We start from the raw sequence: 57,671 nt of genomic DNA, 5'->3' as shown, positions 1-57,671 counted from the left end.
TATCCTTGTCCTCCTGCATCACCACTACTAGCCAAGAACGTTATACCCTCTGCAGAACCTAATGCATAATATTCGTCCGTAAGTACAACACATGAGTAAAATAAGGGGCCATTAAAAGTAGAGAAAGAGGACTCTGGTATACTAAAGCTCTGAGACACCGTGTTAACATTATCTAAACTATCTATACATGCAATAACTGCGGATAACGGAAGGTTAGGATTAGCTATGAACAGAGTAATGTTTGCCTTAGGTGCGATAGAATGAGAAGCTTCAACATCCAAGCTTATTTCTCCAGCCCAGCCTTTCTCTATTCCGAGACTAGGATTATAAGGACCTATCGGGTAAACGGTAAAATTAGTTGATGGTAGACCAGTAACTTTATCGAAGTAAGCCAACTGCTGGAATATATAAGGATCACCATAAAAGTCCAAAATGCCTATTGTCTTACCTTGCCCCATATCCCCTAGAGAGTATAAATAAGTTGCGTTGTAAACTTTTTGAAGCGCTGTAGGCCAATATGCCTCTATTGGCGCTGTTTGGTTAACTTCTTGTGATAACTTCTGAATGTCATGCTTAGTGATCAGAGTAGATGGATGAGAGAAGAAAATATCTGAAATGTTGCTTGAGTAAACGAACGCATTTACAGTTGGTTGTCCATACGTGACATAGTAAGAGGTTGTGCCATTAGAGTAAACGGCGAAACTTACTCCAAGATCCTTTTCTATTTGAGAAACTGTACCTTCTCCAACTATCACTGAGTCTGCTGCAGTATATATCACCTTAAACCCATCAGAATTTAACTGGGACATTATTTTATCAAATTGAGTCTTTGGGTAGAATTGCTGTACCTGAGACTTTGTGAGAAATTTATGATATAATGGATTACCAAGTTGAGATACTGCCAAAGCGTAGGAGTAAAGTTCATCAAAGTTCTTTAATGGGATGTAAATTGCAAACATTACTTTATTATCAGGATTAAGTGAACCCTTATATGCAAAGCCTTGAGGAGCTTTAGGTAAGCTAAATGAAGGTGTCTGTGAATGTCCAGCTAATACGGTAAACCCAACAGTTAAAAAAGAGAGTAACAAAAGAATAGATAGCATCTGACCTAATATATTTTTTCCATGCATTATCAATAATGAAGGGAATCGAATTAAAAACCTTTTCATATGTAGATTAATAAATTGCTAAAAACTTAGTCTACTTAACTCTTCATTTCTTCATTGGCTTGGTTACTTCCTCCAAAAATCTGTCCGCGTCTCTTAAGATTTTACTTAAAGTCTCGTCTTTTTTGATGAAATACTTAAAGGAAGGCCTACCTTTGCTGCCAGTCAGTATTTTTTCCCTTTTTGCTAGACCTATATAATGAAGCTTATTAAGGGACTTCATTGCTATTAGCTTATGAAGATTTAACTTTTCTGCTATCTCTTTTGGAGTAAATTCCTTTTCAGATCGTATAAGAAAATCAAATATTCTATAGTCTACTTCGTTTAGTTGGTATGTGAGTGACATATACCTAAATGTTAAATCCTGATTCATTGTAGTATTGATAATTTTGATTCCAGCTTAAAAATCTTTTGTTTTAATTAAAAATTATCATTATCAAAAATGTTTAAGTCATTTATACATTCTTTATTTTATCATTATTTTTAAAAAGGAAAAGAAGAAGAAGTATAACGTTTTTTTTTAAGATTGTGCTCTTAAATCAGATCTTCCGGCCTTACAGGTGTCTTATTTATTGGCTTATTAACAGCGTTTTCGATTGCTCTTACTATAGCCGCAGGGCCCACAATTAGAGCAGCCTCTCCAACTCCCTTAGAACCAACTGGATAAGCTGACACATGCGGTTTTTCGGCAAAGAACGAGGTTATCTGAGGAACCTCAACAGGGGTAGGGATAAAGTAGTCAGCATAAGTTACAGCAAGCCCTCCATCGTCATTTATTATAGCTTCCTCATATATTGCTTGACCAACAGCTTGTACTGTTCCCCCCATAATTTGTCCCTCCGCTAGGGCAGGATTAATTACATTTCCTATATCATCATATGCTTTATACTCTTTCACTCTGACTATCCCATAATCGTCAACCTCAACTAGGGCTACGTGAACTCCATAGGGAAAAGTAACGTCTCCTTGTAAAGTAACCTGGGCATATATTCCTGGATCTGTTCCAGTATATCCTGCCTTAGCTACATCGTCCCAACTAACCTTGACTCTTTCGTCTTTCTTATTAATGAACTCTCCTTCCCTGTATTCTACCTCTTCAACATCTACTTTCATGATTCTAGCTGCAACTTTCTTCATTTTCTCTAAAACTTGGGAAGCCGCAACTTGGGCAGCGCTTCCAGCTGCAGATATTGTCCTTGAACCATATGTCCCCATGCTCGACGCAACTATCTCAGTATCACCCCAAACGATCCTTATCCTGCTTATGTCTACTTGAAGAGCATCGGAAACCAATTGAGCAATTGCTGTTTCAGTACCTTGACCATGAGGAGTCCCACCTGTAATAACTATTACATCTCCGTTTTCATCTACTCTTACTTCACCGTATTCCCATGGTCCAAAACCGCTAATCTCTAAGTAAAATGCCATTCCAACCCCAACTTTTCTCCCTTTTTTCCTTTCTTCTTCAGCATATTTTCTCATATCATAATATCCTAGTTTATTTACCCCGCTCCTTAGAAGAGAAATGTAATCTCCAGAGTCATATTTTAAACCAAAGACATTAGTGTAAGGTACTTCATCCGGTTTAACTAGATTTTTCTCCCTAACTTCAACATCATCAAGTTTTAGTTCATCTGCGACAGTGCTCATTATCCTCTCTATTATGAATGTTGCCTCTGGTCTACTAGCCCCTCTATACATTGTTATTGGTGGAGTATTTGTGTAAATTGCCCTACTTCTTATACTTGCAGATCTTATCCTATAAGCGCTCGGAATCATTAGCGGGATTATAGCCGGTTGAAGTGGTGCGGTATAGGTCAAATAGGAACCTAGATCAACTAAAAGATCTCCTTTTATTCCTAGAACAGTCCCATCGCTTTTTACGGCAACTTCTCCTTTGAACGTATTATGCCTAGCTTCAGATGCTAACATTTCCTCGCTTCTCGTAGCAACCCACTTTACTGGCCTTCCCAGCTTTATTGATGATAAAACTACGCTTAGATCCTCAGGCATTATATTAACTTTGCTCCCGAAGGCTCCCCCAACATCTGGCATTATAACCCTAATCTTACTAGAAGGAATTCCAAGGACCTTAGAGAACTCCGATCTAGCTGCGTGAGGAACCTGCGTTGAATACCAAACGTTTAATGTTCCAGACTCATAGCTAGCGATTATTCCTCTTGGTTCCATGGGAGAAGGAATAAGCCTGTTATTTGTAATCTCTACAGAAATAATCTTATCTGCTTGCTTGAAAGATCCTTCCACATCTCCTCCAGAAAAAGTTGAGTCGAAACCCACGTTAGTCCCTAACTCCTCGTGAATGATCACTTTGTCCTTTAGAGCATCCTCCATAGATACTGCGGAGGGAAGTCTCTCATAATCCACATTAACCTTATCAACTGCGTCTCTAACAGAATACTTGTCACTTCCTATTACTATTGCAACTGGTTCTCCAACGAAACGAACCTTGTTGTCAGCCAAGGCCTTCCTTGCTACAAACTTCCATTGTTTTGGATCTTCATATGTTTCCCATATTCCTATTCCTCTTTTCAGTAAGGGAGAGAAGTCCTTATAAGTAAATACCGCAACAATCCCTGGACTTTTTAACGCTTCGCTTGTATCTATTGATTTTATCTTAGCATGGGCATATGGACTTCTCACAAAACCGGCATGCATAGCTGAGACCTGAAGATCGTCAACGTAACTGCTCCTACCAGTGACAAATTTATCATCATACAATCTCTTTATTGATCTTCCTGAGTATTTCATTATCTCATCCTCCCAGCAGCATCCTTAACAGCCTTTATTATATTCTGATAACCAGTACATCTGCATATATTTCCATGTAAACCGTCCTTTATTTCTTCTTCAGTAGGATTTGGATTAGTTTTGAGAAGGAAGTAAGTTTGCATTATCATACCCGGAGTACAATATCCACATTGAAGGGCAAAATTGTCCTTAAAAGCCTCTTGTATAGGGTGAAGTTTAGAATCGCCAATACCCTCAATAGTTGTTATTTCTGCACCATTAGCTTGAAACGCAAATAACGTGCACGATTTTACAGACTTACCGTTCATTATAATAGTACAAGCTCCACAGGTACTAGTATCGCAACCAATCTTAGTTCCTGTTAGACCTATATCTTCCCTAATAAAGTGAACAAGAAGCTTTCGTGGTTCTACTTCCTTTTCATACCATATACCGTTTACCTTGACTTTAACCTTTACTTTCTCTCCTGGTCTAACTAACAACTCCTAACACCTCACTAAGGGTTTTTATTGTAGCTATCTTTGCCACCTTTTTCCTGTAAGACGAACTTCCCCTAGAATCTGAAGGTGGAGTTAAAGTTGCTGAAACTTTTTCGGCAAACTTCTCTAAGTCGTCACGGGTAACCTTTTTCCCGACTAGTTCCTTCTCTAATTCGTATGGCCTATATGCCTTTTCTCCTACGCCAGTGTATGCGATCCTTAAATCCTCAACCTTGTCTGAAACTTTAGCTAGAACTGCAATACCTACCATTGCAAAATCTCCTGCCCTTCTTACTATTTTTTCATACTTGTAAGCGTAACCTTCAAGAACTGGAAATTCCACCTCTCTTAAGATTTCGTTATCCTTTAGTTCTGTTGAGAACGGCCCCTTAAAGAACTCTGATGCCTTAACTTTCCTTTCTCCTCCTGATGAGATTAAGGTTAAAGTGGCATCATACGCTAAAAGGACAGCTGGATAGTCTGCAGAGGGATCTGCGTTACTTACGCTTCCGCCTAATGTTCCTAAATTTCTAACCTGCATGTCGCCTACTTTAGATGCAGTAACGGATAGTAAAGGTATCTTAGATTTTACTATCTGATCTGTTGAAATCTTGGCGTGAGTCGCTAAAGATCCGAGACCTATGCTTTTTCCTCTATCCTCAATGTAATCTAAATCCCCTCTTAATTTATTAAGATCCACAAGGAATTTTGGCTGTATAACCCTTAACTTAAGCATTGGAATAAGACTTTGCCCACCAGCAATTATCTTAGCGTTACCGTTATCGAGAAAATCTAAGGTATCATAGATAGAACTGGGCTCATAAAGACCAAAAATAGTTGGGTACATATTACATCTCATGAAAAACACGATATTAAATTTTCTTGATAATTAATATAAATATTTTCATCTATACATATTTCAGTCTTAACATAATTAAAATCCTAAAATGGTATGTGATCAACTCATCCCATATATCATAATAGGTTAAGAAAGTAGGAGACATTAATATTCAACTATCCGACCTTTTGGGGTTTGAGTTTTACGGACATTTTTGTTATGTCCATAAAACCCTTGGGCTTCACCACGTTCTGAGCCGAAGCTCATCATCACGATCCGCCCCATTAGCGGGATAACCCCACCCACACCACCGAAGACCGGGGTGTGGGAAAACCCGCACATGCTTAGTTCATCCTTCTCCCTTTTTTTGTCCCTTCTTCGGGTCTACACACCCACATTTGGGACGATATAAGATTGATTTTAGAATATATATTAAGTATTTTGGTTTGAAGTGAAAATCATGAAATGTATATAAATGTCACGATCTAAGCTAAACTGCTGACAACGGCTCAAATAATTCCTGGATCTTGGTCACTTTCCTCCTAGAGATAATATAAATCAATACAGTAATAGCTACGTATATTGCTAGATCAATAAAAATATTGAACGGTAGGAGAAGGAGAAATAACAGAAGTACTGGATATATGAGAAGTAGTTGTCTTCTGTAGGCAGATCTTCCCCTATTCGGTTTTCTATATGGAGAAACTCCAATAGAGGTCATAATTAGCATTACAGCAAGCGTAGGAATAAGAGAATCCGCATATGAAACTTGTGCTACTAGACTTCCATCTTCCTGGCTTTTAATCGTAGAAACCTCGCTTCCATTCTCATAAAGTTTTACCTCATTGGAATATCCTCTATGGTAGGCTATTAGTTGGGGCTTGCCTACAAAATACCTCCTTCCATATACTTCTATGTATTCATTAGAGTCTATCTCTCCTATTACGTTATCATCTTGAAGTATTCTATTTCGATTTAGAACTAAGTTTAGGTTTCCAGCTATCTCTAACCTTTTACCTTTTACTGTCAATGTTGCAACTTGAACGTTATCCTCATATAATTCGTTACCTTGAAGTTTGATTTCCATAGCGAAGTATTGCATAGATATTATAAAAATTCCATTTCCATGTTGTCATCAAGCGTTTTAAAGCCTTAGTAAACGACGTTAATTGTACTCTCTAATGATTTATCATAACGTGATGACACTAAATCCAGTTACATCAAATTATTACTATTCATCCATCTAATTTCTATAAAACTTATATAGAGATCTTGGAAGTTAAATATGGAAAAATTAAAATATAGAAATGAACTTATTCATGTAATGAAAGTCTACGAGATCCCTCTTAGATTCGTAAAGTCCTTCCTTATAGAGGATGATATATCGATCCTAATTGACTCAGGAACTCCAGGAAGTGGTAAAAAGATAATGGAGTGGTTAAAGGAAAGTGGAAAAGATCCTCTCAAAATAAAGTACGTTATATTTACTCATACACATATCGACCATATAGGCGGTGCATCAGAGATAAGTATCCCTAACGTCACCTTTTTAGTTCATCCCAATGGTTTAAAATATGCAAAGGAAGGAAAGGCAAGAAAACCTATTCCTCGAAGTATTCCGACTAAAATCTTTTTCTTGTTTGGAAAGGCAATGATAGAGAAAGAGTTACCGGGACTACAAAACGTTAAATCCATAGATGAAGTTGACTTACCTGATTGGATAGAGATTATATATACGCCAGGACATACCGATGACTCAATTTCCATTCTTCTCAAGGAATCAAGAGAGATATTAGTAGGAGATCTTCTACAAGGTAGTAACAATGGATTAAAATATCCATCAATATACGAAGACGCTAGCTCGCTATATAAGAGCGTTGACTCAGTAAAGCAACTAAAACCAAACATGGTCTACGTTTCACATGGGAAAAGTTCAAGGACTTTCTTAGTCTAACTCATTTCTTCAATATCCGAAACATTTATATTAATTAAAAAGAAGAATCAACTATGAGGTCTAAAGGAACATTGAGAAAACTAATAATAATACTCCAAATTCTAAGATTGTGGAGGAAACTAAGACGGTGAGGTTTTTAATCTATAGTGCAAATAATAGCTTATGGAAATCCTTTTATCGGAAGTTACTAAACAAATGAATAGCTTAAACAGGCAATTCTACGAAAGAATATCCCCTCCAGTAGATATGTATGAGGATGGAAATAAACTAGTTGTTCTAGTTGATCTACCTGGATTTGATAAGAATAAAATAAGCGTAAGAATAACGACAGATGGCGTACTTCACATAGAAGCTTCAAGAGATGTAGAGATGCCAGGTATTAAGCACTTAACCCAGAGACCTGCTAGGGTTGGGAAAGACGTTAAACTGCCGGTTAAAGTTCCTAAAGATGCAGAAGTATATGGGAAATATGAAAATGGGGTACTCACATTAACGATACCGATTGAAGGCTTAGCTAGGGTAAAGATAGAGTGATTGATAAACCCAAGATAGATAAAAGTATTGCCAAATAAGCATCATTAGTAAAAAAATATAATGGTAGGGAAATAGCTATGATTAAGCTACCTATCCATTTTTTACTCCTCTTCCTTGATGGTTCGCCCTTTCTTAGCATTGAAGCCTTTATAGCATTATTTGCAGTTCTAAAGTAGTCACTTAACTCATCGATCAAAGCTAACCTGGCCAATCCCTCCTCTTGCATAAGCCTGACAGTATTTTGAACAAAGTCAAAATCTGGATCAATCATCTTACACGTACCTTCTAGGACACCAGACATTCTAAGATAAAGGGCTAATTTCTCCGGTAGTCTTAAAGGAAACTTATAGAAAGCTTGGGAGGCCAGTCTATTGAAATCTTCGAGTTCTATTTGCTCTACTTCCCCTTTAGCCTGCCTTATCATTAGATCAAAGCCCTTAACTAGAACATCTCTATTAGCGAAAGGTTGGATAGCGCCCAACTGATCTAAGACGTTAACTACCATTATTGCGTCTCCTCTACTCAAACTTAAGTAGAGTCTGACCAACTTAATCCTTGTCTCTGGATCTATTGAACCTACCATACCAAAATCGTAAAGTATAAGACTTCCATTTTCGTCAACTGATATATTACCTGGATGAGGATCGGCATGGAAGTACTTTTCCTCAAATAGTGGTACCATAAACACCTTAAAAACTCTCCAAGCAAGCGCTCTCCTATCGTTATTCCTTAACGCCTCATCCGAAGTTATCTTATATCCTGGTAAATACTCCATTATAAGAACCTTCTTTGTAGCCTTTACTATTTTAGGAATTTTTACGTTAAAGTCCTTCAATTCCTCCTGAATTTTATCGTGGTAAAACGCTTCCTTAGTGTAGTCTAATTCATCAAATATCCTCTTTGAAAAGAGATCAACAACAATTTTTATCGACTCAACAAATGATGAGTCAAAGATTAGCCTAAGAAAGGGAAGAAGTCTTTTCATGATTTTTATATCTGTCCTCAGAATTTCTTCAACTCTGGGCCTATTAACCTTGACCGCTACGATCTGTCCTTGAAAATAGCCGATGTGAACTTGACCAAGGCTTGCTGCCGCTATTACTTTGTCCGTGAGTTGAACTCCAGCTTCTTCAGCATATGTTTTAACTTCTTCAAAAGGAGCTGGAGGTACTTCATCCTGAAGTCTCTGTAACTCCCTTAGATAACTATCCGGAAGTACATCAGCTCTTACCGAAAGAACTTGCCCAAACTTTATGAACGTTGGTCCAAGAGAGATCAGAGCGTCTGTAAAGAGTCTAGCCTCCCTTTCTAATTCCGTCTCACTAACTTCTTTTCCCTCAATTATTCTGTTCCTTATATCTCTATATTTCAGCACTCTAGGCGCAAGTTTCCTAACTATTGTTAACGTCCTAGAAAAAGTGTTCATATGAAATCTGCTTTCATCAAAGTTAAAGTGTTATTGCGACATCTTCATTCGACTGAAGTAGAGTGCGTCCGAAGGATTAGAAACTAAAGTGCGCGGGTTTTCCCAAACATACTTCAGTGGTATAGGTTGTTGGGTTAATTCTCTAATGGATCGTGATGATGATCTTTGTTCAGTACGTGGTTAACCCAAGAGTTTTATGGCAATAAATGTCCGTAAAAACCCAAACCCCTTGCTCTCTGCCCTATAGTTAACTAGCTTTTTAATTTATCCATTTTCTGAAAAGTACTGTATCCTAACTTTCTCTCCCAAAACTTATAGCGTTTATAAATCCAGCCTTAATTGCGCTTCCTATGTTCCACTGATTTTTTAGATAACCCTTAAGAGTAACATCTGCTTGTATAGGTTTATCCACAACCTTTACTCCTAATTCACCATAAATTTTAATGAGAAAATACCTCCTTGTTCGATCTAATTCGCTTAACGAATTAGTAGTTATATAAACTTCATTATTTTCCGCTAATTTAAACGCGTAATCCTGGTACGCATAGATATTTGAGTCTATGAGAATCGTTTTCCTACTCACTTGAGGAAAAGTAGGTGAAGGATCGCCTATAGCCCATATACAATTCTCACATTCTGTAACCTCTTTCTTTATCACTCTTACTTCAAGTCTTTCAAGTTCCTCCTTATAGTAATCAACTAGTGGTAAGAACTCCTTTCTTTTGTAGGGATCAATAAAATCATTAAACTGACCTCCTAACTCAGCCCTTTCGTATAGAGTAACGTCAAATCCCCTTAAGGCAAGAGTTCTAGACGCTTCTAGACCTTGTACTCCTCCTCCGATAACGTAAACCTCACCTTTACCCTGAGGTAGACTAAGCCCCTCCCATCCTAGCAGAGGATTCACATCACATCTAACTTCCTTAATCACTACTCCTCTACATGACTGATTACACCTTATACATGGCCTTATAGGATCTCCCGATTTCATTTTTTCGGGAAACTTTGGATCGGCTAGCATTTGTCTTCCTATAACCACAACATCTACAACTTCGAGTGCCCTTTCCACATCTGCTGGCGTTAATATACTTCCAGCAAGAAACACTGGAATCTTTAACCCTTCCTTAGCTTTCATAGCCTCTTCGATAAAGCTTACCCTCTTATAGTAGAATGGCATACTTGCATTGTATGGTCCATCTCTACCTGCTGAGAAATGCACATAATCTAACATGTTTTGAAGTCTGTAAACTATTTTGGAAACCATTTCTGGATTAAGCCCTTCGTTATCAAATTCGGTGGAGCTTATCCTCATACCAACTGGAATGTTCACTTTTTCCCTTATCCTCTTCAGTACTTCCTCTACAAATACTACGCCGTCAGAATACCTATCTTTTCTTTTATTAATAGCAGGAGAGAGAAATTGTGCAATTAAGTAACCATGCGCTCCATGAATTTCTATTCCATCAAAACCAGCCATTTCTGCCCTAACTGACGCTTCAGCAAAATCCTCCTCAATTCTTTCTATATCATCCCTATCCATTTCCCTAACCTCATCCATTAGCTTTTCTTGAGAAGGAGATACAGGAGTATTATTCCATATTATGTTCTTCCTAGTTTTTCTCCCTACATGAACTAATTGGATAAATACCTTTGAACCTGTACGATGAATCATTTCCGTTAATCTGAAAAATTTTGGTATAAGCTCATCAGAGTAAATTCCTAATTCATTTACAGAACCTCTAGAGTCTACCTTATTTATGTAAGTATATTCGGTTATTATTAGTCCTATACCTCCAATAGCTCTTTCTAGCATGTAAAGAATATGAGAATCGGTGGGATAACCATCAGGTGCTCCTAGATTTGATATCATTGGAGACATTGCCAACCTATTCTTTAGTTTAATTCCCCCTACTTCTATTGGGGAAAAAGCCCTTTGCATGAGGAAGATTAAAAACCCAATAAAAGAATCTAACTTAACAAAAAGTATATACTACTTAAAGATTATCTTTAAACCCCTCCAAAGATCTTAATACTCTAGGGCCCCTAAGGGCCCGTGTTTCCATTTTAGCCCGCCTTCTTCTTTGGAGGAGTTGTTTTTCTTAACTTGGGAGATTTTTGTTCTCACACCAATATTATATAAATGTTTATTAGAATATAGTCAAATCGTACATAATACTTAAAAACTTTTAATTCAAGCAAAGAACTAGCTGAGCAAGATCTACAATGATTTTCTTTTTAAGGCTTTAATACTTGTATATTTTTTATGAAGAAGATAAAGAAACTGATATCCATAACGTAAAGTTAAATATATATATGACTATTGAGGATAAAATATATTTTTCTCATATTAGCGGTAAAGAGTATACCATTTAAAACGAGAATATACGAAATATAACTTAAGGAAAACGTCAAAAAGCTAGTCAAATGATTGCGGAAGGAATTTTATCCTACCAACATTCCAGATAGTTGTGAAACCCCTTTACTGCATAAACAACGAGTTCACTGGAGCCCTAATAGATGGAACAGATATAGTATGGTTACCTCTGCCTAGATATGATTCGCCTCCAGTATTCCTTAGCCTTCTAGATAAGGAGAAGGGAGGTCATTTTCTTATTTCGGGCCATATAAAGTCGCAAGAATACATTGTACCTAACGTGGTTAAAACAGTATTAGAGGATGACAGCGAAATAACAGATCTTCTCTTAAGAGGAGAACCGGCTATAGTAAGAAAAATAAACGCTAAATCGCCGTTAACCATTCAAATATCTCCAGTCTTTGATTATGGACGTTCTAAAGGGGCTATAGAACCGCTAACCAAGAACGTGTATAAATTTACGAAAGATCATGGAGATGAATTCTTAGAAGTACACTTCCTCTTTGATCAAATTGAAAAAATATCAGATTATTCTTGGATAATAAATGGAGAAGGTTACGTGTACGTTGGATATTTCCCTGATGAAAGGTTTGGAATATTTGGAAAAAGGCAACTTACATTCGATATAGGAAAAGGCTTCGATAGAACAATAATCTATTGGAAAAATGAAATGAAAAGAGGGAGAAGTAAGGGAAAATTACTAGACATCGATTTACCGAATTATACTGGAGAAGAAATAGCAAAAGCTTATCAAACGTCAGTAGGGATATTGTTAGGCCTCCTCTATAACTCTACTGGGACAATAGTTGCTGCCCCTACTACTTCTCTACCAGAAGTTGAAGGAGGGACTAGAAATTGGGACTACCGATTTGCATGGGTCAGGGACTCATCTATTGTAGCTGAGGCTCTTATTTCTGCTGGTTTTTCATCTGAAGCTAGGAGGATAATTGAATTCTTCTCTAGAGTTGTATCTTTTACATCTAAGCCCTTCGTTTACCCATTATACAGTATTGATGGCTCTGTACCTCCAAAGGAGATAGAGATCAACTGGCTTTCTGGATACGCAGGGTCTAAGCCAGTTAGGGTCGGAAATGCAGCAGCAGCTCAAATTCAACTAGATTTAGAAGGATTCTTTTTAGATGCAATGTATAAATACTTCGAGGCTACAGGAGATAGAAATTACGTTAAAAATCATGCCGATGTTATAGAATACATAGCGGATTGGGAGTCAGAGAACTGGAAGATAAAGGACGTTGGTATATGGGAGGAAAGAGGAGTTCAAGAACACTTTATTCACTCAAAGGTTATGATGTGGGTAGCCCTAGATAGAGCCGGAAAACTAATGAAGGCAATAGACAGGGAGAACAAGTGGAAGGAGGCTAGAAACGAGTTAAAGGATTGGATTATGGAAAATGGAGTTATTAATGGAAAATTTGTAAAAAAGGCGGGTAGCGAAGAGGTTGATGCTTCACTCCTAACTCTGCCCATTTATGATTTTGTTGATGTAAAGGATGAGACTTTCGTCGCCACTCTCAAAGCTATTGAGGATCAGCTTCTCTATAATGGATTACTAAGAAGGTATAAAATGGACTTTTTAGGGGAGGCAAAACATCCTTTTACGTTAGCGTCTTTATGGTTAGCAAGAGTTTATGTAAGATTAGAGAAAATCGATGAAGCAAAAAGGGTAATTACTAACGTAATAAATCCATCAAAAGGTGTTTATCTACTGGGAGAACATATAGACGTAAATAAAGGAGAATTTACCGGCAATTATCCACAGGCTTTTGCTCAAGCAAATCTGATATTAGCCTTGGATGAACTCGCTGATTATACGGTTAAGAAAGACGAAGAACAAAATGGCAAATGAATTTAATTTTTTTATATATAAAAATACTTTTGTATCTACATGAAAATAGAAGTAGATGGTACATCAATCGATATTAGCGTTCCAGGTTTAATACATGAAAAAGTTACGCAAGTTTATAATGCATTGAGGTTTATAGATCCTTCTTGGTCCTCTAAGAGAGAAGTAGAACAGGACATAGGTATAAGAGTCAGATATATTGATAAAATAGCCGATACTACTCAAGAGTTACTCTCCCTTCTTTTGGGAGATAGCAGGAAATTTTCAGAAGAAATAACATTAAAATTATTAGATATCTTAGATATAAATACAATAAAAATAAATAACGTAAAATATCCACGTGAAATTAGGAAGGAGTTTGATGGAGAACTCATTGTTTACCCAGAGATTATTTCGCTCTCACTAAAGGGGTTTAGAGAAATAATTGACTATAAGGTAAAAGTCAAGGATTATGAGGTTCAACTTCAGTTGGCAGTTTCGATTTTAGGTACTCCATCAAGATTCACAGTAAAGGATAAAGTTTTCCTAGAATTTCTAAAGGATAGAATATATGCGCTTAGCTTCATGAAGATATTTGAGAAAATCATTGACAAAATAGGAAAAACATATGCGGAACAATTAAGACAATTAGGATTAACTACTGTAGAACTAAAGGATAATAATGTTATTCTCAGATAATATTTTATTAGCTAATAACCAAGAGTAAAGAAAAGAATTAATCCTTAAAAAGTACCTCACCATAATTTCCTAAGTCTAGAAGGCCATGTCCAGAGAAGCTTACTAAAACTGTCTTTTTCTCCCCATTAGCGCGTTCAGCTATCTCCTTAAGTATAGGTAGAGCGTGAGAAGTCTCTGGGGCAGGTATATATCCTTCAAGTTGAGAGAATAATTGAGCCCACTTAAATGCCTCATCTTGATTGTAATCCCTAGATTTTACAATTCCTTCCTTCATAAGTAAGCTTAAGGTTGGGGCAACCGCATGATATCTTAATCCCCCAGCGTAAACTGGAGGAGGTACAAAATCAGAACCTATTGTATACATCATAAACTCAGGTAATAGCTTAGCAGTATCCGGATAGTCATATTTATAAACACCTTTAGTCATCTTAGGTACTTCGAGAGATCCAGAGGCTATATATGTCCTTCTTACATTACCTTTAGCTAGCTCTCTGCCTAAGAATGGATAAGCTAGGGCAGCGTAATTGCTACCCCTCCAACAACTCCTATAATGTAATCTGGATCCTCACCTATCATTTCCATTTGCTTAACTGCTTCCATACCTGCAATTGTCTTAAACATTATATCGGCATTTGTCACACTTCCAACAACGTATTTTCCTCCATGATCTCTAGCATAAGTTATTGCCTCACTTATAGCTATTCCCAAGGATCCTGGATGATTTGGATCTTGTTTTAATATGCTTCTTCCATAGTCTGTCAAGTCTGAAGGAGATGGATGAGGATATGCGCCGTACATTTGCATCATGTATTTCCTATAAGGTTTTGCAAAGAAGCTTGTTCTAACCATAAAGACGTGAGCTGGGACTTTAAATAGAGCAGCTGCAAGAGCTACTGCTGAACCCCACTGACCTGCGCCAGTTTCAGTAGACACAAAATTCGCTCCATCCTGCTTTGCAAAGAAAACATGAGCCAAGGCGCTATTTATCTTGTGTGAACCAGTATAAGTAAACGCCTCCATTTTTAGGTAAATTCGTAAATTACCTCCAAGATATTCCTCCAATCTTTTTGCCCTAATAATAGGCGTAGGTCTATTCACCTGAAGATATCTCTCTAATACTTCTTCAGGTATCTTTACGTATTCCTCATTAGAAAATTCATATTCAAGAACTTTGCTTGGTAGAACAGTTTTTAATAACTCAATTCCTTTTCCAGAATCATCCTTCGGTGGTGGAAGTTTCTCTGGAAGCCTTGGGACTATGTTATACCATTGCGTGGGAATTTCGTCTTGTGGAAGATCTATTCTAATTTTCATATTAGAGGTTTGTTTAGCAAGTTAAAAAAGTGTTAAATCAAACACGCATCATGAAGTGAACTACTTAACCTTTCGGTACTGCCTCACAGACAAACTAATCTTAGCAAGATAGGAGAAACTCCACAGAATCTAAGACGTCTACAAAACGACATACGATGAGATGTTGAGCGAACCTAGAACTCGTGATCAGTAGTGTAACCGCAATTATCGTAAATGAAAGTCCTTTGCAAAAGTGAGAGGTGATATTTTACGTAACCCCAACTTATACAAGTTGATAATATACTAGAACCATTTTCTTATTATCGTTAGCGAATTACTCGCGAATGAAAAGAATCCTGAACGTAGACTGTTTTAAAGAATTTTAGGTTTATTCATAAAATAATTAGACAAAATATTTTATTAATTTTATGACTTCTTCATAACTCTTTTTCCTACAATCTCTTCCGTAATATCCACGCCCTTCCAACACTGAGAAGAATCTACAACCTCCCATACACATTGGCAAGAATGGACAATCCTCACACTGTCCTTTCCAAACTTCTCTAGCCCTCTTACTTGAGAAACTCCCGTTGAACTCTACCTCTCCATCTTCCCTTAACTTACCTTTTACGTACAGAGGATTTCCAGTAAAAGCCCAACAGGGATAAATAAGACCGTTCGGATCAACTACAATATCGTCCTCAACATGAGCTACACATAGACCTAAACGGAATACCTCTTGAGGTATTTCATATCCCTCGTCTCTAGCTATTTCCCAAACCTTAGTCAAAACTTCTCCTTCACTCTCTTTAGGAAGTACGTTCTCCCAATATTCGTTTCTAAAGACATTTTCATGGACTATATGAGGATCTACTCTTATTTTAGTTATATCCTTTTCCTTCAGGTATCTAAAGAGTTCTCTAACTTCACTGATATTTCTCGAATCAACGTTTATTCTTAAAACAACATTAACGTAATCTTGAGCATATCTAAGGTTATCTAGAATTATATCAAAGGAGCCTTTTCCACCTACAAAATATCTCCTTTTGTCGTGAATTTCTTTAGGACCATCTAACGTTATTTGAACATGCGAAAGACCAATGGACATTAATCTATCTAAAACGCTAGGTGTTAGAAGAGATCCGTTTGTCACTACACTAAACGAGTAATCAAGGTCTTTTAACTGCTGAGAAATTTCTTCGATTTTTTTTATTTGTAGCAATGGCTCCCCTCCAAAGAATGTAACTCTAACTTTCCTCCCATTAATTCGTTTTCTAATATAGTTTACAAATCCCTTGATAACTTCATCTCTAACTCCTCCTTTTTGCCTAAAGCTCTTCTGGAAGCAATAAGCGCAATCAAAATTACAATCATAAGTGAGGAGAAGTGTTGGTTCAAGAACGTTCTTTTTAAGAACCATCTTTTCTGGATCAAATTCCTGATCGCTAAATCCCTCTTCAATTATGTCACGAATATCTTCTGGAACTTCTCCCTGATTTAATTTTTCCATCTGTTCTTCTGATACCTTTATAGCATAACCCGTTAATGTATTAAAAATTATATTTTCATTATAAAGAAAAATATTGAATTTAGATAGTTTCGTATTTTTCCACCTCACTGCCCCCACGAGGGAGAGTAGTTACATCTTCCTGCTTTCCTTTGTATCTTGACTACTTTGGCTTTCATAAAGGATAAGGGAAAAAATAATATATAACCTGGTTTTATATATAGAAACCTATCTTTTCTTAAACGACGTTTTACCATTCTGAAATCACCTAAGGCTAGACCTATCAAAATACGCTAAAACAATGAAAAAGCAATTTTAGTATTAGCTCATATATGAGCCTATGAGTTTGGAGGATATAGGCGAGAAGTTCTACGCTCTTCCAGATGACATTAAGGAAGTACTGCTAACCTACATTAGGGGAATAATATTTACAAGACCTGACATACCGTTTAACATCTTTGACTTAGGTTATGGAATTGGAAAATCTATACTTAAAATGAATGACGATTGGATTAGAAAAATTACTAAAGAGTGTAAAGCATCTCCAAATTTTTGTGAAGGCTTGGCAAGAGGTGTAGCGGACTCTAAGTTTGAAGACAAAAGAAAACTTATAGCGTTCTTAGACTCTGAGGTTAGTGCATCAATTTTCTATCTTTCATCTGCGGATTTATCTAACAAGGTAATTAAAGATGCAGTACTATTTGCTATACAAAAAATTAAAGGAGAAAAGAACTTAGGAGAAGTTGGAAGAAATTTCGGATTACACTATAAAGGAATACCTCAGGAAATTAGGGAAAGAATGATGGATCTCCTAAAAGTTCCTTCATTTGCTTATGAATTTCTTAAAGAAATAAAATTAAAGGACTTTAGTGAGTTCGAGGTTTTTCTTAGTAGCCAAGAAATCTCAGAGCTAATAGGAGAAAAGTTTAATGAGCTCAATGACTTTCAGAAAAGGAAGGTCTTTTTACATCCTACTCTTGGGTTAGGGAGAGGTATTGGAATTTCATTTGATCAATTAGAATTTAAATGGAAAAAAGAGATTTTACAAACAATCAAAAATAATAAGGAGATGGCAATGGGCTTTCTCGAAAAAGTTGATCCAAACTCATTAGAGGACTTTTTCCAGATAATAATAGAGATCGTAAGCAGAGATGAGCAATTATCCTTTGTTTTAGGAAGGAATTTTGGAGAGAACTTCTCTAATATTTCATTCCGTTTAAAAAGTAGCGCAATAGATCTCTCAATGAAACTTCCAAAATTCGGTGAAGGCCTAGGATTTGGTTCAGCAAATAGTATGGGTAACGCTTTTGGTTTTATAAAGGAAGATAAGATTTTATCAGAAGAAGATGAAGAATTACTTTTTGAATTAGCAGGGAAAAATTGTCATATAGCAAAGGGAATGTTAGATAACTTGGAATCTCTAATTTTTGCTAAGAACAAAGAGAAAGTACTCGAACTAGTAAAGAGATATAGAGATTACTCTCCGAAATTTATTGAACTCATAGAAAGGAGAATAGATGAGTTCAATATAGACTCTCTTTTATCCTTAGCAGAAGGAAATGTAGCATACGAATTAGGAAGAATTCTCTGCTCGAGATTTCCATACATAAATCAAGCAAAGAGAACTAAGGTTATTGAATTCCTAGGAAAAAATAGAGAATTCTATAACGGTTTCGTTATATGTAAGAATAGGTAAGAGAGTTATTCACGTTCAGATATAATCTCAATATATGTCATGGATAACCAATTAACCTTGAATTATGAATAATACTTATATTAAAGAGAATTTTTAAATCTAGATCATATTAAAATCAAGAATAACTTATCTTAAAGAGTTTTGAAACGACATTTAAAACGACTCTTTCTCTAAATCAATATATGGTGTGTTAATTTCGTAGTCATAGATTATCATAACGTCTGCATCTTTATCAATATTTCTAGAAATTTTAACATAATCCTTTGCCTCATCCATGCTTCCCACAAGACATATATTAATCCCTGCCTCATTGTCAGAAATTTCTATGACTTTACAATTTTCTAAGATCTTTCCAACTTCCTTAACTTTCTTAGAAAATATAGAAAACATCACGATACCGCTTTTTGGGATGTTAACTCTAGGAAAGGTGACAAAGTAACCTCTTTTCTTCAATAACCTTAATCTTTTTATAACTACTTTACTATTAATGCCAGTATCTCTAGCAACATCTCCTGAATTCTTTCTAGGATCCTTAATCAGTTGGTTAATGATTTTTATATCAATAAGTTTAGGGACTATTGGTTGCTGGTTTGGTTTATAAACCATCGCTGGTTCTCCCAAAGTCTTAGTCATTAAAGATATTCTATCCTCTATTTCATTCACCGTTCTTCCTCTAATTCCATATACGTTTAGCCATTCAATGCATTTGAATTTTAAAAATATCCAGTCCTTGCTCATATCATAATAATTTTTAAACGCAACAAAAGAGAAATAATTATTATAAAAATTAGGATTAATAAATAGGGTAAATCCTTGGAGAATGTCTTCATCCATTATTTTCTTTAATCTATACAAAACCGTAGGTGGAGTTAGGCCTAAGAGAGACGCTATCCTTCTCTGAGACATTCTTCCGTCTCTGAACAAGTAAAAAAGCATCTTCCTATCTACTTCATCCATCCATGTATACTGTTCTTTTAGGCTATTAAATTTCACATCTCTAAAAGTATAAGTCTTCCTTCGAATTTAGAATATTATAAAAATCGAATATCGCACTATCTCTGCTAATCTTCTACTTGAGACTTAATCTTCTTATCATTGCGCAGAGATCTCTCTGAGAACATAATGTAAACCCTTGTAGCGTGGAATTCCCTAGTCTCGGATAACGGCATAAGTTGTGCTCTTTCTATTCCGTTAATAAACATATTACCTCTTAGACGTTAACAATGTATTACTCCCTTTAGATGTTAAGTGTTATTAGGAGATTTCAATTTTGCTTTTTAGATAGATTATTAACCTATGCTATACGAGTTTTATGCTCCTCTAATATCAAACAATGTTAATTTTATTTTATAATTTCTATTTAAAAGGTAAAAATTATCTATTTTTAGTATTAATTTGAGAGAACAGATTTACTCAATATATTACATAATCTCCATATTTTCACTACAAGACTATACTTTTTAACATTTCAAAGCTATAATGCTATATGGAAATTATATCTCCATATAACGGGGATCTGTATGAAGGACCTATTTGGCATCATGATGAAAAGGCACTTTTTTGGGTAGATATATTAAGAGGAACAATACATAGGTACGATTTAAAAGGATTCTACTCAGAAATTAGACTTCAAGATTACGTAAGTTCTATTTCTCCTACAATCTCTGGAGGTATAATAGCAACTAGTGGAAGGAGTTTTTTCATTGTTTCCTTTAATGACGGAAGCGTTAAAGAGATATATAAAGTCCAGGAATGGGATCAGAGAAATAGATTCAATGACGGAAAATGTGATGCAATGGGAAGATATTGGATAGGGACAATGAATTTGGAGGAAAAAGAACCAACAGCTGGGCTTTACGTTTTGGATACAGATATGAAGTTTAGACAAATCTTAGATAATGTAACTATATCCAACGGGTTAGCTTGGAATTCGGATAACTCGGTTCTATATTATATAGACTCTCCTACAAAGAAAGTGTTTTCATTTGATTTCGACATTAAAACAGGCAAGATTAGCGATAGAAAGACTATATCAGACTTGGCATCAGAACCTGGCGTACCAGATGGCATGACAATCGATTCAAGAGGTATGTTATGGGTCGCCCTATTTGGAGGGGGTAAAGTAGTGGTTATAGATCCTAAAAACGGGGATATTATAGACGAGGTTCCAGTACCTACACCAAACGTTACATCAGTAACTTTTGGAGGTCAAAATTTGTCCAGGTTATTTATAACTACTGCAAAAATTCATTTAACTAATCCAGATAAAAACGCTGGATATGTTTATTCTGAAAAAGTAAATGTTACCGGAACAAAGGTAAACATATGCGGTTTTTAAGTCCTAAGAACTATAGATAATTTCTCTTCTATCTTCTTGAGCCTATCTTTACCTTCTGGTAAAACGTTATCCCAGTTATCTAATATATAGTCAACTAGTGACTCAAGCTCTGTTATAACGTCTTCAATCCTCTTTTGCTTAGATACAAATTGAGTGGCCTCCCTTCCTTTATCTGTAATTCCATAATACTTTTTTGTCCCCTCACTTCTCACAACCTTGATTAAGCCCTCCGACTCTAAGTTTCTAATCATAGGATACACAGATCCGGGTGAGGGCCTCCATACTCCTAAGCTGTTCCTTTCAACTTCATCCATTATCTCGGCACCTGTCATAGGACCTTTCACGAGAAGTAGGTGTAGTATGATGTACCTAAGACCCCTACCGTAATTCACATGATAGCCATAATCTTTGAGATATAAAACTTTTATTACGCAGTTACGTCCTTACCCACTGAAGTATGGCACACCTCCTATGGGGTGGTTAACCCAATCTCGCCAAGTTCACGATAGACATAACAGGCGGCCATGGAGTTTGAGTTTTACGGACATTTATTGTGATGTCATTGAAACCCTTGAATTTCACCATATTCTGAACAAAGATCATCTTTCTCGTAAAACATTACATCTTCACCTGGATAGAGATAAGAAAACTCCTTTGTATTTTCACCCGTAGCAAGAACCTTTGATTCTCTTTACTCCTCTCTTTCTTAGCTTTCTCTCTAAACTTCACTTAAAAATATCTAAATAATACGGTATTATCTAGTACAGTTTACTAGATTAGAGTTTTAAAACTAAACTCTTTTAACTTTAAGCATACAAGAATTAAACATAGCATAACAAAATAGATATAGCTAAGCAAGATTTTTCTCTTCTATATATAAAGATTAACATTAAGAACCTTCATGTTACCTTATTTGGCTCCATTATATATATAAAGAATCTTAAAAATAGTATAGATTAATATCACGATAATGAAAAAGATTAAACAAGAATTTGGTCTATAATTTAAAATTATATCATATCTTCCATCTGTTTTAATGTTACTGTTAAACATTTCTGATGTTCATAATTCTTTTAAGGTATATGTCATTCTCATCTCTTAGACCTATATGGCAAAGAAAGAGAAGAAAGGCGCTAAGCAAGGAAGCCAATCCGGTCAACCAGCACAAAACAAATAAACAATAATGAAATCTAATTACCGATTGAAAGTTATAATATTTTTTATATTATCTTATACTTTTTTGGTATAAGATAGATAAATATTAGAATAGGAAATAAACCTTAATATTAAAGTGAAATAAAAATGCCTCATCATTAGATGTTAGCTCTTCAATTATATATAATAATTTTGATTTAAATCATAAGAAAATACTAAAACCCCTAAAACTTTTTATCCTCAACTATCAAGACTCTATTTCATGCTAGACATTGCCGTATTTCTAGCAGCATTAGCAATTAGCCTTCTTGAGTTGTCAGAAGCAAGCGCTGTGGCTGTAATATTTACAGGGATAACTAAAAACCTAAAACCCTACCTATATGCTATAGCCGGCATACTATTAGTACTGATGCCAGTATTCATATTTGGAAGATTAATTACACTTTTACCAATTAACTACGTTCTTATAGCCGCTTCTTTTATTTTAGCATATTTCGGTTATAGGATGATAAGAAGCGCCAGGAGATCTTTTAAGAAACTGAAGTGGAAAAGAAAAGACGAAAAAGAAGAGGGAATAATTACTGTATTCGTTGTTGGAGCAACAGAAGCGTTTGAGGCTGGACTAGTAATTATTGCACTAATTCCCCAAAGCTTTAGCTCAGCTTTATTAGGAACAATAACAGGTGCTGTTGCAGTAATTGGTCTTACTGCTGCGCTAAAATCAAGAATTATGAGAATCAGAGTTCCTCAATTGAAGTTCGTTCTCTCTGCCTTATTATTTGCGCTTGCTTCCACTTTCTTAGGTGAGGCTCTTATAGGGATAGACGAAATTTATTTAGTCGGATTCTTTTTAGGATTTCTCGGACTAAATTATGCTATAGTAAAGCTATAGATCACATCTTCGTTTAAACCGCTTAACTATTTAATTCTTATTATATTTTAGTGAAGACTAAATGGTTGAATTAAATGGCATTTTTACTCTCTTAGTATCCTTTGCTTCATTAGCATTTGCTTCCGAACTCTTAGCTATGGGAGCAGAAAAATTGGAGGATAAATTAGGTCAAGGCATTGCAGGAGGAATAGTCCTAGGTCTAATGACGGCATTACCAGAGACATTAATAGTAATTGAAGCGTCAGTTAAAGGTGAGTATCAGGTTGCCCTTGGATCAGCATTAGGAGGAAATGTCATTCTTTTTACTTTAGGAATAGGCCTTGTAGGTTTAACTCACTGGTCAAGATGGAAAGAAAACATAAAAATGACAGGCGATTACCAAGTAGAAAATAAATTTCTACTCTTAAGTACGGTTATAATGATCATAATAGTAATTTTTGAGAAATTGAATTTTATAACTTCAATCATAACCGGTGGGACTTATATAGCTTACTTTATATACAGATTAAAACAGGGTTACAAAGATAGCATAAAAAATAGTAAAGGATTACTTATTTCCAGCTTCGAAATAGGGGTTGGAGGAATAATAATAGTAATCGCCTCAAATTACTTTGTTACCTCTATTTCTTGTCTATCTAATTCATTAAGAGTTCCAGCAATTTGGTTATCGCTAGTCATTACCCCTATAGCAGCAGAACTAGAAGAAAAGATATCAGCTATAAGATTAACAATGAGAAGGAAGCAAGGAAGCTCCATTGCCCTAGTAAGCTTTATGGGAAGTAAAATAGAGAACTCTACTCTTCTTCTCGCAATTATTGGCGGTTTTACAAGTCTCAGCATGTTATCAAGTTTACCTGAATTGCTAGCTGCTATCATAGCGAACTTTATTGGGTTTTCTATACTCTATGATGGAAAACTTGGAAAATTAGAGTCAATAATCTTAGTCTTATCATACTTTGCCATGATATTTATCACTTTCATAGTATAAGCAAAGCCAGAACAATGGAAACTATAAGGATAATTACCGCAAATAAAGCGTTGGAAGCTGTTTTTGGTTGGAAAGAGTTTTTCGTTAGTTGTCTTTCATTTATAACGTAATTGTATAGTCCATAGGCTATTACCATCCCTCCCATCAATATCATTACCTCTCCGTAAGCTACAGAAGAGGAGGCATGAAACGAGGACTGTGAACCTGATGTCTCAATCTTTAGCAACTGAAGAAATATAGCGAATTTAGCTATGACGAACCCAAATCCTATAAGAGCTATACCTGTCCTTATCCAAGCTAGAAAAGTTCTTTCATTAGCAAAATGATCGGAAGGAGAACCCATAAAGAAAAAAATGGAATTTATCTTATAAATACCTCTTCAGAACAGTTAGAGGATTCGTTATATTCGCGGTCAGTAAAGTTTCCTCAGGACTATGCCCAAAAGCGAAGGCCATTAATTGAGTAAAGTAAACTAAAGGCATTCTTAAATTTTCACCGTATTTTTCAGCAATCTTATTCATATTTGTCTCTATCGCTACATGGCCTAATGGGCAATCGGTTATCAGTAGATCTGCTCCATTTCTCTTAGCCTCCTTGAGTATTCTGGCCTCTAGATGTATTGACGTAGGAGCATCTGAGTACACATGAGGCCCTCCACAGCACATAGTCTTTGCCTCGAACGGAACTACTTCAGCACCTAACGCTTCTAATAATTCATCCATGAAATGCGGCCTCTCAGGATCGTCCTTGATTTTCATATATCCAGTTAGTGTATAGGCTTTCGGTCTGTTGTATAAACATCCATAATAAGGAGCTACCTTAAGTCCAGTTAGAGGTCTCTTTACTTTAGCCTTAACCCCTTCAGGACCTATAGCATTATAGATAAATTCAGTAACATGAATCATTAATAATTGCTCATCATACTTTTGGACTCCCATCTTTTCTAGGTATGCATTAACTTTTTCGTTAAGTTTGGGATATCTAGACATAAAGTACTGTGTCCTCGACAAAGAGTAATGGCAACCAGGACAAGCGGACATAACAGCATTTGCGCCCATTTGTCTAGCTAGAGCTAAATTTCGAGCTGGAAGAAGCAACCCAGCCATCGTATTAACGTTCTTTACTTCAAGAGCTCCACAACAATTATAATCCTCAATCTTCTCATACTCTAGGCCTAAATCTTGTGTGACTAGCTTTATCGATACTTCGTAAGATCTTCCTAAACCGTCTAAAGCACAACCCGGATAAAATGCTACTTTACCATACGGATTCATCATTCTGGTACCACCTCCTCCTTCATAGCTTCTTCAAGGACAGACTTTACCTTATCCCAATCTTTTACCCTATTAGGTTTCATAACTTCCATAACCAGACCAGATCTAAGGAGAGCTCCTCCCATAGATACTAAATCCTTTAAGCTAAGGGTCACAAATCCTGCTTTTGCTGAGGCTGCCCCTAAGGTTAATTCGCTTATTCTTCCACCGTTCTTCATTACAGTATCAAGGAATAAATCATCAAATACTGTACCTGGATCTTTCTTTACAAGTCCATGCTTTAGCATGTAATTATGAATAGAGTGAACTACTTCCTCAACTAATACACCCTTTGGACATCTATGTGTGCATTTCTGGCAGGAAACACATCTCCATAAACTATCCTGAAGTTCTATTAACGACTGCTTATCTCCTTTCCTTGCAAGATCTATAAACCTCCTAGGGCTGTAGTTTGCATCGTATTCCCTCATTGTACATCCAGAAGTACAAGTACCACATTGCCAGCAAAGGCTTATTGTAGCTCCTTCTACAGTATTAGCTATTTCATCCCAGACCGTTGGATCGTATCCCGTCTGTGTTCTTTCTATCATGAAAGCGTTCCAGGTTCCATCAAGTTCTACTCCATCTACTACTACTTTATCTTTTTCAATTAAACCTTTTATTATGGGTTTTTCAAGTTCAGGAATTGGCAAGACGGATCACCTTTAGATATGGTTTTAGCCCCAAAACTAGGGCTGTAGTTGTGAGGTGAGTTGGTACCAACCCAGCTGCTCTTTTATCTACAGCTAGGTGAGTAGTGTAATCTAAATACCTCACATACGAATAAACAAGAAAAATGGAAACTAAATAATAATTCGGGTAGTTACCGGCTCCAAAAACTTCAAGCACCTTCTTTAATTCATCTATTGCAGCAAATAGCTCACTAGGATTACTTATCTTTACATCATCCTTAAGAGAATAATTTATAGAACCCGTTCCTCTTTCTTTATTCCATATCCATCTAGTCCATAAAGGAAACTTCTCCGGATGTAGAAAGTGAATAGTCTCCTTAGCCATATCTTCTATATCTGCTCTTTCTGCGCCCCTTATATTATTAGCAAAAAAATCTACAGCCTCGAAATAATCTATATCTTTACCCTTAAGATGATCAAGTGCTTCCCCTATCTTTGGAAGGGGAGTAGAGGAAATAACGGAGGAAAAGTGTTTTTTCATGTAAAATACGGAATCAAAAAACTTCCTAGCGTCCTCCTGAGTTGCTATTTCAAGATTTCTTAAATCAGAGGACTTTAGATCCATTGCTCTCAAGATCGTCTGAAGAGCTTTTTTAGCGTCCCCAGACGCAGTATTATTTACATCAACATCTAACATTGCATTAAAAATTTCTCTAACATAATCAACGTTTAAAAAAACTAGACTAATGCTTTACCACCTCAACGGCTTTGCCAAAACTCGACTCATCCCAAATGCCCTTAGTTACATATTCATATGCCTTCATAGCTGCAGCATATCCCTCAGTTATAGAGTCGGATATCGTCTTAGGTCCAGTAAGTGCCCCTGCTAAGAATATACCCTTCCTAGTAGATTGAACAGGTAGTCTATCTGGATCTGATGGTCTAATAAATCCATGCTCCTCAAATTGAAGTCCTAAGGCTTTAGCGACTTGCTTTGAACCTAAACCTACTTCCATTCCATTAGCTAAAATTACCATATCGTACGGAACAACTAGAGCCCTGTTAAGGTTCATTGTATCCTCACCTTTTATGATTACAGTATCGTTAGGACCTCTCATAAACTCTGAAATTCTTCCTCTAATGTAACCAACTCTATACTCAAGCTGTGACTTCCAGTATAGCTTATCTTCCATTAATCCGTACGTCCTTATATCCATGTAATATATATGGACAACTGCGTCAGGTATTCTCTCTTTAATTTCCATAGCCTGCTTAACTGAAACTGCGCAACATACTCTTGAACAATAAGTGTTTCCTACAGTAGCATCTCTAGAACCTACACAAAGTAAAATAGCCACTCTCTTAGGAGGTGTTCCCTTAGTTGTTACCAACTTATTTTCTGATAGCATTCTCTCTATATCTGAGATCTGATAGATATTTGGAACTATACCATAACCGTACTCATATTTTCTCCTAGAATCAAAGTGCTCGAAACCGGAGGCTGCAATAATAGCGTTAACCTTTTCACTCGTAACTTTTCCTGTTTTGTCCTTTATGTTAACTACAAATCCATTTCCTTCCTCTTTAGCACCTTCTACTATACTCTCCATATAGAACTTTACGTTCTTAGATTCCTGCACTGATTTCACTAAAGGATCTATTACCTCAGTAGCTGGTCTAAGTTCAGGGAAAAGCAGACTATACTTTAACTTTTTAGGAGTTCCCCCCAAGTAGGATTCTCTTTCTACCAGAATTACGTTAAAACCCATGTTTGTTAATTCCTTAGTTGCTGAAAGGCCAGCTGGACCAGAACCTATAACCATTACTCTTTCTCCTGCCAAACTTCCACCCTCACATAAATTAAATAAAATTAATTAAAAAGATTTGCTTAACTTGTTTTTTGATTTGCACCTTTATCTCCCTTATACCACTTTACTCTTTCTGGTACTGATAAGTAGAAGTCTATCTTTCTATGTGGAGTGTAAAGATACTGTGGTTCTGTCTTACCTTCTCTTATATCAGCTAGGTACTGTATAAATTTCTCCTTATAATCATCAACTGGTACACCTATCTTTCTTAGGAATCCTTCTACATCAGTTGCATGCCAGTGTATCTGAGCTATCGTGTACGGATCAGCTCCCATTGCAATGGCTGCGAACTGTGCATCGGCTAGAACTGGTAAATTATAGTTAAATCCTTGAGCTTTTCCAGCCCACTGACTCTTATCCAAAGTTGTCACACATCCTGTATCAGATGTAACGAACACGTCAGCATGACCCTCTTCTACTGCTGGAATTACCTTCTTGAATAGAGCAAAACTTCTAGAAAACTCTCTTTCAGTTAATATATGCCTAAAGCCGAAACCACAGCAATCCCACCATGTTGAGTAGTCAACTAATTTTGCTCCAAAGTTCTGAACTGTACCAGAAGGAGCTGCAGGTCTTCTGCCTTGGAATACATCTGGATCGTAAATTGTATCCTCTGGGACTAACTTATAAACGTGACACGGGGTATGAACAGCGGCATTAACCTTGCTCAGATCGTACTTTTTCTGCTGTACGGCCTTCTTGCTCATCGTATATAACCACTCAGAATAGTGCACCACCTCTTCAGGAACGACTATATCCATATCCATTTTCCTCATTATGGGCCTTAATTTATCCCTAATCTCCTTATGCAAAACTATCATATTTCTGATTTCCTTATAGTGGCCAAATGAAGTCCCACAATGAATTAATGGATAGTAATCAATCTCGTAGGCCCTCCACATGTTCCTTACATAAACTCCAGCTAGAGCAACTGGGTTAGAGGCACCAGAGGCATGATAGTTCCAACCAGTACACGAAGTCTGATGGGGTTCGTCCATGTAGTCTATCTCCATTTTGTTCATCATCCAAAAGACTGAAGTAGGATATCCGGGAATATGACCACACTGCCCACAACTCTTATGTTGCCATAACTTATTGGTTGGAATTACCTTAGGAGTGCCATTTAAGCTTTGCATCTTCACGGGATTATTATAAGGCTTTATATGATGTACGATTATCTCCCCTTCATCTTCGAGCTTGTATAGCTCTTCCTTAACGTGTTGTAAACCGTGAGGAGTGCTATATCTGTAAATAATTCTTTGATAAACCTCATTCCAGTCAACGTTATCTGCCATTGGGAAGGCTTCCTTAACGCCTTCTTCTATTTTTTTGTTAACTTCTTGTTCTGTACTCATGTTTTCAACCTTTGTTAAATCTATACGTTAAAAAGGAATAAAAACTTTACTTATTAAACATTTTATGGAAGCATCAATATTTTTGGGAAAAGTATAGAAAGATCGAAAAAATATTAAAAAATAAATTTAGATTATAAATCTAACCAGCTATCTGGCAATTCGTTCTCGTTAAGTTCGTGTTTTTCCCACTTTTCCTTGATCTCCTCTAACTGGCTCTTTCTATCTTGATAGATATCTTCAATCATATCATAAAGGTCAGGATCTACTTTCTTTATTGAGTCCATTACTCCAGACTCAAACATTATTGTCATCATTTCAACAGCTGTTTGAAGAGATGGATGCCAACCAATGTCAGTCCTCTGCATAAGATCTACAGGGATCGACTTCCTATAGACGTCCATGTTCTTTGATTCCTCAACAGCTTGTGGACCCCAGTCAGGGAACGCTTCGGGTTGGATCATGTCTGGAGTAACTTGGTTACCCATTGTCATTACAGTATATAGTACTCTTCTGTAAGGAGCTAAAATCTCCTTAGCTGACTCTAACGCAAACTGAACTGAGTACTCCCTTAAAACCATGATTAGTCCAGCAATCTCATTATTGAAAGGACATCTCATAGAACAAGTATAGCATTGTACACATGCCCAAACCTTCTTGTTTACGAATTCCCATATCTTGTCTGCCTCGTCTCTCATCATATATTGTATCATTTCTCTGGGTCCAAAATCGTAAAACTTAGCTGCTGGACATCCTGATGTGCAAACTCCACAGTTTAAGCAACCCCTTAAATATTCGTCAAATCTAAAGTCAGACTTTACGGCTTGCCAAAACTTTACTGCAGTCTCTCTATCTTCCGGTTTTAAACTAGATAAATTCCTTTCTTCTTCACTAACAGCCCCTTGTTCTTCGTATGCCATATCCATAAACCTTGGATCGTCTGGTAATTCAAGTACAGACCTAGTTGCCATTTTTTTACCCATGAACATATGGAAAAGCGAGCTTATAAATATTTTGTTAAAAAAAATCTAAAATTAAATAAGTTATTTGACTCTTTTAATGACTACCTTAAGTACACCGCCCTGCTGTTCAACATTTACTATCTCATTTCCTGTCCTTCTAGCCCAGGCCTCTAGATCAGGCTTTGCAGCTGGGTCAGTAGCGTAAACTTCTATTGCCTCTCCTACATTTACTTGCTTTATTGCCTTAGCGGTCTCTAATACTGGACCAGGGCAGTACATCCCCTTTAGATCTAGAGTTTTAACTATTCTTAATTGGGACATTTAGATCACCTCAAATAAATAGAGTAGTACCTCCTTCTGCTCTATCAAGAAATGTGGCTACTCCTACCACATCATCTACAAATTCAGCTAAATCTTCTTTCTTTACTCCAAAGAACTCCATAGTTGTTGAACATGCGTAAACTTTGACTTCTCCAACTTCCTTTGCTTCCATAACTAATTGGTTCCACATTGGAAACTTCATTTCTTGCATTCTTGACATCATCATGGGGCCCATTTGCTCGTAGTTCTTGTCAATTGATGGAACACTTTGCATTGCTTTCTTCGTAATTGAATTTAGACCCCAGAAAGTAAAGAAGAGATTTACTTCATATCCAGCAGCTGCTGCTCCAGAAGCCAATATCCCAACAGGCATTAACTTATCTATCGTCCCAGAAAATACTATTATAGAAAGTTTTTTCTGTGCCAATTTCGCACCCTTTATATTGTTTCTCTCAAAAATATTTAAGCTTTACGGTATTCATTTATTTTTTAGAAAAAGTTATAAAAATCAAGTAAGGGTATCTAACATCGAAAAAGAGCTAAAAAGAAACATACTTAAAACTACGTAATATTTAGACTTAATCATTTTTATCATTCGTGTATTAAGAATGTTTTGACCTTTTATTTTCCACACAACGTTATGATTTTCATGCCTTATTAGGTTCATCTGAGATTATGCTAGTTTTCGTTCAACATAACCTTTATTCTGTTAAATTAAGGGGTTTTCGTTACGACATTATATTTGATAAAAAATATAAGTAAGCATATTTAAAATAAAGATGATCAAACATGAGTCAGGCACAAGCTGAGCAAGATACTGAAGAACAAAAGAAGAAAGTCCTAATAGTCGTAACACATGGACCTGAAGATCTTGATAGAACATACGCACCTCTATTTATGGCTTCAATATCGGCTTCAATGGAATACGAGACTTCAGTATTCTTTATGATAAAGGGGCCATTATTACTCTCAAAGAAGTGGCAAGAAGATGAGAGAAAGAAAGAGGGGGGAAATCCATTTATACACTTCTTCGATATGGCTAAAGATAATGGCGTTAAGATGTACGTTTGTGTACAGAGCCTAAAGGATATGTGCCACATGAATGAGAACGAAGTAGTAGATGGAGTAGAACTAGTAGGTGGATCTACCCTCATAGACCTCACTATGGACGCTGATAGAACGCTATTCTTCTGATGCATAATGAAATATGACTATGTAGTGATTGGCGGAGGATCAGCAGGTTACGTTGCAGGAAGCGTTTTAGCTAGAAAGAAAGCGAAAACACTAGTAATAGAAAAGGAAAAGTTTGGAGGAGTATGCGTAAACGCAGGATGTGTTCCAAGTATTTTTCTTTCAGATATATCTTTTATTTTATCTAGATTTCAAGAAATTGGGAATTATAAGGGATTAAGCGTAAGCGTAGAAAATGGAAACTTCTTCAAGAAGAGAGATGAGATAGTAGAGTATTTGTCATCAGCTGGAAGAAAACTAGTTGAAGATGCTGGAAGTGAAGTTGAACTAGGCGAAGCAAAAATTTCAGGAGGAGAAATATTAGTTAATGAAAAGAAAATTGAGTTTAATAGACTAATACTCGCGTCTGGTTCTATTCCAAATCCCCCCAGAATAAGGGGAATTGAAAATGCAATTAGTGAAGATGAAGCGGTAAATCTTCACTCGGTTCCAGAATCTATGGTAGTTATAGGGGGAGGATATGCTGGAGTCGAAATTGCACAATTCTTCGCCCGATTAGGATCTAAAGTTAGCCTTCTGACAAGAGGAAAGATAATAAGCGAACTAGATAGTGAGGCTAGGAGCATCCTGCTTGACTCGCTTGAATGGGATGGTATTGAAGTTATAGAAGGGTGTTGTATAAGATCAATTGAAGGAGAAAAGGTTCTTACAGATAAGGGAGAGTTTAGAGGAGAGATTGTAGTTTACGCAACAGGTAGAAGACCTAACCTGCCTGTAGGTATAGGCGAATTAGGCTTAGAAATTAGAGAAGATGGTATAGTAGCTAATCAGGAAATGAGGACGTCTAATCCTAAAATTCTTGTAGCGGGAGATGTGGTTAATAGAAGGAAAAAAGTTGCTCATGTTGCTATGCTAGAAGGAATTATTTCTTCCTTAAATGCGATGGGTGGGAACTATACTATTGATTACCTTCACGTTCCACAAGTAATATATACCGATCCTCAGATAGCAGTAGCGGGAGATAAGGGACGAGCCATTAAGATCTCAAAGTTCCCCCTGACCGCATCTACAAGAGCACTAATCCGAGGAGAAAGGGAAGGCTATGCAAAGATAGGCATAGATTGTGATGGAAAAATTGTTTACGGAGAAGTAGTAGCGGATACGGCTGAAGATTTAATAAACTTGATCTCTCTTGCTATTAGGGCAAAAATGACGTGCGAGGAAATTGCCTTTTCTGCATTAACGCATCCATCCCTTTCAGAAGCTATAGAAAACGCTTGCAGATCATTCTTTAACTTGGATGTAGATAGATTTAAGGGGATGAAGGATTAACCTTGAGGAACTAATAGAAAAAAAGAACTTCAAGCTGGTAAAGGATAAAGATAAGGAAAGGATCGTAATGGACGATTACTGTTTTTACGTAATAGGAAATTCAATTATCTTACCTATCCCACTACCAACTGGAAATGAGAGTCTAGACGATCTTGTAGGAATGGGAGTAAAATATAGCAGAGCCTCCAGAATAGCTCAAGGTTTAGGTTCGCCTTTACAATACAGAATAAACGGCGATGTTGTGGAAGTTATAAAGGATTTTTCGAACATGGATGAACTAGTTGAGAAACTAAGTAAAGCTCTAGAAGGAATAGAAAGCTTGAGGTACTTTATATGAGCTACGATTATATTATCAAACAATACTTACAAGTTATATCAAATATTTCTATTGTCCAATGTAAAGCAAACGAAATAACAGATCAACTTAAAGAAAAAATAGAAATAGAAAATATTGACTCCTGTAATAAACCTTTTATAAAGGTGAATAAGGGAAAGAGAACGTATTTTACATATTATGGTGTGCCAACAATGAATGAGTTATGGCCTTTCCTAAACGCATTAGCAAGAATTAGTCAAGAAATAACTCAACTGGACGAAAAGGAAAGAGAACTAGCTACACAAATTTCTGGAAATATTAAACTATTTGTAACTCCAGATTGTACTAAGTGTCCTATTACAGCCGAACTCCTTTATCAGCTCCCACTAATAAATGATAAAGTAGTTCTAGAGATTATAGATGTAGAAACCTACCTAGAACTGAGAGAAAAATTTAGAGTTATGAGCGTACCTAAAATAGTATTAGATGATAAAAAAGAGCTCCCTGGAGGCTTTCCACCTCATATTCTGCTGAAAATGCTTGCTAAATCATCAGAACCTTAATCCCTTCTTTTTCAGCTGCCTTTTTAACATTCTCATCTGAAGTTACAAGAACAGAATTTAGCTCTCTAGCAACAAGAATTGCTTCAGATTCTGGCATATCGAGTCCTTCAATTGGTCGAAAGTTATGTGAAAATGCCCTTACTTTAATTCCTCTATCAAGTATTGAATCTATATCGATCCCCCTGCTTAAGGCATAAGAAACCCCATATGTAGTGATGTAAAAAGTAAAGCCTGAGAGTTCTCCCATAATTTTAGAAATTTTGGGAAACGCACTTGGAGAGATTACCGCATACATCGTAAATTTATTTAACTTTAACTATATAAGTAAGATAGATAGTTATGTCGCAAACAGATCCTTTAGAAGAGATTTTAAAAAATGAGAACCTAGAGAAAATATCTGAGTTAATTAAAACTCTCCCAACTATTGAAAAACTTACAAATAAATTGAGTGAGCTTGACAAGAGAGGAGAACTTGACTTACTTCTTGACCTTGCTGACCAAAGTTTATCTATACTTGATGCTGTGCAGAAGGCTGATTTAATAAACGCTATTATCTCGTTTGGAATGGATCAGTTACCAAAGATTCAAGCTCTTTGGCCTCTTTTAGAGAAGCTAACTAGCGAGAAAACTCTTAACATAATACAAAAAATTGATATAGATAATACGTTAAACGCATTGGATGCCTTAACTCCAATAATGCAGAAGATGACTAGTGAGAAGGCGCTCTCTATTCTTCAAAAAATAGACATGGATGCTACTCTTACTGCAGTAGAAAAACTTACTCCAATAATGCAGAAGATGACTAGTGAGAAAACTCTAAAAATCTTAGAGGGAGTAGACTTAGATACTCTCCTCTCTACTGCGGAAAAGATGACACCAGTACTAAACAGGATGGCAACAACACTTGACGAGATGCAAAAGAAGGGTCAAATTGATCAGCTAATGAACCTAATGGTACAAGGTATAGACTTGCTTGATGCTGTGCAGAAGGCTGATTTAATAAACGCTATTATCTCGTTTGGAATGGATCAGTTACCAAAGATTCAAGCTCTTTGGCCTCTTTTAGAGAAGCTAACTAGCGAGAAAACTCTTAACATAATACAAAAAATTGATATAGATAATACGTTAAACGCATTGGATGCCTTAACTCCAATAATGCAGAAGATGACTAGTGAGAGAACAATAAAGCTCTTACAGCAGTTAGACTTAGATAGCTTGCTCTCCGCAATGGAGGTAGGTATACCAGTAATGCAGAAGATGCTGAACGAAAAGACAATAAAAATGATATCTCAAATGGACATTGACTCGATGATGGGAATGATGGATAAAGTTGCTGAACTTCAAAGAAGCGGAGCGCTAGATAGAATGATGAAGCTCTTAGATATAATGGCTGATCCACAACTAGTAGATTCAATGGCTATGCTAATGGAGAAGATGTCTAAAATGATGAAGTTATGGACTAGTGAGCTAGGAAACGTTAAGCCTGCTGGTGGAGCTGTATTAAGATTAGCAGGATTCCCGCAAGATCAGGACACAAGAATGGGACTTGGAATCGCTTTCTCTCTTCTACAAGCAATGGGTAAAGCCTTCAAAGAATAATGTCTTTACAACGTCTTTTGTTTTTTTAATATCTTCATTTTTACTCTGCGTTGGTTTTTCATCCCTTTTATTTACTCCTTGTAAACCATATAAGAACGATATCATACATAGAGAGGAGTATGGACCATAACCCCCTCCACCATAAGACAACACCTTTGCATTCAACCTTTTTCTTAATCTTTCCACTCTAATCCCAAGATTTAAGTAAGAATTTGTAGTTAAATTCAAAGACTTTAAATTATCGTTTCTGTGCCCATCAACTCCAGCAATTACAACTAAGTATTCAGGAGAGTATTCATATACCAGATCCAACATTCTTAACGCGTATTCGAAGGAATCGTCTCCGGAATCCAGCGGTAAACCAACATTAAAGTTTAAACAACGACCTTTACCTTCTCCCCTCTCCTCTAACCTGCCAGTTCCTGGAAAGAACTTACCATCATATCCAAAAATATTTACCTTTAACACTGGATCTCGATATAATATTTCCTGTAAACCGTTCCCGTGATGCGCATCGACGTCAATTATTGCTACTCTCTTTCCTTCCTTTAATAAGGTCTTAACGCCTAATGCAACATCATTTATTGGACAAAAGCCCATTGCTCTATCCGGAAGGCTATGATGAAAACCACCAAGCGGTATATATACTTTTTCTAAGAATTTTAGATATTTTATCCCTGTAAAAGTAGAACCTAAAACAAGAAGAATATCGCTAAACATACCAGGATAATGAACAGTGTCCCCTCCGTCTAAAAACCCTATAAACTCCTCATTGCTTACCTCCTTCAATTTTTCCACGTAAGACACTGTGTGAACTTCTAGGATATCATCCTCATTAGCCTCCTCCGGCTTTATGATAATAATTCGAGGCACATTGTCTAACATCTCTTTAAACTTCTTTATTCTCTGCATAGATATATCCCTTATCATAGGATGCGAGAAGGAGATCTTGTTAAACCTTTCGTCCCATATAACTCCCAATAATTCTCCAGACATTTACTACATCTCCTTCTTTATATTTACTACTGATGAAAAACCTTATTCTAGGTTTTCCTCCCCAACTAAGAATACTCTCAAATATTGGTTTTCCGTAAACTGGTTCTCCAGCTAATACCTTAAATGAAGGACCAAATTCCCAGTTTTCTACGAGTCCTTGAATAGCTTCTACGATAGTATAATTCTTTCCAATTTTTGAAACATAAAATGGAATTCCCAATATACTTATCTCTTTGCTAATTATCTCTTTACCTATTATCCCTGCATAACCAGCGTAAAGAAGAGAGGCATTAAGGATTCCGCCACAACAACCTAAACCATGAAGTTCTCCAGCTTCAGCGTACTTAGAGAACTCTACATCAAAATAAAACTCACTTACATTAACTACTATAGCTGAAGCTTCCTCATCATACTTCTTAATTCTTGGTAGTTCTATTGGTATACCTTCTATATGAGCATGAGGAAAATCACCTCCTGTATATGGATTCTCAAGAAATTTTCCCACAAAGCTTCCAATCTTAACTTCTTCTCCCTCCTTAACTTCTGGTTCAACGTGAAGGAGTTTCAATTTTCCTTGTGGTGTATCCATGTAAATGACATAGTCGTAATTTACCTTAGCGAACTTATTAGGTCTGCCTATTTTCACCTTGATGATTTTCTCAACTTTTCCTTCAATAGGAGAGAGAAAATTTTCCATATCTGGAGAAGAAACATCTATGGCATTACCTCTTACATGGGAGGGAAATCCAGAAGAGAAAAAACTAATCAGAGTTCCTCTCCTTAAATGTAACATCTAGTTAGTAAACCTCCTAATTAAACCTTCTAACTTACTTGCCTTAATTGCCGAAATGGTTTCCCTCCTATTAGGATACCAAGGAATATTTCTTAATCTTCCTCCAGGCCTTTCATTTGAGTAAGGCCTATTGCATCCTGGACATCCGCTTGTCATAAACGCTGGGGACAAGTCTTCTAATGCTAAATCATTTGGAATATCAATATCGATCAACTTACCTTCTTGATCGAATACAAATGAACTTGACATCACTATATCATTCTCTATTAACCATCTAGCTAACTGCATCCTCCTATAAACGTCGAGTGGAACAGGCTTCTTTTTCTCCATAGGCGTCTGCTGTTCCGGATAAAAGGCAAATAAGCTAATTTTAGCACCTCTACTATGAGCATATTCCATAATTTCTACAGCCTCTTTTTCAGTTTCCCCTAAGCCTATAATTAGATGAATTCCTGCATTCATTTTTCCAAATACATCAACTGCCTCATCGATGGCTTGAACGTATCTTTCCCACCTATGCATACTTCTAACTTTCTTTCCTCTAGTTTCATCAAAGACTCTCTTACTTGCCGCATCTATTGCAACATCTATCATATTTGCCCCAGCCTTTCTCATCTCTTCCATGTGAGTCTTAAAAGTATATGTAGCGGTAACTAGTTCAGAGATTTGTAACTCAATTCCACTTTCCCTTATTCTTCTTGTTATTTCTATAGCGTCTGGTGAAGCCCTAGGATGAGCTAGTTCTCCTACGCATATCCTCTGTAATCCATATCGCGTATCTCCTTGCCTTTCCTTTATTCTTAAGATTACATCATCAAGTTTCCTTAGAGGCCATTCCACTCTTATTAGAGTCTTGCATTCAGGCCCTTGAGATACTTCCCTGGCTTGACCACAATAGACACAATTTGCTTTACAACCATCTGGATAATACTGTAGGAGGTTTATAGTTGTATTTAATGCTCCTTTTAGAAATACTCCGGGGCTGAAACCTAAAACCATATCTGCCCCAAAGCTTAGCCTTACCCACTCAGGGCTACTTATTACTTCTGAACTTCGAATCATGTGGACACCCGTGAGAGAAAGTCTAGGACAATGTTTCCACAACACGCGTTACTCAAAAGGATTTCCCTTTTTCCCTTTGCGTATTCAATAGTCTCTTCCTCAGGAAAAGCTATACCGTCTACTTCATTATCTACTGCAAATTGCTCAACTTTCAAATATCTCCTTCCTCTTGGTCTAGCGCACCCTAACATAACTGGAACATCAAAATTATTCCTAGCTCTTGATAAACCTTCTATCATATGATCTGGTTCTGGAGGTGAAAATAAACTGTAAGACGTTTCTGGCATGGGCATTAAACCAACTATTATAATAGCGTCAGGATTAACTTCACTAAGTAGAGAAATCGCGTGTAAATCGCCCTCTTTCCCTTTCTTACTCAATCCCATTATTACGTGCGGGACTACCTTCATCCCCTCAGATTTAAGATATTTAAATGAATTTAAATAGTCGCTAACAGTGAAAGGTTGGCCAAGAACTTTTCTAATCGTTTCATCATCTCCTACCATATCTAGTAGAGCTATTTTTACTCCAGCTTCCTTGAACTTTCTAGCTATCTCTCTATTCTTGACAATTCCTGTATGAGCAATTATTGTAAGGTTTTTGGAAAATCTCTTCAAAATTTCAGAGTATTTCCATATCGGTACATCTCCTCTTGGCGTTGAACCACCTGAAATTATTATACCTCCCTTTTTTGATGCTTCCTCAAGTTCCTTAGCGAACTTCTCATCCGTAGAACCGTCTGCCATACCTTCTAGAACTCTTCTACCACAATGCTTACAGTTAAACGCACAAGAAGTGCCTGTAACCGAAATAGCATTCCATCCAGCACTGGAAGATAGGTAATCTGTTTCATATTTCTTCAATGCTGGTGCATAAAAATATATTGGTTTCATCTTATTGCTTCCTCCACTAAATTCACTAAGCCTTCCTTTGGTATTCCAATGATTTTTATCCCGTTATACCAATCCTCGATTTCTTTCTTTACTTCATCCGATTTACTCCACTTAAGCCTTGATTCAAGGTCAAATATTGCTCTTCTAGGCTCAACAAAGAAATCCCCCGTTATCAATATTGACTCTATGAGATTCCCAGACTTTTTAACTTGAACCTTTACTAATCCTCCAGGAAACTTCTTTTGGACGAATCTAATATCTCCATTAAGAGATTTTCTCAGATCGTATATCCATGAAGGAGATGAGTACTTCACCTTTAAGTTAGATATCTCTTCTATTTCCTTTTGATTATATTCTCCATCCTCTAGATCAACACTTAAAACATGAGAGAACGATTTTCTTGCTAAACTAATTAATTGTTGCATTTCAATTTTCTTCCCAATTTCCCTATTTATCCATGTAACCCTCTCTTTAAAATCACTTATTACCTTATCCCTAATTTTTTCTGAGCTAAGCTTAAGGACAGACACCATAGAATCAACGTCAAAATCAAGGAGAATGGTACCGGTTATAGCCATATATTGACCAAAGGAAAAAGCGCCTATTCCTGAAATTTTCCTTCCATTAACTTCAACGTCGTTCTTAGGTCTAAACCTTGCTTTAACTCCCAATTGTTCTAGAGCTTCAATAACTCCGTTTCCCATCTTCCTCATTGCTTCCTCTGGAGTATACCCAACCAAAGAAGAGTTAGTGTAGATTTCCCATCCGAGCTGTTCGGGACCCATAATAATGGTTCCACCTCCAGTAGGTCTCCTACCAATTTCCCATCCTCTTCTCCTGACCTCATCTATATTTACTTCGTCCTCTACAGCTTGGTGATAACCTAGGAGAACTGAAGTAGGATCAAATATCACAAACCTGAGAATAGGATCTGAACCTGAAGAGACAGAATCTAAAAGTGCTTCTTCTCCAGCTAATATTTTCGCTTGATCGCCTGTCTCAACCATAAATCTAAAAGTTTGCATCGAAATATAATGAAATTAATAATATAAAAAAATTACTTTTATATTGTTTAAGACATACATAAGTCAGTAATAAAGAATGATATTTCTTTTGACGTGAAATTTAAAAGTTTAAAGTAACTATAAGTAGTAGGAATTGTTATAATTTCTAGTAGTAACAAATAATTTAATAAATGGTAACAAACGTAATGCATGACGTTAAATATAAGCGATATATTGTTAGTTATATTTCTTGGATTAAGTCACGGTCTTGATCCGGATCATGTTGCCACAGCTAGAATGATGAAGAGGAAAGGAAGTATTCTTAAATTTTCTCTATTTCACTCAGCAGGTTTTCTAATTATAGCATTACCTCTTAGTTTAGTCGTAACAATCGAGAGCATAAAACAAATAATCTTAGCCGGATCCTTTATTATAGGTATAGGTATAGGAGGTCTTCTTCTCTTTTCAGCAGTTATGGAAAAGGAATTTGATCTAGAGCCTAAAATAGGGATTTTACAAGGATCTTTAGTATTAACTCCATCAAAAATCTTGGCAATTCTTATTGCGATAAATGCAGGGGAGATTTTTTTATCCGTCTTTGTCCTCGCAATTTTCGTTATAACATCGACCCTGTCTATAGCATTGTTAGCTTTTCTAAACCTTATACCAAGGAAAGTTTCACGAATATTTAATATAGGAATCGCAATATTTACTATAATATTTCTAACATATCAATTAATTTTTCTTATAAGCTGAACTATATAAGTGACGTCCTCACCGTTTGTCCCTAAAGGGTACCTTGGGGTCATTTAGTGCATTTCAAGATACCCTCTAGGGACTTTCTCCTCACCCACACCTTCATCAATAGCACAGCTACTTCCAGTGTGAGATCACAGGGCATCGGGATCAACGGCACGGAACCCTTTAGACATCACCCCACACCTTTGTGCAGTGCACAGCATCACTGTGGGACTCATCATAAAAATTTCTTAAAACACATTTAAAAACCATTTGTTACCCTAGAACAAGAAACAGTTTCACGACCCCATTGGGTGCATCCCACTCAGGAGGAGATTACGAGTAGCGGTTTCACTACCTCGCCACACTCTGTTATGTCTGCGAGGGACATAACAGGTGGCTCCTCCAAGGAGCAGATCTTCACGTCTAGGAAGTAATAGCGGATATCGTTGAGGGTTTTCTCCTTCTCCTCTTTCTTCATAAAACGAAGCTTTAGTAGATTGGATTGAGAAAAGAGAGAGAATAGTATCATTCAATTTAAGCTTACCATTGTTTTCCCATGTTATCAGAACTGTTAACATCCCTATCAGTCGTGTAACCACATCTAGGGCAAACAAAATCACGCACATCTGGTGGCGCTTTAGGTAAACGGTAACCACACTTAGAGCACGTCCTTGACGTGTCCTTCTCATCTAAGCCCTGAATTAAAGGGTTAGGAAAACAGTAAGGTTAGATATATTGAGTTGGGTCAATTAACCCCAGTGCCTTAAAAGCTAGCTTTCTATGAAGACATTGCGAGCACTTACCGCAGTGCTTCTCATGACCTAAAAGACAAGAATATGTTTTAGCCGGATCCATACCATGAGATATACCAATTTTAAGTAACAGAGACTTTCCAAGATTTATATACGGCGTATTAACTTCTATTCCCATAACTTCGCCAAGCCTCTTCAATTCTCTGATTATATTAGGTTTGTTTGTCTCGTAATCACATTCCTCATTTACTGTGGCTAGGATTACTTTGTCATATCCCTTCTCCTTCGCGTAGGTTATCGCTATTGCAAGAAGGATTACGTTTCTATGAACTATAGGTTCATGGGGTCTCATCCAGTAACCTTCTGCAAAAAAATCACCTAACTTTTTAATGTCTAATTCTATGACTCTCTTCCCTAACTTTCCACAATTCTCTTTTACATACCTTCTTTGCATTTTTGCAGATCTTTGACCATAGTCTAAAAATAGACAGTCATAATCTCTCTCCTTAATCGAGAAAGCAACAGCAGTTGAATCAAGTCCTCCTGACATGAGCAAAAGGCTTCTCATGATTTTAAATTCATAAAACTAAAAATAAGTTCATGGCAACAATCGAAAATGAGGCAAAAAAACTAGCTGCGACTTATGCCAGATGGCTCAGATTACCGGAGGATGCACTATTCGGAAGGAATGGAGAAGGACCAATTAGAAAAATGTATAAAAAGATAAATGAAGCGAAAAATAAAGACGATATACGAGAAATACTAAACATATCGCAATACGAAATGCAAAGACAAACCTTTAACGACTTGACTAGATTTGCCAATGAACTACTTTCAAAGATAGGGCAAATGTCTGACGAAGATGCCTTAAAGTTTACGAAGGAAGTATTCAAATATTTTCAGATAGATCTAGCAACTAAGATTGAAAATATAAGAAGTGGTAATTGGGCTTAAAACCTTTTTTGCTAAAATTAACAAAGATTTATATATACGTTTTTACCATATATAACATGATATAGTATGGAAGTCCAAAAACTAAAGGTTAGGTTACCTTCAGGGAAAGAAGTTGGACTTGTTGAAGCTTTAGGTTTTTGCTACGATGTCTCAGATACAGATTTTCAAGTACTATTAACCCTAACTTCTGGAGGACCGAAAACAGAAGATGAACTATCAGCTTCACTTAAGCTCAGCAAGGCTTCGGTTAACAGATCTGTGAATAAACTGATCTCAATAGGATTTATAGAGAGAGCTAAAGATCAAAATTCTAAAGGAGGGAGGCCAAGATACATCTATAAGTCTATTGATCCCGAACTTATGGTGTCTAAGATTGGAAAGGACTTCGAATACTGCGCTAAATTGTTTGGAGATTTAGCCCATGTTGAAATTAAGAATCCTGAGACTGGCATTTCACGATGAACTTTGCAGGGTTTTGCATAAAGGCAAGTTGACATATCTCTGTATCAAAATAGTAAACGATATCTCCATTTTTTTGCCTATAAGGAGAACATTCCGCTTCAAAAAGTCTGCTACAAACAGGGCATATAACTTTCATACTTTCTAATGAATACCCAAACTTTTTTAATTTTCCTATTTTCATTTAAAGCTATGGAAGAGCTTAATTTGGTTGATATGGAGTGTCCTGAGCCTTTCTTAAAAACGGCTGCAAAACTTATGACAATGAAAAAAGGGTCTATTAAGGTAGTCTTTAAAGATCCAAAATGCGATGATATGATAATGGAAGCTCTTAAACTAATGGAATGCAAAATCATCTCTCATGTTGAAAAAAATGGAATATTCGAAATAGTAATAGAAAAAGAAGATAAGAAAACTAATAATGAGAAAGTTGATGAAAAACTTGGGTTAGGAAATTGCTGACAAAATCTTGTTAGCGCAATCCTTAAGATCTTTACTTACTTTATCCCAGACAGTGCTTTCTACCGCATATAGAAATTTAGGTCTACCTATTTTCTTTTCATCTATTTTTATCCGTTGAACTAATCCAAGCTCTATTAATTTCTTTAGACTGCTTTCAACAGTAGTCTTACTAAAGTTCATTTCACTAGCTAATTCTGTCGAAGTTACAGCTCTACCCATATCAGCTAACTTGAATAGACAATCTACATCTGTTTCAGATATCTTATAACAGCACTTTATACTCTCTTTCTTGTTTTTTAGATCAAAGACTACTTCCATATAAGAATAAATGTAAAAAGAAATTTAAAACCTTTTCCTTTTTCTTAGAAGTAGCTTATCTTTATCATAAAAATTACTAACGTTTAATAATTATATTCTGGACTAATCCCCTAGGAATAAATACCGTTAAACCATCTTTTAGAACAAACACGCAATCAATAGATTAGCTAATTATTTAAGTCTATTTATAACCCAGTACTTATACAATCTCTTCCCCATAACCTTCCTAATCCTTCCCTTATGATTTTTAAATATTCTTCTGAAGGCTTCATATTTTTGTCCTTAATATCATATACATACGTTGAAGCAAAGTAAACCTTTCCTTCTTCATCCTTTACCTTAACAATGTCTCTGATATACTTGACCAAGTGCTCTTCTGCTTTATCAAGAACGCTTAATTCATCCTCAAGTACAACATAAATATATCCGCATACCTTTGCTTCATGTTCTTCCTTTAGGTTTGCGCAGTAGCCATACTTACACTTAACATTAAATATTAACCTATATCCATCTAAATATCCCTTTAATTGTGCTAATATGTTCTTTACTCCTCTTTCCTTCAAAATTTCCAAGTTTGTATTCTCAGCATATGCAAAGTAATTCGTTAGGACAGGCATCCCGCTCCATCTACTATAATCGCCTGACTCGATTTCCTTAAATCCTGCATTATATTGATTATATTTATACATATAGACATTATCTAAATAGAACCTTCTCTTTTGATCAAAGAATACTGTAGTTTTCTCTCTAACATAAAGATCATCTGGTTTTCCTCTGTAGTCTTCAACTTCGTCCAGTAACATAAGTAGCTGTTCATCAATATCATAAACTTCTCCCCAAACTATTCCATCTCCTCTAATTATTCCAGGATAATTACCAAGATCTAACATCTTATAGCCCTCTATGAAGCCTAATCCAACAAGCCTCTTATCTTTTAATAGATGATGTAGTTCGTACCCATATCTGAGACTCCCATATACAAAGATATACATTTACTCTCCCTCTATAAATTGAAACCATAAGTCTAATTCTTCTTCGCTCATTTTTCTTATTACACGATCTCCTTCTAAGACTTTAGCCTCAATAAAGGTTAAACCGTTATTGTCTTTACCCAAAATTATTTCTATAGACCTATTCCCTCCTTCTTCTGTAGTACCCGAGGCCTCGCCTATTGACGGCGCAAAATAGAATATAGTAATTAGATCTTTGCTTTCATGTATGGAATAGTTAGGCATGCTCCTTAATTTATCTAATGTAGAGTATGATATCCTCATCCATCTATTTTTTCTTAACAACTAGCTTTAATTCTTGCATGCCAATAACTACTATCTCGTCGCCAGCAACTATTGTATCTGATGAGGTAGCTTTCCAATACTCACCATTAACAATCACATATCCCGTTTTAGATGGTCCTATATCTTCTATAGCTTTTCCTACTTTTCCTACGTATTCATAAAGGCTCCTTTTTCTAGTCTTTATAATAACGTACGTAATCCTATATGATAAAAAACCAAGGAGCGCAATTGAGGGAATATCAACAATCGGATCTGAAATATAACCTGTAATAACTAGAATTATTATTAATACGATCAATACAATTATGGGTATAACTACAGGATGTGCCACAATTTTATATTAAGTCGTGACAATTTTAATCTTATGAGAAAGTGGTTGAGGTTCATTTTAATATTGTTTATCGTCTTTCCGCTAGCATCTAGTTTTCTAGTATCTTCTCAAACTACTTTAGCTTATCCAACTGGACTCGCATATTTTCCACTTACATCGATAATTTACACTAACTTCGTGGAAGGAAAGATATACGTTTCAAATATGACTATAGGAAACTCATTCCTCCCCAATGGTCAACTAATATCTAGGCATAACGCTTCTCTTCAACTAAACGCTATGATAGACGGTCGATTTTGGGCACAGAACGTCGCGCTAATGCATCAAATAAGCAGAGACGAGTTCGAGATAACAATGGTGGTTAATTTCTGGAATTTGACAGGTCCTTTTACTTCAATTGTAAAAAATACCACAACTTATCAAGGTCTAGGAGTTTATTGTTATCAAGGTCCGACTTTTACTCTAAAGACACCCTTTACTCTTTTCATCTTTATGAACGCTTCTAATGGATTATCTTTTGGTTTTACCACTAATGGAGTGAAAAGAGTTTACCTAGAGTTGCCTCATTTTGGAAACTTCCAAATAGGTGGACTGTCCTTAGCTGGAATACCTAATGACTTAGAATTCGTTTTAGGAGGACCGGGTGGAGGTAGTGAGGTCCATATGAGTCTAAATGGTTCTGAAAATCTTTACTATTGGAATAATGGATTGAAGATAGTTCCTCAAGCCTTTTCTGTTGGTCTAGATACAGCTGAATCGGCTTATGGCATTTCAGTTACAGGTAACTTCACAAACATCTTAAAGCCAAGTGCTAAATTAGTTCCCGGAACTAATTCGCCAGCCATAGTTTGGCCAATTCCTCCAACTATAACAATAAATAATACACATGAAGGAGAGATTGTAAAAGCGTTTATCAATGGACAGCCTTTACAAGGGCAGGAAATTGAGTTACTATCGATCTCTGACAACCCCACATCAAGCCCTCCATTTACGAAGGTAATTGCTATTAACTTTACGAATCTACAAGGGGCAACTTTCTTTAATGTGTCTTCTGGGACATATATAGCATATTTTCCAGGAAACTTCAGCTTATCCTCATCCTATGCTATAACCTCACCTGTGTTAAGTACAATAGTGTCCTCGATAACTCACGGATATAATTCGCTAGTAAAGTTTATTACCACTTACAACTTTAAAAAGTCATTATCCTCCAGTTTTAACAATGTTAAGTATAAATCTAGTGGAGTTAGCATAAACTACTTAATCTTAGAATACATTGGGGCCTTTGCCATAGGTATTGTAATTTCAGCTGTTCTTATAAAATACAAGCTTTAAAAATCTAAAATACATATTATAATAATGTCGTTAGATATCATAATTGGCCTAGTTTTCCTACTGATCATTATCTTGATATTCGTAGGACTATCCATTAGACAAGTTAAAGAATGGGAAAGGGCTGTTGTTTTAAGGCTAGGTAGGGTATTGGGAATAAAGGGGCCAGGTCTTATTTTTTTAATACCCTTTGTAGATAGGCCGATAATCGTGGATCTCAGGGTAAGAACGATAGATATACCCCCACAGACTATTATAACAAGGGATAATGTAACTGTTTCTATAGATGCTGTTGTATATTATAAAGTCCTAAAGGAAGGTGTAATAAGTGCAGTTTCCCAAGTTAGCGATTATAACAAAGCAGTTTCTAATATTTCCCAAACTTCTTTAAGAGACATAATAGGACAGATGGAACTTGACGAAGTACTGAGTAAAAGAGAGGAAATAAATAGGAAACTTCAAGAGATTCTAGATAGTTATACAGAACCATGGGGAATAAAGGTAACTGCAGTGACTGTCAGAGATATAAAAGTTTCTCCAGATCTTCTTTCTGCAATGGCAAGACAAGCTGAGGCTGAAAGACAGAGGAGAGCTAAAGTAATTTTGAGTGAAGGAGAAAGACAGGCCTCTACAATTTTAGCTGATGCATCAAAATCATATAAAGAAAATCCCATAGCTTTACAACTTAGATTTCTCGAAACCCTTTCAGATATTTCTCAAAAAGGAGGTTTAATAGTAGTAGTGCCAGCAGGAAATGAGATCTATCCTACTATCTCTCCTTCTCTTAGTGTTACATCCCTAGCTACTTATGTAAAAGATAAGCAGAAACCAACCCAGACGTAAAAATTAAATTAATTCAAACAAGTTTTTTAAATAAAAACATTCTACCTTATTAAGTCACTGCCTTATTGAGTCAAAGCCTCTAATGTTATGTATTCATCTAAATCTATCTCGTAAATCATGTTTATCAAATAACATATTCTCAAATTCATTTAAAAATAATTGCAATGGAACCTAATAGCTAATTGTCTATACTTAATACATATGCTCCCTGATAAATTCATTATATAGACGAAAAATACTAATATCCTTTCTTCTCTAAAAGTTCCTGCCAAATAATTCCGTTTTTATCCATACCAGATTGTGTTTCATAACCCATTGCCATCCAGCCCATCATTCCGTACATCATATGTATTGCTCTTCCTTTGTATATGTGTGGCATTCCATATGTAGCATACATAGCTCTATTACCGTGTTCACATATTACGGCTATATCTCCTTTGGGAATATACTCAACTAATGTCTCTAGGTAATCCAGCGGTATAAGTATTGAACCTGGAATATGATGATCTTCATATTCTTGGGGTGTCCTTACGTCAATTAGTGTTATTTTATTACTCTTCCATAACTTCCTCACAGAGGAAGGAGGCAAGCTAAGTATATGTTTATAGTATGGAGAAACGTACTGCTCAATAACCTGCATATTAACCCAGTTAATGAGTGTTAACGAAGACTTATATTTCTTACTTAGTATACTATTGTTATAAAATTAAACCAATAAAAAGTTTATTTTTAAGAAAAAGTTATTTCATATAACACTAGATAACCTCATTGGTAAGCGCGTGATCCTTTTGTTTAAAGCTTTCTCCGTAGCGCGTACTACTGCTGGAGGAGTTCCTATTGTTGCGCCTTCACCTATTCCCTTAGCAGGTAATGGAGCTGCAGATTTACCTTTCTCTAGGTACTCCCACTTTATGTTAAACGCTTCCATAGCTGTAAGTATTCCATATTCAGCGAAACTTCCAGTAAGCAAGTTTCCCTCCTTGTCGTAGATCACTTCCTCACTAGTAGCTTCACCATAGCCTTGAAGAACTCCACCCATAACTTGTCCCTCCGCTAACATGGGATTAACTACTGTGCCTATGTCGTCTATAGCATAATACTCAAGAACATTTAATAGACCGTCTTCTCTTACCTCAACTAGTGCCATATGACTGCCATAAGGGAATGTAAGATTATCTAAACCAAAGTATGCTGTACCTTCAAGTCCAGGCTCTTCCTTATAATTCCATGTTCCTCCAAGAGTAGACATTGATTTTGCAGCTATCTCCCTTAAGCTCATACTCTCACCAGATTTTGGATTAATAACCTTACCATCGTCGTACTTTAATTCCTGTACGTCACTTCTCATAAATTGGGCAGCTAATCTTATTGCCTTATCCTTGACTTTCCTTGAAGCAATCAGTGCAGCGTTACCGGCTAAGGTTAAGCTCCTGCTACCATAAGTCCCGTATCCTTCGCCTATTAAACTCGTATCTCCCCATACTACTTCCACATCGTTTATATCTATTCCTAGCTCGTCTGCAACTATCTGGGCTATACCAGTAGCAGTACCTTGTCCATGTGGAGAAGCACCTATAATTACGATAACTTTGCCATCTCCTCTAACTCTAACTGATGCGCTTTCCCATGGGCCAAAATTGTTCTGTTCCAGATAAAAGGAAAATCCAGCACCAACTCTTCTGCCCTCTGATCTTAGAACGCTTTCTCTTTCCTCCAATCCTCTAAACGCCTTCTCTGCCTTTTCAAACAAGTTCAGATAATCCCCATTATCATATTTTAATCCAAATGGATTAATATAGGGGGTCTCTCTTACTATATTCTTCTTCCTTAACTCAAGAGGATCCATTCCAATTTCATCAGCAGCAATATCCATTATTCTTTCAATTACAAATGTCGCTTCAGGCCTCCCTGCGCCCCTGTACTGATCTAAAGGAGTCTTATTTGTGTAAACACCATATACGTCAACCACTATATCTTTTATTTTGTATGGCCCAGGGAGCATAGTGGCCGATATATCAGCCAAATAAGTTCCGTGAGACGCTGCACCCAGATCAATTACCAATTGATCATTTATACCAACTAGACTACCATCTTTATTTACGCCAAATTTAACCTTATGTATTTGGCCTCTCCCGTGATACGTTGTTCTTATGTCTTCGCTTCTAGTTGCTATCCACTTTACTGGTCTTTTTGTCTTTAAGCTAGAATAAACTGCAATGTAATCTTCGGCGTATGGAAATAACTTTGAACCGAAAGCTCCACCAACATCAGCTTGAACTACCCTTATGTCCTTTACCATGCTGCCAAATACGTCTAGAAGATACCTTCTCATATAATGGGGGGATTGCGTAGAAGCGTAAATAGTTAATAAGTCTGGCTGATATATACTTAAGATTCCTCTTGGTTCCATTGCAGACGGATATACTCTATTAATTTCTATTTTTTCTTCAACTTTAACGTCTGATGATGATATCTTTTCTTCTGGATTTCCACTCGAGTACGTTTTCTTATAGGCGATATTGGATTTCCCTTCAATAGCTCTTTTTTGGTCCTTTAAGCTTTCCTCAGGATCAATTACTGAAGGTAATACGTCATAATCTACCTGTATCGAATCTAAAGCATCGTATGCTGAATACCGATCTGTAGACAGAACTGCAGCTATAGGTTGCCCTACATATAGAAGTTCAGTAGAAGCCATTGGAAAGTTATCTGGCCTATTTTCTACCTTGAACTTTAAACCAGTTATTACGTCAACAACCCCATTGATCTTTAACGCGTCAGATACATCTACTCTGTTAAGCTTAGCGTGAGGTACTGTACTCCTAAGTATTGCAAGATATAAAGTCCCTGGAAATTCCAGGTCGTCAACATATCTCCCCTCCCCTGTAATTAACCGTGGATCTTCCTGCCTTTTTATCCGCTGCCCCACGTATTTTTTCATAAGGTAAGTAGTGTTCCATGATATAAAAATTTCAAGTATAACTGAGTATCTCCTCTTTTCCAGTTATCCTTTTTCTACCTACAAATCCTTCCTCAATGTAATGCCAATACATGATTTCATCTTCGTCAAATTTCCAGCACAGAAAAGCTGGTCTACCGTTTATTATTGCAGGGAAATCTACAAGGCCTAATTCTGGATCTCTAACTATAATTCCTTTTTCGGATATCTCTCTAATTATCTTATCGACGTGCATAACATAAACCGAAAGGGATTCCTTACGACCGTCTACTAAAGCTCTCTCAGTATCTCCCTTTAGTTCTTTCAATTCCATTAACTTCTCTTTCAGCCAAGGCAGCAGAGACGAAGCGGTTTGTAAGTCGAAATAGGAGTAACTCATATATTTTAGTTAAACCGTTAGAATAAAAACAGATGATGAACCTTACAAGGTCCGATAAGTGACGAACATCTTTCCCTGAGTTAATCATTTAGTAGTTCATTTAACTCATTTTCTTTGACGGTAACAAAGAGAAAAGCCTTACAAGCTTTTATTAGTTGAAGAGCTTCGACTTTCTGCCTGTCTGTAAGATGAGCAAATAAATCCTCTATTATAATAAACTGCTCTTCACTTGAGTTACTTAGGAAATACTTTAACGAAAAAAGGTTTAGTATATCTGCTCTAGCATTGAAGGCTGGCATATCATCTACAAAAAGACCTTCAGATGGATTTATCCATATCTTATGACCATCGACTATCTCGCTAAAATTCTGGGGAAGAACAACAGAATTTACAAACTCAGATATTAGGCCTAACGTCCTAGGTATACCTGGTGCGCCCTCGTCTTGCATCATAACAAACTTGTAAAATGAGGATAGAAAACCTGATCTAGCTGCAGGTAAAAAGAATGGAGTCTTTCTTTCCATATTAGAAAAATAGAAAGAATCAAGTTCTACAAGACCCCTTAACCCTTTCTCAACTTCAGGAATATTATGCAATGAGACTTCCACTTTTACATCCTCTTTTTTATTTATATTTCCCTCTATTTCAACTGGGCCAAAATCAAGGCTAAAACCCAAGTCTAGTTTCACTCTACCCAACGATAAGTTAGATTTTATATTATCTATTATATTTTTTTCAAATAATCTCTTCCACTCATCTACCACGTCCCCCTTTGGGACTACACCATAGAGTCTTGGTATCGATTTAATTCCTTTTAACAAGTAATATAACCCTCTCGATATCTCATAGGAATTTTCATCAATTGTAACTATCGTAACTCGATCCTTTATCGTAATATCCTTGCCGTTTGAGGAAAGAAATGCCTTCATTATCTGATAGTGTGTAATAATGTAATAGAAATCTTTACCCTTTTTCTTTAAACGCTCTGAGAACTAGGTGAAAAAGAATTCGTCTTATTGACTTCACTATCCATATAGGTTAAAATTTCGCTTATAGCCTTATCTGCCTTTCTTAGAACTTCAATATGATTCCGAAAGAACTGTAAACCAGCGTCAGTTAACCTGTAATACTGTTTTCCATCTTTTTCGTAAACATCGAGTATATTGTTTTTCCTCATCCTTCTTAAGGTTACGTAAATCATGCCTTGAGGTATTTTCTTATTGTAAAACTTTTCCACATTTTTCTTGATTTGATAGCCGTACATATCTCCATATCTATACAAAATATAGGAAATTATAATTTGAATAAGACCTTTAAGAACCATCATCCTTGGTTTTTCATTATAGCTCATAGTTGGATCACATGATTTCTAATCTAATATTTTTATGTCATCCTTAATTTTTGATTTGACTTCAAATATACAATACCTATTTAATTGGTTCTTTCAAGTAACTTAGATATTCTAGAAGAACTCATCAAAATAACGCATGAACAAAAATGGCATTCTTTATATGAACTAGCACATGAACTAGTAAGACCTTTCTTACTGCTTTACAACTGAAAGCCTCGCTCTTTAGAGCGGGGAGGAGGTCAGAGCACACATCTTTTGTGAAGGACACTATAAAAATCATGTCAAAATAGGTGTAAGAACGTTTTCCTTTTATAAAGTTAGAAACAGTCTAACTAACCGATTTCCCTTATAGACTATATCTTTAGATTGTTCAGGGTATTTAAAGATGCCCTTTAGGGACTCACTACTCACCCACACGTTCGACAGTGATACAACTATTTCCAGAACAAGATCATAGGGCATCGAGATCAACGGCAAGGATCCCTGCGAATATCATCCCTCACCTTTGTGCACTGCACATCATTGATGTGGGACTCATAATAAAAATTTCTAAAACCACATTCGAAAACCTTTTGTTACCCTAGAATTAGAAACAGTTTCACGACCCCCTAATAAGATCTTGGTCCTACTTTTCTTTCATTTTCAGCCCTTATTTTAGCTATTCCGAAGTGTACAGCGCAGTTTACACAATAGCATTTTCTAACTGGATATCTAGGAATTATAGCTCCCTTTTTTTCAAGTTCGTTAGCAAGAGCAGCTTCAACAGGACTATACATTCTTGTAACACATATTGCTTTATCCTCTGGTACTCTAGCGCCACAATTATCACAAGTTATGTAACCAACATGACCCTTATCGCCTTTTCTTCTGCCTCTGTTCTCCCTTTTTTTAGGCAAAATTACACCCAACATATTCTCGTATAAATACATCTAATAAGTTTTTGCTATTCTAAGGGTCGTCTTAGCTGGTTTTTTACATACTATACAACTCTCATTTATTTCCTTACTCTCGATCGGATAGCCCAGGACTTTACCACCTGTTATTTCCTCGACTTTGAGACCACAGCTGTCCTCTCCACACCATGGAACTTCAACAATTCCACCTTCTTCTAAAGATTTTTTTGCGCTATCTGGATCTGTTGAAAATTTTACCTTCTGATTAAAGAATATCCATGCTCTATCTCTAACACTTCGTCTTACTTCATTTAAAAGTCCTTTAACTTCATCTACCATTTTCTCCTTGATTACAACCTTTGAAGTAAGATCATCCCTTCTTTTTATCGTAACAGAACCGCCGTTTGTCTCTCTCATACCGAGTTCTATTCTTAAAGGAACACCCTTAAGTTCCCAGTAGTAAAACTTCTCTCCAGGAGTCTTATCTTTTTCCTCATCTAGATATACTGAGATATTATTTTCGTTGAGGATCTGTGTAATCTCCTTGGCGTAACTCATTATTTTAGTTGTGTCATTCTCGTTCTTAGCAGGTATTGGAATCACAACAACTTGAATTGGAGCAACTAATGGCGTAAGAATAGGACCATGATCGTCTCCATTGATCGAGACTAGAACTGCAATTACTCTGTCTGAAATACCGTAACTAGTTTGATGAGGATAATCAAGATTCCCATCAGCTTTCTGGATTTTATAATCAAATGCTTTAGTAAAGTGTTGCCCAAGATGATGTACTGTGCCTATTTGCAATACTCTTCCATCTGGCATAATTGTATCGAAGGCATAAGTGTGAAGAGCCCCGGCAAACCTATCCCATGAAGGTCTTTCTGAGATAATGTAAGGTATACCTAACTCATCAAAGAACTTCTTATATATACTAATTGCCTCTTTAACTTGGTTATCTGCATCCTCATATGTTTCGTGAATTGTATGTGCTTCCTTAAATGTACTAACTTCTCTAACTCTTATTAGTGGTCTAGTGGATTTTGTTTCGTATCTAAATATACTAACTATTTGATAGTACTTCTTTGGAAGTTGTCTGTAGCTTTTTATCCAGAGAGATTCCATGTATGTAATGGCTACCTCAGATGTAGGTCTAAGCGCTAACTTTACATCAAGCTGTTGCAAACCTCCTTTTGTTACCCAAAATACCTCATTCTCAAAACCTTCAATATGTTCAGTTTCTTTTTGCAATAAGTCCTCAGGAATTAGCATTGGAAATAGAACTTCTTCGTGACCTGTTCCGTTCAATAAATTCCGTATTAAAGAAAGAGCTTTTTCTCTTATTTTAAAACCGTAAGGCATCCAAACGCCCATACCCTTTACAGGATATCTTCCATAATCGTAAATTTCTGCTTCAAAAATAACCTTATCAAACCATTCACCAAAATTATGGCTCCATTTTTCTCTAGGTATTTGCATAGGGGAAAGAAATAGTTTTACATAAAAAAATTATACTATTATACGTGGGCGAATAACATTAAGACTGCGAACACTAGACCGTATACTACTATTCCTTCACCGATAGCTACAAATATTAGTACAGTACCGAACATGTCTCTGCGTTCAGTTAAGACTCCAATTCCAGCAGCTGCTGCCATACCTACAGCCAATCCTGCACCAACTGCTGCCAATCCTATAGCCAAGCCAGCACCTATATTTATACCTTCAAATCCTTGTGCAGTACTAGACGGCGCTATTGCAGACGAAGCTGTAGCACCATATGCAGATGTAGCTAAGCCCACTAATATTGAAAGCAAAAACAACCCGTACAACGTTCTCTTCATATTCAAACCACCAACTACTTGTTTATTATCTCCTTTAAAGCCTTTCTTTTTATATCTTCTAAATCTTTCTCCTTGTTTTTTAGGATGGTGTTAAATTCATCATTCAGCCTTTTCTTTCCATCCTTTAATCTATCGTCAAGGACTGATTTTAATAGTTTAACAAATTTCTCATATTCCGACATTTTCTCTCCTCTTCTGTAGAAGTCTTCTCACAACCTTAAGTCTAACGAATTCCTCCCTCGACTTATCGTCAAGGACTGATTTAATGAATTTGACCGATGAGGTATAGAAGGGTAAAATAGACTTATCAATAGCATTAATTAATCTCTGTGTTCTCTTAAGCTCACTAACCAGTGATCTTATAGTTGATTCAAGTTCAACTAATTGAATTACCTTAACTAATGCTTCTCGCATTTCATCAAAGGATTGAGATAGGTAAGGTGAAGTTTCAACTTCGCTAAACGGTTTTTTGGGTATACTATTTTCATCTAACTGAACAACTGGTATTTTTACACCAAATATAACCTTAGTTGAACCAGAAACTCTAAGGGAATGACTCTGAGATTCTGCAATATTCCTAGTATTATTTATCCCTTCATCTACTACACCTTGCAAAAAGCTGGAATAGGCTCGCTTTAGTGATTTATTAACTTCGTTATACAGCTTTTCATACTCTAAGATGTACGATCTCAAGTATATGAGTAAAACTTCCCTTTTATTCTCTAAAAGTCTCTTAATGTTTCTTATTAACTTTAACTGTGACTTAAAGTTAATTAAGTTAAGCTTTGTTGGCAAAACCTTGTTTGAACTCATTGCTTACCACGATACGCTGGAAGATACTTCTTTATTAAGGATTGCTTAATATTTGTAAGTTCGCTTTCTGGCAATATTGACACAATATCCCATCCAATGTCTAGCGTTCTTTCTATTGATCTATTTTCATTAACACCCTGAGTTACGAACTTTCTCTCAAAAGCCTCCCCGAAGAGTAGGTACTTCTTGTCAACGTCAGAAAGACTGTCCTCACCAATAATTGCAGCTAATCCTCTAGTATCAACTGCCCTGGCATAGGCCGCAAACAACTGATTCTGTAGATCTTTATGATCATCTCTGGTTTTTCCCTCACCTATTCCATCTTTTCCAAGTCTTGATAGACTCATTAGAACGTTTATAGGAGGATATATTCCTTTGTTATAAAGAGATCTATCTAGCACAATTTGCCCTTCGGTAATATATCCGGTTAAGTCAGGTATTGGGTGGGTCATATCATCGTTAGGCATGGTCAAAATAGGCATTTGAGTTATAGAACCTTTCTTTCCCTTTACTTTTCCTGCTCTTTCATATATTGTAGCAAGATCAGTATACATATAACCTGGATATCCACCTCTACCTGGAATTTCCTCCTTGGATGCACTAATTTCTCTCAGAGATTCACAATAGTTAGTCATATCTAGTAGAATTGCTAATACGTGCATATCTTTTTCAAAAGCCAGGTATTCTGCAAGCGAAAGAGTAGTTCTAGGAGTTAGGATTTTCATCATCGGTGGTTCGTTAGCTAAACTTACAAACATAGCTACCCTATTTATTGCCCCTGTTTCCTCAAAGAACTTCCTGAAGAACATCGCATCATCATATCTTACACCTATAGCTCCAAAGACTACTGCAAAATTACTCTCTTCTCCTATAACAGTTGCTTGTTTAGCTATTTGAGCAGCTAAGGTATTAGATGGAAGCCCACTTCCACTGAATATTGGAAGCTTTTGTCCTCTAAGAAGTGGATTCATGCCGTCTATTGCAGAGATCCCAGTCTGTATAAATTCCTCTGGATATTCTCTCATAGAAGGATTAATAGGCCCTCCATTTATGTCTGTTTTCTCGCCAGAGATAATGGGCGGACCGTTGTCCAACGGATCGCCTAATGGATTGAATATTCTTCCAAGCATTTCATCTGAAATTTTAACCTCTAAACCTCTTCCTAAAAACCTCACTGTTGTCCCGGTAGGAGATACTCCAGAAGTCCCTTCAAAGACCTGAACTACCGATGAACCTAGGTATGAATCAACCACTATTCCTCTTCTTCTTTCACCATCAGACATCTCAACCTGCACTAATTCATTATACGCAGCATCATTTACTCCTTGAACTATTACTAGAGGACCTTTAATCATTGATATATTCTTGAATTCTCTTATATTCATCGTAGTTTCCATTATTAAATCACCTTCTTCTCTAGTTGTTCAAACTGTGATTTTAATGTATTCTCCAATTCGTCATACTTGTTAAGCTCGTCATTCTTTATAATTGCCTTTGATTTTATTATGTCTGTAACAACAGTTATTCCTTCAGATATTTTCTTTACCGGCATTCCCTTTTCCACTAAATTTGTTGCAAATTTGTTATAGAAATCTATTAGTTTCATTATCCTATACTGTTTTTGAGGGGATGAAAAAGCGTCTATGTCATCAAACGCGTTTTGTTTGAGAAAAGCTTCCTTAATTAATCTAGCTACCTCTAATACAAGTTTATCTCTTTCTGAAAGTGATTCAGGTCCAACCAGTCTGACTATTTGCTTTAATTCGTCCTCTCTGATCAAGGTCTTAACCATAGACT

General features: G+C 36.4%; 64 protein-coding genes and 1 pseudogene (2 of these 65 running past the window's edge). 19 read left to right on the top strand and 46 right to left on the bottom strand.

Annotated elements, in window-relative coordinates:
* From CM19_RS06350 to CM19_RS06325, 6 genes are all read right to left on the bottom strand, one after another.
* Nucleotides 1-1,103, bottom strand: partial view of a protease pro-enzyme activation domain-containing protein gene (locus tag CM19_RS06350; RefSeq protein ID WP_048099655.1) — the beginning only. Its footprint begins 2,806 nt before the window's first position; only the first 1,103 of its 3,909 coding nucleotides appear in the window; the start codon lies at nt 1,101-1,103; its stop codon lies beyond the left edge, outside the window.
* Nucleotides 1,104-1,212: 109 nt separating this feature from the next.
* Complete coding sequence (locus CM19_RS06345; protein ID WP_048099572.1) at nt 1,213-1,539, bottom strand: MarR family transcriptional regulator; 327 nt, start codon at nt 1,537-1,539, stop codon at nt 1,213-1,215.
* A 161-nt stretch (nt 1,540-1,700) separates the two neighbouring features.
* The gene (gene cutA, locus CM19_RS06340; protein WP_048099571.1) at nt 1,701-3,935 is read right to left on the bottom strand and encodes a glyceraldehyde dehydrogenase subunit alpha; all 2,235 of its coding nucleotides are present in this window, start codon (nt 3,933-3,935) and stop codon (nt 1,701-1,703) included.
* Nucleotides 3,935-4,417 carry a glyceraldehyde dehydrogenase subunit gamma gene (cutC, locus tag CM19_RS06335; protein WP_048099570.1) on the bottom strand — a complete coding sequence of 161 codons (483 nt, stop codon included), beginning with the start codon at nt 4,415-4,417 and terminating at the stop codon, nt 3,935-3,937. The genes cutA (CM19_RS06340) and cutC overlap by 1 nt, the downstream gene beginning before the upstream one ends.
* Nucleotides 4,407-5,261, bottom strand: coding sequence for a glyceraldehyde dehydrogenase subunit beta (gene cutB, locus CM19_RS06330; protein ID WP_048099569.1), 855 nt, complete (start codon nt 5,259-5,261; stop codon nt 4,407-4,409). Before cutB ends, cutC begins: the two co-directional genes overlap by 11 nt.
* A 481-nt stretch (nt 5,262-5,742) precedes the next feature.
* Complete coding sequence (locus tag CM19_RS06325; RefSeq protein ID WP_150111394.1) at nt 5,743-6,339, bottom strand: hypothetical protein; 597 nt, start codon at nt 6,337-6,339, stop codon at nt 5,743-5,745.
* Between the two features lie 198 nt (nt 6,340-6,537).
* Between CM19_RS06325 and CM19_RS06320 the strand changes: the two genes are divergently transcribed.
* Nucleotides 6,538-7,206, top strand: coding sequence for an MBL fold metallo-hydrolase (locus CM19_RS06320; protein ID WP_235185632.1), 669 nt, complete (start codon nt 6,538-6,540; stop codon nt 7,204-7,206).
* A 162-nt stretch (nt 7,207-7,368) separates the two neighbouring features.
* On the top strand, nt 7,369-7,740 hold the full coding sequence (gene hsp14 / locus CM19_RS06315) for an archaeal heat shock protein Hsp14 (protein WP_048099567.1): 372 nt from the start codon (nt 7,369-7,371) through the stop codon (nt 7,738-7,740).
* Here the strand turns inward: hsp14 and CM19_RS06310 are convergent.
* Nucleotides 7,721-9,166: an ABC1 kinase family protein gene (locus CM19_RS06310; RefSeq protein ID WP_048099566.1), complete on the bottom strand. Its 1,446-nt coding sequence runs from the start codon at nt 9,164-9,166 to the stop codon at nt 7,721-7,723. The two genes, hsp14 and CM19_RS06310, sit on opposite strands and share 20 nt — an antisense overlap.
* A gap of 292 nt (nt 9,167-9,458) precedes the next feature.
* A complete protein-coding gene (locus tag CM19_RS06305; protein ID WP_048099565.1) occupies nt 9,459-11,105 on the bottom strand; it encodes an NADH:flavin oxidoreductase in 1,647 nt (548 codons plus the stop codon).
* 529 nt (nt 11,106-11,634) lie between these two features.
* On the opposite strand from CM19_RS06305, the gene treH1 reads away from it, so the two are divergent.
* Entirely contained in the window at nt 11,635-13,407 is a 1,773-nt protein-coding gene (gene treH1 / locus CM19_RS06300; protein ID WP_048099564.1) for an alpha,alpha-trehalase TreH1, read from the top strand.
* A 39-nt stretch (nt 13,408-13,446) separates the two neighbouring features.
* Nucleotides 13,447-14,082, top strand: a complete 636-nt coding sequence (locus CM19_RS06295) for a hypothetical protein (protein WP_048099563.1) — start codon at nt 13,447-13,449, stop codon at nt 14,080-14,082.
* A 37-nt stretch (nt 14,083-14,119) separates the two neighbouring features.
* Here CM19_RS06295 and CM19_RS06290 read toward each other — a convergent pair.
* A pseudogene (locus tag CM19_RS06290) lies at nt 14,120-15,396 on the bottom strand (TrpB-like pyridoxal phosphate-dependent enzyme).
* Between the two features lie 382 nt (nt 15,397-15,778).
* Complete coding sequence (locus tag CM19_RS06285; RefSeq protein ID WP_048099653.1) at nt 15,779-16,993, bottom strand: radical SAM/SPASM domain-containing protein; 1,215 nt, start codon at nt 16,991-16,993, stop codon at nt 15,779-15,781.
* 229 nt (nt 16,994-17,222) lie between these two features.
* Here CM19_RS06285 and CM19_RS06280 point away from each other — a divergent pair, with 229 nt between their 5' ends.
* A complete protein-coding gene (locus tag CM19_RS06280) occupies nt 17,223-18,578 on the top strand; it encodes a hypothetical protein (protein WP_048099562.1) in 1,356 nt (451 codons plus the stop codon).
* 153 nt (nt 18,579-18,731) lie between these two features.
* Here CM19_RS06280 and CM19_RS06275 read toward each other — a convergent pair whose 3' ends face one another.
* Nucleotides 18,732-19,535 carry a winged helix-turn-helix transcriptional regulator gene (locus tag CM19_RS06275; RefSeq protein WP_048099561.1) on the bottom strand — a complete coding sequence of 268 codons (804 nt, stop codon included), beginning with the start codon at nt 19,533-19,535 and terminating at the stop codon, nt 18,732-18,734.
* 535 nt (nt 19,536-20,070) lie between these two features.
* On the opposite strand from CM19_RS06275, the gene CM19_RS06270 reads away from it, so the two are divergent.
* Nucleotides 20,071-20,916, top strand: a complete 846-nt coding sequence (locus CM19_RS06270) for an SMP-30/gluconolactonase/LRE family protein (protein ID WP_371810341.1) — start codon at nt 20,071-20,073, stop codon at nt 20,914-20,916.
* Here CM19_RS06270 and CM19_RS06265 read toward each other — a convergent pair.
* On the bottom strand, nt 20,913-21,308 hold the full coding sequence (locus tag CM19_RS06265; RefSeq protein WP_048099559.1) for a PadR family transcriptional regulator: 396 nt from the start codon (nt 21,306-21,308) through the stop codon (nt 20,913-20,915). The genes CM19_RS06270 and CM19_RS06265 overlap by 4 nt on opposite strands.
* Before the next feature lie 1,025 nt (nt 21,309-22,333).
* On the opposite strand from CM19_RS06265, the gene CM19_RS06260 reads away from it, so the two are divergent.
* Nucleotides 22,334-22,963, top strand: coding sequence for a membrane protein (locus tag CM19_RS06260; protein WP_048099558.1), 630 nt, complete (start codon nt 22,334-22,336; stop codon nt 22,961-22,963).
* A gap of 61 nt (nt 22,964-23,024) precedes the next feature.
* Complete coding sequence (locus tag CM19_RS06255; protein ID WP_048099557.1) at nt 23,025-23,951, top strand: sodium:calcium antiporter; 927 nt, start codon at nt 23,025-23,027, stop codon at nt 23,949-23,951.
* Here the strand turns inward: CM19_RS06255 and CM19_RS06250 are convergent.
* The 9 genes from CM19_RS06250 to CM19_RS06210 all read right to left on the bottom strand — a co-directional run bounded on the left by CM19_RS06250 (nt 23,941) and on the right by CM19_RS06210 (nt 30,826).
* On the bottom strand, nt 23,941-24,294 hold the full coding sequence (locus CM19_RS06250) for a YidH family protein (RefSeq protein WP_048099556.1): 354 nt from the start codon (nt 24,292-24,294) through the stop codon (nt 23,941-23,943). The genes CM19_RS06255 and CM19_RS06250 overlap by 11 nt on opposite strands.
* 22 nt (nt 24,295-24,316) lie before the next feature.
* Nucleotides 24,317-25,228 carry a CoB--CoM heterodisulfide reductase iron-sulfur subunit B family protein gene (locus CM19_RS06245; RefSeq protein WP_048099555.1) on the bottom strand — a complete coding sequence of 304 codons (912 nt, stop codon included), beginning with the start codon at nt 25,226-25,228 and terminating at the stop codon, nt 24,317-24,319.
* Nucleotides 25,225-25,917, bottom strand: a complete 693-nt coding sequence (locus tag CM19_RS06240; protein ID WP_048099554.1) for a 4Fe-4S dicluster domain-containing protein — start codon at nt 25,915-25,917, stop codon at nt 25,225-25,227. Before CM19_RS06240 ends, CM19_RS06245 begins: the two co-directional genes overlap by 4 nt.
* Nucleotides 25,904-26,593: a hypothetical protein gene (locus tag CM19_RS06235; protein ID WP_048099553.1), complete on the bottom strand. Its 690-nt coding sequence runs from the start codon at nt 26,591-26,593 to the stop codon at nt 25,904-25,906. The genes CM19_RS06240 and CM19_RS06235 overlap by 14 nt, the downstream gene beginning before the upstream one ends.
* A 46-nt stretch (nt 26,594-26,639) precedes the next feature.
* Nucleotides 26,640-27,719, bottom strand: a complete 1,080-nt coding sequence (locus CM19_RS06230; RefSeq protein WP_371810364.1) for an FAD-dependent oxidoreductase — start codon at nt 27,717-27,719, stop codon at nt 26,640-26,642.
* Between the two features lie 65 nt (nt 27,720-27,784).
* Nucleotides 27,785-29,119 carry a CoB--CoM heterodisulfide reductase iron-sulfur subunit B family protein gene (locus CM19_RS06225; RefSeq protein ID WP_048099551.1) on the bottom strand — a complete coding sequence of 445 codons (1,335 nt, stop codon included), beginning with the start codon at nt 29,117-29,119 and terminating at the stop codon, nt 27,785-27,787.
* Nucleotides 29,120-29,250: 131 nt separating this feature from the next.
* Complete coding sequence (locus CM19_RS06220; RefSeq protein ID WP_048099652.1) at nt 29,251-30,087, bottom strand: 4Fe-4S dicluster domain-containing protein; 837 nt, start codon at nt 30,085-30,087, stop codon at nt 29,251-29,253.
* Nucleotides 30,088-30,159: 72 nt separating this feature from the next.
* The gene (locus CM19_RS06215; protein WP_048099550.1) at nt 30,160-30,399 is read right to left on the bottom strand and encodes a sulfurtransferase TusA family protein; all 240 of its coding nucleotides are present in this window, start codon (nt 30,397-30,399) and stop codon (nt 30,160-30,162) included.
* Nucleotides 30,400-30,409: 10 nt separating this feature from the next.
* Nucleotides 30,410-30,826: a DsrE/DsrF/DrsH-like family protein gene (locus tag CM19_RS06210; RefSeq protein ID WP_048099549.1), complete on the bottom strand. Its 417-nt coding sequence runs from the start codon at nt 30,824-30,826 to the stop codon at nt 30,410-30,412.
* Nucleotides 30,827-31,188: 362 nt separating this feature from the next.
* On the opposite strand from CM19_RS06210, the gene CM19_RS06205 reads away from it, so the two are divergent.
* The 4 genes from CM19_RS06205 to CM19_RS06190 are packed head-to-tail and all read left to right on the top strand — an operon-like array spanning nt 31,189 to nt 33,801.
* Entirely contained in the window at nt 31,189-31,593 is a 405-nt protein-coding gene (locus CM19_RS06205; RefSeq protein ID WP_048099548.1) for a DsrE family protein, read from the top strand.
* A 6-nt stretch (nt 31,594-31,599) separates the two neighbouring features.
* The gene (locus CM19_RS06200; protein ID WP_048099547.1) at nt 31,600-32,922 is read left to right on the top strand and encodes a dihydrolipoyl dehydrogenase family protein; all 1,323 of its coding nucleotides are present in this window, start codon (nt 31,600-31,602) and stop codon (nt 32,920-32,922) included.
* Nucleotides 32,918-33,259, top strand: a complete 342-nt coding sequence (locus CM19_RS06195; RefSeq protein WP_048099546.1) for a hypothetical protein — start codon at nt 32,918-32,920, stop codon at nt 33,257-33,259. Before CM19_RS06200 ends, CM19_RS06195 begins: the two co-directional genes overlap by 5 nt.
* Complete coding sequence (locus tag CM19_RS06190) at nt 33,256-33,801, top strand: thioredoxin family protein (protein WP_048099545.1); 546 nt, start codon at nt 33,256-33,258, stop codon at nt 33,799-33,801. The genes CM19_RS06195 and CM19_RS06190 overlap by 4 nt, the downstream gene beginning before the upstream one ends.
* On the opposite strand, the gene CM19_RS06185 is transcribed toward CM19_RS06190, so the two are convergent.
* Nucleotides 33,782-34,096 carry a PIN domain-containing protein gene (locus tag CM19_RS06185; protein WP_048099544.1) on the bottom strand — a complete coding sequence of 105 codons (315 nt, stop codon included), beginning with the start codon at nt 34,094-34,096 and terminating at the stop codon, nt 33,782-33,784. The two genes, CM19_RS06190 and CM19_RS06185, sit on opposite strands and share 20 nt — an antisense overlap.
* 44 nt (nt 34,097-34,140) lie before the next feature.
* On the opposite strand from CM19_RS06185, the gene CM19_RS06180 reads away from it, so the two are divergent.
* Complete coding sequence (locus tag CM19_RS06180) at nt 34,141-35,400, top strand: helical membrane plugin domain-containing protein (protein WP_476695732.1); 1,260 nt, start codon at nt 34,141-34,143, stop codon at nt 35,398-35,400.
* On the opposite strand, the gene CM19_RS06175 is transcribed toward CM19_RS06180, so the two are convergent.
* Genes CM19_RS06175 through CM19_RS06155 form a run of 5 tightly spaced genes read right to left on the bottom strand, consistent with a single transcriptional unit; the run spans nt 35,368 to nt 40,169 of the window.
* Nucleotides 35,368-36,396: a histone deacetylase family protein gene (locus CM19_RS06175; RefSeq protein ID WP_048099542.1), complete on the bottom strand. Its 1,029-nt coding sequence runs from the start codon at nt 36,394-36,396 to the stop codon at nt 35,368-35,370. The two genes, CM19_RS06180 and CM19_RS06175, sit on opposite strands and share 33 nt — an antisense overlap.
* A complete protein-coding gene (locus tag CM19_RS06170; RefSeq protein ID WP_048099541.1) occupies nt 36,353-37,189 on the bottom strand; it encodes a DUF8155 domain-containing protein in 837 nt (278 codons plus the stop codon). Before CM19_RS06170 ends, CM19_RS06175 begins: the two co-directional genes overlap by 44 nt.
* Nucleotides 37,190-38,251, bottom strand: a complete 1,062-nt coding sequence (locus CM19_RS06165) for a radical SAM protein (RefSeq protein WP_048099540.1) — start codon at nt 38,249-38,251, stop codon at nt 37,190-37,192.
* Entirely contained in the window at nt 38,248-39,144 is an 897-nt protein-coding gene (locus CM19_RS06160) for a radical SAM protein (RefSeq protein ID WP_048099539.1), read from the bottom strand. The genes CM19_RS06165 and CM19_RS06160 overlap by 4 nt, the downstream gene beginning before the upstream one ends.
* Nucleotides 39,141-40,169 carry a lipoyl protein ligase domain-containing protein gene (locus CM19_RS06155; RefSeq protein WP_048099538.1) on the bottom strand — a complete coding sequence of 343 codons (1,029 nt, stop codon included), beginning with the start codon at nt 40,167-40,169 and terminating at the stop codon, nt 39,141-39,143. The genes CM19_RS06160 and CM19_RS06155 overlap by 4 nt, the downstream gene beginning before the upstream one ends.
* Before the next feature lie 189 nt (nt 40,170-40,358).
* Between CM19_RS06155 and CM19_RS06150 the strand changes: the two genes are divergently transcribed.
* Entirely contained in the window at nt 40,359-40,904 is a 546-nt protein-coding gene (locus CM19_RS06150) for a hypothetical protein (RefSeq protein ID WP_048099537.1), read from the top strand.
* 307 nt (nt 40,905-41,211) lie between these two features.
* On the opposite strand, the gene CM19_RS13095 is transcribed toward CM19_RS06150, so the two are convergent.
* The 3 genes from CM19_RS13095 to CM19_RS06140 form a co-directional block, all read right to left on the bottom strand.
* Nucleotides 41,212-41,367: a hypothetical protein gene (locus CM19_RS13095; protein ID WP_160164872.1), complete on the bottom strand. Its 156-nt coding sequence runs from the start codon at nt 41,365-41,367 to the stop codon at nt 41,212-41,214.
* 62 nt (nt 41,368-41,429) lie between these two features.
* On the bottom strand, nt 41,430-41,591 hold the full coding sequence (locus CM19_RS13535; protein ID WP_081801224.1) for a zinc ribbon domain-containing protein: 162 nt from the start codon (nt 41,589-41,591) through the stop codon (nt 41,430-41,432).
* A gap of 24 nt (nt 41,592-41,615) precedes the next feature.
* On the bottom strand, nt 41,616-42,209 hold the full coding sequence (locus CM19_RS06140; protein ID WP_048099535.1) for a 7-cyano-7-deazaguanine synthase: 594 nt from the start codon (nt 42,207-42,209) through the stop codon (nt 41,616-41,618).
* A gap of 32 nt (nt 42,210-42,241) precedes the next feature.
* Here CM19_RS06140 and CM19_RS06135 point away from each other — a divergent pair, with 32 nt between their 5' ends.
* From CM19_RS06135 to CM19_RS06125, 3 genes are all read left to right on the top strand, one after another.
* The gene (locus CM19_RS06135) at nt 42,242-42,595 is read left to right on the top strand and encodes a hypothetical protein (RefSeq protein ID WP_048099534.1); all 354 of its coding nucleotides are present in this window, start codon (nt 42,242-42,244) and stop codon (nt 42,593-42,595) included.
* A 66-nt stretch (nt 42,596-42,661) separates the two neighbouring features.
* Nucleotides 42,662-43,057: an Lrs14 family HTH-type transcriptional regulator gene (gene lrs14 / locus CM19_RS06130; protein WP_048099533.1), complete on the top strand. Its 396-nt coding sequence runs from the start codon at nt 42,662-42,664 to the stop codon at nt 43,055-43,057.
* Between the two features lie 189 nt (nt 43,058-43,246).
* On the top strand, nt 43,247-43,516 hold the full coding sequence (locus CM19_RS06125; protein WP_048099651.1) for a sulfurtransferase TusA family protein: 270 nt from the start codon (nt 43,247-43,249) through the stop codon (nt 43,514-43,516).
* Here the strand turns inward: CM19_RS06125 and lrs14 (CM19_RS06120) are convergent.
* The 4 genes from lrs14 (CM19_RS06120) to CM19_RS06105 form a co-directional block, all read right to left on the bottom strand.
* Entirely contained in the window at nt 43,502-43,834 is a 333-nt protein-coding gene (lrs14, locus tag CM19_RS06120) for an Lrs14 family HTH-type transcriptional regulator (protein WP_048099532.1), read from the bottom strand. The genes CM19_RS06125 and lrs14 (CM19_RS06120) overlap by 15 nt on opposite strands.
* 185 nt (nt 43,835-44,019) lie before the next feature.
* Complete coding sequence (locus tag CM19_RS06115; RefSeq protein ID WP_048099531.1) at nt 44,020-44,826, bottom strand: gamma-glutamylcyclotransferase family protein; 807 nt, start codon at nt 44,824-44,826, stop codon at nt 44,020-44,022.
* Nucleotides 44,827-45,108: a hypothetical protein gene (locus tag CM19_RS06110; RefSeq protein ID WP_048099530.1), complete on the bottom strand. Its 282-nt coding sequence runs from the start codon at nt 45,106-45,108 to the stop codon at nt 44,827-44,829. It lies immediately after the preceding gene.
* 4 nt (nt 45,109-45,112) lie between these two features.
* Nucleotides 45,113-45,460: an NfeD family protein gene (locus tag CM19_RS06105; protein ID WP_048099529.1), complete on the bottom strand. Its 348-nt coding sequence runs from the start codon at nt 45,458-45,460 to the stop codon at nt 45,113-45,115.
* A gap of 33 nt (nt 45,461-45,493) precedes the next feature.
* Here CM19_RS06105 and CM19_RS06100 point away from each other — a divergent pair, with 33 nt between their 5' ends.
* Complete coding sequence (locus tag CM19_RS06100; protein WP_048099528.1) at nt 45,494-46,795, top strand: thermopsin family protease; 1,302 nt, start codon at nt 45,494-45,496, stop codon at nt 46,793-46,795.
* 24 nt (nt 46,796-46,819) lie between these two features.
* Nucleotides 46,820-47,635: a slipin family protein gene (locus CM19_RS06095; RefSeq protein WP_216604123.1), complete on the top strand. Its 816-nt coding sequence runs from the start codon at nt 46,820-46,822 to the stop codon at nt 47,633-47,635.
* Between the two features lie 238 nt (nt 47,636-47,873).
* Here CM19_RS06095 and CM19_RS06090 read toward each other — a convergent pair whose 3' ends face one another.
* The 12 genes from CM19_RS06090 to CM19_RS06040 form a co-directional block, all read right to left on the bottom strand.
* Nucleotides 47,874-48,275, bottom strand: a complete 402-nt coding sequence (locus tag CM19_RS06090) for a rhodanese-like domain-containing protein (RefSeq protein ID WP_048099526.1) — start codon at nt 48,273-48,275, stop codon at nt 47,874-47,876.
* Between the two features lie 105 nt (nt 48,276-48,380).
* Nucleotides 48,381-50,576 (bottom strand): glyceraldehyde dehydrogenase subunit alpha, encoded by a 2,196-nt coding sequence (gene cutA / locus CM19_RS06085; protein ID WP_048099525.1) that lies wholly within the window; start codon nt 50,574-50,576, stop codon nt 48,381-48,383.
* 31 nt (nt 50,577-50,607) lie between these two features.
* Complete coding sequence (locus CM19_RS06080; RefSeq protein WP_048099524.1) at nt 50,608-50,973, bottom strand: DUF2203 domain-containing protein; 366 nt, start codon at nt 50,971-50,973, stop codon at nt 50,608-50,610.
* 80 nt (nt 50,974-51,053) lie between these two features.
* On the bottom strand, nt 51,054-51,902 hold the full coding sequence (locus CM19_RS06075; protein WP_052349466.1) for a hypothetical protein: 849 nt from the start codon (nt 51,900-51,902) through the stop codon (nt 51,054-51,056).
* A 47-nt stretch (nt 51,903-51,949) separates the two neighbouring features.
* Entirely contained in the window at nt 51,950-52,324 is a 375-nt protein-coding gene (locus CM19_RS06070) for a PadR family transcriptional regulator (RefSeq protein WP_048099523.1), read from the bottom strand.
* 608 nt (nt 52,325-52,932) lie between these two features.
* Nucleotides 52,933-53,220, bottom strand: a complete 288-nt coding sequence (locus tag CM19_RS06065) for a 30S ribosomal protein S26e (RefSeq protein WP_048099649.1) — start codon at nt 53,218-53,220, stop codon at nt 52,933-52,935.
* 33 nt (nt 53,221-53,253) lie between these two features.
* On the bottom strand, nt 53,254-54,696 hold the full coding sequence (gene proS / locus CM19_RS06060) for a proline--tRNA ligase (protein ID WP_048099522.1): 1,443 nt from the start codon (nt 54,694-54,696) through the stop codon (nt 53,254-53,256).
* A gap of 38 nt (nt 54,697-54,734) precedes the next feature.
* A complete protein-coding gene (locus CM19_RS06055; protein ID WP_048099521.1) occupies nt 54,735-55,061 on the bottom strand; it encodes an ATP synthase subunit c family protein in 327 nt (108 codons plus the stop codon).
* Between the two features lie 14 nt (nt 55,062-55,075).
* The gene (locus CM19_RS12920) at nt 55,076-55,243 is read right to left on the bottom strand and encodes an ATPase (RefSeq protein ID WP_150111392.1); all 168 of its coding nucleotides are present in this window, start codon (nt 55,241-55,243) and stop codon (nt 55,076-55,078) included.
* Nucleotides 55,230-55,874, bottom strand: coding sequence for a V-type ATP synthase subunit D (locus tag CM19_RS06050; protein ID WP_048099520.1), 645 nt, complete (start codon nt 55,872-55,874; stop codon nt 55,230-55,232). The genes CM19_RS12920 and CM19_RS06050 overlap by 14 nt, the downstream gene beginning before the upstream one ends.
* A complete protein-coding gene (locus CM19_RS06045) occupies nt 55,871-57,271 on the bottom strand; it encodes a V-type ATP synthase subunit B (protein WP_048099519.1) in 1,401 nt (466 codons plus the stop codon). The genes CM19_RS06050 and CM19_RS06045 overlap by 4 nt, the downstream gene beginning before the upstream one ends.
* 2 nt (nt 57,272-57,273) lie before the next feature.
* Nucleotides 57,274-57,671: the final stretch of an ATP synthase subunit A gene (locus CM19_RS06040; protein WP_048099518.1), read on the bottom strand. It continues 1,378 nt past the right edge of the window; the window shows 398 of its 1,776 coding nt (coding positions 1,379-1,776); its start codon lies off the right edge, out of view — the gene reads right to left on this strand; its stop codon occupies nt 57,274-57,276.

The organism is Candidatus Acidianus copahuensis (genome assembly GCF_000632495.1).
Taxonomy (GTDB): domain Archaea; phylum Thermoproteota; class Thermoprotei_A; order Sulfolobales; family Sulfolobaceae; genus Acidianus; species Acidianus copahuensis.
This window is presented reverse-complemented; position numbering and strand designations above follow the sequence as displayed.

Bases quoted from the DNA above. Each gene is read 5' to 3' on its own strand.
- CM19_RS06345 (WP_048099572.1), bottom strand. From the start codon at position 1,539: ATGAATCAGGATTTAACATTTAGGTATATGTCACTCACATACCAACTA.
- cutA (WP_048099571.1), bottom strand. From the start codon at position 3,935: ATGAAATACTCAGGAAGATCAATAAAGAGATTGTATGATGATAAATTT.
- cutB (WP_048099569.1), bottom strand. From the start codon at position 5,261: ATGTACCCAACTATTTTTGGTCTTTATGAGCCCAGTTCTATCTATGAT.
- CM19_RS06325 (WP_150111394.1), bottom strand. From the start codon at position 6,339: ATGGAAATCAAACTTCAAGGTAACGAATTATATGAGGATAACGTTCAA.
- CM19_RS06320 (WP_235185632.1), top strand. From the start codon at position 6,538: ATGGAAAAATTAAAATATAGAAATGAACTTATTCATGTAATGAAAGTC.
- hsp14 (WP_048099567.1), top strand. From the start codon at position 7,369: ATGGAAATCCTTTTATCGGAAGTTACTAAACAAATGAATAGCTTAAAC.
- CM19_RS06310 (WP_048099566.1), bottom strand. From the start codon at position 9,166: ATGAACACTTTTTCTAGGACGTTAACAATAGTTAGGAAACTTGCGCCT.
- CM19_RS06305 (WP_048099565.1), bottom strand. From the start codon at position 11,105: ATGCAAAGGGCTTTTTCCCCAATAGAAGTAGGGGGAATTAAACTAAAG.
- CM19_RS06295 (WP_048099563.1), top strand. From the start codon at position 13,447: ATGAAAATAGAAGTAGATGGTACATCAATCGATATTAGCGTTCCAGGT.
- CM19_RS06280 (WP_048099562.1), top strand. From the start codon at position 17,223: ATGAGTTTGGAGGATATAGGCGAGAAGTTCTACGCTCTTCCAGATGAC.
- CM19_RS06275 (WP_048099561.1), bottom strand. From the start codon at position 19,535: ATGGATGAAGTAGATAGGAAGATGCTTTTTTACTTGTTCAGAGACGGA.
- CM19_RS06260 (WP_048099558.1), top strand. From the start codon at position 22,334: ATGCTAGACATTGCCGTATTTCTAGCAGCATTAGCAATTAGCCTTCTT.
- CM19_RS06255 (WP_048099557.1), top strand. From the start codon at position 23,025: ATGGTTGAATTAAATGGCATTTTTACTCTCTTAGTATCCTTTGCTTCA.
- CM19_RS06250 (WP_048099556.1), bottom strand. From the start codon at position 24,294: ATGGGTTCTCCTTCCGATCATTTTGCTAATGAAAGAACTTTTCTAGCT.
- CM19_RS06245 (WP_048099555.1), bottom strand. From the start codon at position 25,228: ATGATGAATCCGTATGGTAAAGTAGCATTTTATCCGGGTTGTGCTTTA.
- CM19_RS06235 (WP_048099553.1), bottom strand. From the start codon at position 26,593: ATGTTAGATGTTGATGTAAATAATACTGCGTCTGGGGACGCTAAAAAA.
- CM19_RS06230 (WP_371810364.1), bottom strand. From the start codon at position 27,719: ATGGTTATAGGTTCTGGTCCAGCTGGCCTTTCAGCAACTAAGGAATTA.
- CM19_RS06225 (WP_048099551.1), bottom strand. From the start codon at position 29,119: ATGAGTACAGAACAAGAAGTTAACAAAAAAATAGAAGAAGGCGTTAAG.
- CM19_RS06220 (WP_048099652.1), bottom strand. From the start codon at position 30,087: ATGGCAACTAGGTCTGTACTTGAATTACCAGACGATCCAAGGTTTATG.
- CM19_RS06215 (WP_048099550.1), bottom strand. From the start codon at position 30,399: ATGTCCCAATTAAGAATAGTTAAAACTCTAGATCTAAAGGGGATGTAC.
- CM19_RS06205 (WP_048099548.1), top strand. From the start codon at position 31,189: ATGAGTCAGGCACAAGCTGAGCAAGATACTGAAGAACAAAAGAAGAAA.
- CM19_RS06200 (WP_048099547.1), top strand. From the start codon at position 31,600: ATGAAATATGACTATGTAGTGATTGGCGGAGGATCAGCAGGTTACGTT.
- CM19_RS06190 (WP_048099545.1), top strand. From the start codon at position 33,256: ATGAGCTACGATTATATTATCAAACAATACTTACAAGTTATATCAAAT.
- CM19_RS06185 (WP_048099544.1), bottom strand. From the start codon at position 34,096: ATGTATGCGGTAATCTCTCCAAGTGCGTTTCCCAAAATTTCTAAAATT.
- CM19_RS06180 (WP_476695732.1), top strand. From the start codon at position 34,141: ATGTCGCAAACAGATCCTTTAGAAGAGATTTTAAAAAATGAGAACCTA.
- CM19_RS06175 (WP_048099542.1), bottom strand. From the start codon at position 36,396: ATGTCTGGAGAATTATTGGGAGTTATATGGGACGAAAGGTTTAACAAG.
- CM19_RS06170 (WP_048099541.1), bottom strand. From the start codon at position 37,189: ATGTTACATTTAAGGAGAGGAACTCTGATTAGTTTTTTCTCTTCTGGA.
- CM19_RS06165 (WP_048099540.1), bottom strand. From the start codon at position 38,251: ATGATTCGAAGTTCAGAAGTAATAAGTAGCCCTGAGTGGGTAAGGCTA.
- CM19_RS06160 (WP_048099539.1), bottom strand. From the start codon at position 39,144: ATGAAACCAATATATTTTTATGCACCAGCATTGAAGAAATATGAAACA.
- CM19_RS06155 (WP_048099538.1), bottom strand. From the start codon at position 40,169: ATGCAAACTTTTAGATTTATGGTTGAGACAGGCGATCAAGCGAAAATA.
- CM19_RS06150 (WP_048099537.1), top strand. From the start codon at position 40,359: ATGACGTTAAATATAAGCGATATATTGTTAGTTATATTTCTTGGATTA.
- CM19_RS13095 (WP_160164872.1), bottom strand. From the start codon at position 41,367: ATGAAGAAAGAGGAGAAGGAGAAAACCCTCAACGATATCCGCTATTAC.
- CM19_RS06140 (WP_048099535.1), bottom strand. From the start codon at position 42,209: ATGAGAAGCCTTTTGCTCATGTCAGGAGGACTTGATTCAACTGCTGTT.
- CM19_RS06135 (WP_048099534.1), top strand. From the start codon at position 42,242: ATGGCAACAATCGAAAATGAGGCAAAAAAACTAGCTGCGACTTATGCC.
- lrs14 (WP_048099533.1), top strand. From the start codon at position 42,662: ATGGAAGTCCAAAAACTAAAGGTTAGGTTACCTTCAGGGAAAGAAGTT.
- CM19_RS06125 (WP_048099651.1), top strand. From the start codon at position 43,247: ATGGAAGAGCTTAATTTGGTTGATATGGAGTGTCCTGAGCCTTTCTTA.
- lrs14 (WP_048099532.1), bottom strand. From the start codon at position 43,834: ATGGAAGTAGTCTTTGATCTAAAAAACAAGAAAGAGAGTATAAAGTGC.
- CM19_RS06115 (WP_048099531.1), bottom strand. From the start codon at position 44,826: ATGTATATCTTTGTATATGGGAGTCTCAGATATGGGTACGAACTACAT.
- CM19_RS06110 (WP_048099530.1), bottom strand. From the start codon at position 45,108: ATGAGGATATCATACTCTACATTAGATAAATTAAGGAGCATGCCTAAC.
- CM19_RS06100 (WP_048099528.1), top strand. From the start codon at position 45,494: ATGAGAAAGTGGTTGAGGTTCATTTTAATATTGTTTATCGTCTTTCCG.
- CM19_RS06095 (WP_216604123.1), top strand. From the start codon at position 46,820: ATGTCGTTAGATATCATAATTGGCCTAGTTTTCCTACTGATCATTATC.
- CM19_RS06090 (WP_048099526.1), bottom strand. From the start codon at position 48,275: ATGCAGGTTATTGAGCAGTACGTTTCTCCATACTATAAACATATACTT.
- cutA (WP_048099525.1), bottom strand. From the start codon at position 50,576: ATGAAAAAATACGTGGGGCAGCGGATAAAAAGGCAGGAAGATCCACGG.
- CM19_RS06080 (WP_048099524.1), bottom strand. From the start codon at position 50,973: ATGAGTTACTCCTATTTCGACTTACAAACCGCTTCGTCTCTGCTGCCT.
- CM19_RS06075 (WP_052349466.1), bottom strand. From the start codon at position 51,902: ATGAAGGCATTTCTTTCCTCAAACGGCAAGGATATTACGATAAAGGAT.
- CM19_RS06070 (WP_048099523.1), bottom strand. From the start codon at position 52,324: ATGAGCTATAATGAAAAACCAAGGATGATGGTTCTTAAAGGTCTTATT.
- proS (WP_048099522.1), bottom strand. From the start codon at position 54,696: ATGCAAATACCTAGAGAAAAATGGAGCCATAATTTTGGTGAATGGTTT.
- CM19_RS06055 (WP_048099521.1), bottom strand. From the start codon at position 55,061: ATGAAGAGAACGTTGTACGGGTTGTTTTTGCTTTCAATATTAGTGGGC.
- CM19_RS12920 (WP_150111392.1), bottom strand. From the start codon at position 55,243: ATGTCGGAATATGAGAAATTTGTTAAACTATTAAAATCAGTCCTTGAC.
- CM19_RS06050 (WP_048099520.1), bottom strand. From the start codon at position 55,874: ATGAGTTCAAACAAGGTTTTGCCAACAAAGCTTAACTTAATTAACTTT.
- CM19_RS06045 (WP_048099519.1), bottom strand. From the start codon at position 57,271: ATGGAAACTACGATGAATATAAGAGAATTCAAGAATATATCAATGATT.